The sequence below is a fragment of the Dokdonella sp. genome (genome assembly GCF_017744955.1).
In the GTDB taxonomy this organism is placed as follows: domain Bacteria; phylum Pseudomonadota; class Gammaproteobacteria; order Xanthomonadales; family Rhodanobacteraceae; genus Dokdonella_A.
This window is the reverse complement of record NZ_JAGIAG010000009.1, coordinates 1-55,909: the sequence shown is the minus strand read 5'-3', so window position 1 is coordinate 55,909 and position 55,909 is coordinate 1. Positions and strand designations below refer to the sequence as shown.

Genomic DNA, 55,909 nt, shown 5'->3' with positions numbered 1-55,909 from the left:
TCGGCCTGACGGTGCTGACGATGGCCTACGCGGTGGGCCATGTTTCGGGCGGTCATTTCAATCCGGCCGTGTCGGTCGGCCTGGTCGCCGGCGGACGCTTTCCCGCCAGTGACCTGATCCCGTACATCATCGCCCAGGTGATCGGCGCGATCGCCGCCGCGGGCGTTCTGTACCTGATCGCCAGCGGCAAACCGGGCTTCGAGGTCGGCGGCTTCGCCTCCAACGGCTACGGCGAGCTGTCGCCGGGCGGCTATTCGCTGCAGGCCGCGCTGATCTGCGAAGTCGTGCTGACGTTCTTCTTCGTCTTCATCATCATGGGTTCCACGCACGGCCGCGCGCCGACCGGCTTCGCGCCGATCGCGATCGGCTTCGCGCTGACCCTGATCCACCTGATCAGCATCCCGGTCACCAATACGTCGGTGAATCCGGCGCGCTCGACCGGCGTCGCGCTATTCGCCAGCACCGGCGCGCTGTCGCAGCTGTGGCTGTTCTGGCTCGCTCCGATCGTCGGCGGCGCGCTCGGCGGCCTGGCCTATCGCGCGCTGATCGCGCCGAACGACCGTCAGTGACGTCGTGACTTCCGGCACCGTGCCGTGCGTTGGGTGACGCCCGGCACGCGTGCCGTTTAAACCGCCGCGCGATCCTCCGCATCGAAGCGAAGCATTCGAGAGGAGGATCGCCATGCACCGTCTGTTTCTCGCCGCCGCGCTGGGTCTCGCCGGCGCCACCGCCGCGCACGCCGGCATCGACGTCCGCGGTTCCGACTGCAACCTGCACAGCGACTATTCGCTGACCGTCGACGCCGACCGCCTCGAGTTCAAGCGCGAGCACGGCACGCCGGCGAGTGTGGTCGTCGCCGACGGCACGCTGCGCGTGGACGGTCGGCGCGTCGACGTCGACGCGGCCGATCGCCGGCGCCTGATCGAGATCGAGCGCGGCGTGCGCGACACCGTGCCGGAAGTGAAGGGAATCGCCCGCGAGGCGATCGCGATCGCGCTCGACGCGGTCACCGAAGTCTCCGCCGCGTTCGCCAGGGATCCGCAGGCCGCGCGCGCCAGCGCCGAACGCCTGGCGCGGGCCGGGCGCGAACTCGACCGGCGCCTCGCCGACAACGACCGCTTCGACGCCTGGAGCGACGGCGACGTCGATCGTCTCGCCGAGAGCATCGCCGGCACCCTGGTCGGCGAGATCGCCGGCAACGTCGCCGGTCAGGCGATCGCGGTCGCGTTCAGCGGCGACGAAAAGGCCGCGGCCGAACTGGAAGCGCGCGCGAACGCGCTCGAGGCCAAGGTCGAACGCGCGGTCGAGCGCCGCAGCAAGGACCTCGAACGCCGCGCCGAAGGCCTCTGCCCGCGCCTGCGCGCGCTGGCCCGGATCGAATCCGAGCTCGACGTGCGTCTCGACGACGGAAGGCGGCTGGAGCTGGTGCGCGTCGAGCACTGAGTGGGAAGAGCGATCTCCGCAGCCGGATTCGCGGCGAGCGCCGCGAATCCGGGCGCGCGGCAAGCGGGCGATCGTCCGCGATCTTCCCCAGGCGGACTTCCCGCAGTGCCAGAGGTGCGCGTCGCGCCGCGCTTCGTTCAGCCGGGGCCGCCGGCCGCCGTCTCCGGCGGCGTCTTGCGCGCCTTCCATTCGGCTTCGAGGTCCGGCTTGCCCCAGGCCGCGTACAGCACGACATAGGTGTCGACCACTTCCTGCGCGCGCGGATGAGCGGGGCCGTACGCGGGTGCGGCGCTGAACGTCGCCCAGGCCTGCGCGAGTTCGCGCTCGGCGTCGGCGTAGCGATGCAGGCTGATCAGCACCGTGGCGAGCTCCTTGCGGAAGATCGCGCGGATCGGATTGTCGGCGAACGCCGTCTCGGCGTTCGCATCGGCCGCGCGCGCGTGGCGCAAGGCCGGCTCCAGTTCGCCGGCGTCGCGCAGCAGCGCGGCCAGATTGCTCTCGGCGATGACGGTGCCGGGACTCGCCGGACCCGACAGCTTGCTCGACAGCGCGAATGCGCGCTCGTAGTACGGGCGCGCTTCCTCGTTGCGGCCTTGCTGGCGGATCGCGCCGCCGAGATTGCTGATGAAGCGCAGGGTCGTGGGATGTTCCGCCCCGAACACGCGCTCGGCGATCGGCAACTGCGGCGCCAGCAGCTTCTCGGCCTCGGCGAAGCGCTTCTGCTCGAGTTCGAGGATGGCCAGGCCGTTGATCGCCGACAGCGTCTTGGAATGCTCGTCGCCGTAGCGCGCGCGGCGCTGCGCGACCAGGGTTTCGTACAGCGGCCGCGCCTCGTCGAAGCGCGCCATCATCGCCGCGGTGATGGCCAGGCCCTCGACGCTTTCGAGGGTGTCCTCGTCGTGTTCGCCGAACAGGCGGCGCTGGCGCTCGAGCACGCGCAGGTAGCGATCGTGGCTCGCTTCGAGCTGGCCGGCGTCGCTTTCGATACCGGCCAGGTGGCTCTCGATGAAGAGCCGGTCGCGATCGTCCGGTGGCAGCGCCGCGACCATCGCCAGCGCCTGCTGCGCGACCTGCAGCGCCTCCTGCGGCTTGCCCTGGTTGTCGATGTTCTCCGCGTTGCGCACGATCAGCCGCGCGACCTGCGCGTTCGCAGCGCCCGCGCTGCGGCTCGCGGCGATCGCCGCTTCGTAATGCCTGCCGGCGAGGTCGAGTTCGCCGAGCGAGGCGTAGCTGCCGGCGATCGTGCGCTCGATCTCGGCGCGCACGGCCGGCTGCGCGCCGAGCTGGCGTTCGGCGCGCGCGGCGGCCGAGTCGAGCAGCAGGCGCATCAGGCTGCGGTCCATGCTGCGCGCGCGGTCCGGATCGATGCCGGCCAGCATCTCGCGCACGAAACCGGCGACCTGGGTCGCCTTGGCCGCCTCGACCTGGGCGATCGCGGCGGCGCGGCGTGCGCGCACCAGGCCGTCGACGGCCAGCGCGCTGCCGAGCAGCAGGGCGAGCACGGCCAGCGTGCTGGCGGCGAAGCCGATCCGATGCCGCTGCACGAACTTGCGCAGCAGGTATCCGCGCGAGCGCCGCATCGCCTGCAGCGGGCGGCGCTCGCGGAAGCGTTCCAGCTCGTCGGCCAGTGCGGCGGCGGAGTCGTAGCGGTCGTTGCGTTCGAGCGCGAGCGTCTTGCGCAGCACCGCGCGCAGCTCGGCCGGCAGGTGGCGCGTGGCCGCGATCAGCGTGTCCGCCGAAGGCGCGCCGGCCTCGCCGTCGAGCGCGGCGAGCAGGGTCTGTTGCGGTGCGCGTGCCGAGCGGTGCGCGGCCGACGTCAGCTCGGCCGCGTCGGCGTCGGTGAGCACTTCGTACAGCATCACGCCGAGCGAGTAGACGTCGCTGCGCGTGTCCAGCGGGCGCTGCTGCGGCGCCGCCTGCTCAGGACTCATGTAGACGGCGGTCCCGGCGTAGTCGTCGATGCCGGTGTCGGCGCTGCCGACGGCGATGCCGAAGTCGATGATCTTCGGCGCCGGCTCGCCGTCGACGCGCCGCACCAGCACGTTGGCCGGTTTCAGGTCGCGGTGCAGGATGCCTTTCTGGTGCGCATGCTGGACGCCGCGGCAGACGAGCGCGAACAGCCTCAGGCGCTGGTCGAGCGAGAGCTGCTCTTCGCGGCAGAAGCGCGTGATCGAGACGCCTTCGACGACTTCCATCGCCAGATACAGATGGCCGTCCTCGCCGGCACCGGCGTCGAACACCTGCGCGATCGCCGGGTGCTGCATCTGCGCCAGCGCCTGGCGTTCGACCTCGAAATAAGCGCGCGCGAGCGGGCTGGCGATCTGCTCGCGGATCAGCTTCAACGCGACTTCGCGGCGCACGGGGCGCGTCTGTTCGGCGAGATAGACACGGCCCATGCCGCCTTCGCCGAGGACGCGGCGGATCACGTAGGCGCCGAAGACGGTGCCGGCGGGGAGCGGCGCGGCGGCGGGGGTGTCCGCCGCGGAAGCCTGCTGCAAGGACTGGACTTCGGTCGCCTCGTCGGGCGAGATGTCGCTGACGTGCATGGCGGCCCCTGTTCCGCTGCGATCCGCGTGTGCCTAAAATGTGAACTAACGCACAGAGTATAGGCCGTTTCGACGGCGCGCACCGAGGAACGGCGCGCAGGCATCGCGTCGGATTGTGCGGCGCAGCAAGGAGCCCGAAGGCATTGCGAGCCTCTTCGCCACAGGAAAGCGCCTGCGCGGTCGAGCATGCGAGTGTCCGTGCAGCGGCCTCCCGGCCCGGCCGATTCGACTCGGAGCCGTCGGGAACGGAGCATTCGAAGAACCCCAACGCCGGGCCACTCCCCTGACATGATCCGACGCGACCGCGATTCCTCCACCACGCAGCGACGCACGCTGCACCCGCCGAGCCACGAGGGGCGGGGCGATTCCGCTTCGCTGGTCGTGCTGCAGGGCCAGCGCCTCGGCCAGCGCATCGACGTCGGCGATCAGCCGCTGACGGTCGGGCGCGCGCCCGAGTGCGATTTCCAGATCCTCGAACGCAGCGTGTCGCGCCAGCACGCGCGCATCTGGCGCGAGCCGTCCGGCTATCGCGTCAAGGACCTGGAGTCGACCAACAAGACCCTGCTCAACGACCAGCCGATCATCGAGGCCGAGCTGAAGGACGGCGACCACATCACGATCGGCAGCTGCGTGCTGAAGTTCATGGACCGCTCCTCGGTCGAGGCGCGCTACCACGAGGAGATCTACCAGCTCGCCACGCTCGATCCGCTGACCGGCCTGTACAACCGCCGTCATTTCCTCGAGCTGCTCGAACGCGAGCTCGCGCGCAGCGCCAGTCACGCGCGGCCGCTGGCGCTGCTGATCATCGACCTCGATCATTTCAAGTCGATCAACGATCGCCATGGCCACCCGGCCGGCGACGTCGTGCTGCGCCAGGTCTCGGCGGCGCTCGACGCGAACGCGCGCGACGACTTCATCCTCGCGCGCATCGGCGGCGAGGAGTTCGCCGCGGTGCTGCCGGAGCACGAGGCCGTCGCGGCGTGCGCGTTCGCCGAGCGGTTGTGCCGCGCGGTGGCCGCGCTCGATCTCGATCCGCAGGCCGGCGCGCGCCGCGTCACGGTCAGCATCGGCGTGGCCAGCTGGCGCGCGGGCATGAGCCTGGTCGGCGACCTGATGCGCGCCGCCGACGCGCAGCTCTATCGCGCCAAGCAGGGCGGACGCAACTGCGTGCGCGCGGAAGTCTGAGGCGCGCGCCTCACGCCCATTCCGTCAGGCCTTCGATCTCGTACAGGCGCTGCCAGCTCGGCCGCGCCTTCACACGTTCCGCCAGCGCGGCGATCGCCGGCCACGCGGTGGCGGGTTTGGGCATGTTGCGCGACCAGCGCATCAGCATCGTCGCGTAGAGATCGGCGACGCCGAGGTCGTCGCCGAGCAGATACGGGCCGTGCGCGGCGAGATGCGCGTCGAGCCGCTGCCACACCGCCTCGATGCGCCGGCGCGCGAACGCCTTCGAATCCTGTTCGTGTTCGGCGCGCGCGAAGTCCTGCGGATAGAACCATTGCCGGAACGCGGGCTGCAGCGTGTTGGCGAAATGCGCCATCCATTGCAGGTACGTCGCGCGTTGCGGCGTGCCGGGGGCCGGCGCCAGCGCCGCTTCCGGATGGCGTTCGGCGAGCAGCAGGAGCATCGCCAGGCATTCGTAGTACGGCGCACCGTCGACCACCAGGGTCGGCACCATGCCGGTCGGATTCAGCCTCAGGTAGTCCGCCTGGCGCTGGTCGCCGGCGTCGATGTCGATCTTGCGCAGCTCGTGCGGAGCGCCGATTTCCAGCAGCGCCAGATGGACGGCCATGCTGGCGGTGCCGGGCGAGTAGTAGAGGATGTACATGCGGACTCTCGTCGGAAGGGAGGATGACGCTGCGCGATGCGCGCCGGGCTTGGTAGCCTAGGCCTTTGGCTGTGCGGAGCGACGGAATGGGCGAACGGCTGCGCGAATTCTACGCATCGCTGAACACCAACGCGGTGTTCGACGCGATACTCGGCTGGAGCGGGCGCCTGCTGGCCGCCTTGCTGATCCTGCTGATCGGCTGGTGGCTGGCCCGGCGCATCGCGGCCGGCCTGCAGCGCGTGCTGGCGCGCGGCGGCGCCGACCCGTTGCTCGGCAGCTTCCTGCGCAATCTGGTCTTCGTGCTGTTGCTGGCCCTGGTCGTGGTCGGCGCGCTCGATCGTGCCGGCGTACCGACGGCGTCGCTGCTCGCCGCGCTCGGCGCCGCCGGCCTCGCCATCGGTCTCGCCTTGCAGGGGTCGCTGTCGAATCTCGCCGCCGGCGTGCTGCTGATGGCGTTCCGGCCGTTCCGCGTCGGCGATTCGATCGAGGTCGGCGCCGTCTCCGGCGTGGTGCAGAACGTGAGCCTGATGCAGACCTTCCTGCTGACCGCCGACAACCGCGAAGTGATCCTGCCGAACGCGAAGGTCGCCGGCGACGTCATCGTCAACGTCAACGCGCGCGGCACGCGTCGCGTCGATCTCGCCATCGCGGTGGCGCACGACGCCGATCTCGCTCAGGCGATCGAACTGCTGCGCGCGATCGCCGTCGCCGATGCGCGCGTGCAGAAGCAGCCGGCGATCGACGTCGCGGTGGTGCAGCTGGTCGAATCCGGCGTCCAGCTCGCGGTACGCGTGTGGACGAAGTCGGGCGACTACGGCGCCGTGCAGTCGGATCTTCTGCGCACGATCAAGCAACGCTTCGATGCCGACGGCGTCGCGTTCGCCAAGCCGTGGCGCGAGATCGTGCTGCGCGAGGTGATTCCGGCCGAGCCCGTGAATGGCTCCCCGCGACTGGGCGACGCGCGAACCCGACCGGCGGGGCGCGACGGCAAGGCCGCGGGCTGAAGCGGGAATCCGGTTCGTCGCCGCGCCCGATCTGCGCGCCGAGACGGCCGCGGCGCGGCGCGCAGCCGGTCGGGCGGCGCCTGAAACCAAAAACCCCCGCACGAGGCGGGGGTTTTCGTTGAAGCCAGGGAAGCGGCCGTCGATCGGTTTCGCCGCGTGCTTCCCTTCTGTTTTGGCAGCCCCGGATGGATTCGAACCACCGAATGCCTGAGTCAGAGTCAGGTGCCTTACCGCTTGGCGACGGGGCTGTGTACTGGCTAGTTTAGCGCTTCGAGTACTGCGTGGCGCGGCGTGCCTTGTGCAGGCCGACCTTCTTGCGCTCGACCTCGCGGGCGTCGCGGGTCATGAAACCGGCGCGGCGCAGCGGCGACTTCAGCGCTTCGTCGTACTCGACCAGAGCGCGCGCGATGCCGAGGCGGATCGCACCGGCCTGGCCGGTCATGCCGCCGCCTTCGACGGTGACGAGCACGTCGAACTTGTCCTGGTTCTCGGTCAGTTCGAGCGGCTGGCGCACGATCATGCGCGAGGTCTCGCGCCCGAAGAACTCGTCGAGCGGCTTGCCGTTGACGACGATGCTGCCGCTGCCCTTGCGCAGGAACACGCGCGCGGCGGAAGACTTGCGACGACCGGTACCGTAGTTCTGTTGAATGGCCATGTGTTGTGTCTGCTCAGTATCGTGTGAGGCGCGTTACGCCTTGATGTCCAGCACCTGCGGCTGCTGCGCCGTGTGCGGATGGTTCGCGCCGGCGTAGACCTTCAGCTTGCGGTACATGGCGCGGCCGAGCGGGTTCTTCGGCAGCATGCCCTTGACGCCGATCTCGATGACGCGCTCCGGATGCTTCGCCAGCATGTCCTTCAGCGAGGTCGTCTTCAGGTTGCCGATGTGGCCCGTGAAGCGGTGGTAGTTCTTGTCGTCGAGCTTGTTGCCGGTGACCGCGACCTTCTCGGCGTTGATCACGACGAGGTAGTCGCCGGTGTCCACGTGCGGCGTGTAGACCGTCTTGTGCTTGCCGCGCAGGCGGTGAGCGAGTTCGGTGCACAGGCGGCCGAGCGTCTTGTCGGTGGCATCGACCACATACCAATCACGCTTGACGGTTTCAGCATTGGCGCTGATCGTTTTCATATCCGAAGACTCTGGTTCGGTCCCTGCACAAGCGGACCCGGCTGAAAGAGGGCGCGGGAGGATAGCGGAAGAGTGCCGGCCTGGCAACCCCGCAGGTCCGCCCGGCCAAGCAGACGATGATAGCATGAACCCCATGCCCGGCGCTCCCGTGTCCATTCCCGCCGACGGTTCCCCCCTGCTCACCCTGGCCGACCAGTGCGTCCAATGCGGCTTGTGCCTGCCGCATTGCCCGACCTACCGGCTGGAGGCGATCGAGGCCGAGTCGCCGCGCGGCCGCATCGCGCTGGCCAAGGCGCTGGCGACCGGCGCGCTCGATCCGAGCCCATCGGCGCTGGCCCATCTCGACCATTGCCTCGGCTGCCTGTCCTGCCAGAAGGTCTGTCCTTCGCAGGTCCGCTACGACGACATCCTCGCGCTGACCCGCGCGGACTTGCGCGCCCGGCGCCCGGCGCCCGGCCGGATACGGCGTTGGCTGCGCGATCCAGCGCGCCTGACGCGGCTCGCGCGCCTCGGCGCCGCGTTGCGTGCCGACCGCTGGCTGCCGCTGCTGGCCGGCGTGCTGCCGAAAGGCTCGCTGGCGCGGCGATTGGCGCTGACGCAAGCGCCGCCGCCGCGGCCCGCTCCGCAGCGGCCGCGTAGCGCTCCCGCCACGCGCGGCCGCATCGTCCTGTTCCGCGGCTGCGTCGCCAGCGTCTACGACCGCGACACGTTCGCGGCGGCACGGGCCCTGCTCGAGGCGCTCGGCTACGAGGTCGTGGCAACCTCGGCGGGCGCCTGCTGCGGCGCCCTGCCGCGCCACGCCGGCGAGATCGAAGCCGCCGCGGCGACTGCGGCGGCGACGCGCGAGGAGCTGCGTCGCAGCGGTGCCGACGTCGTGCTGACCAGCGCCAGCGGCTGTCACGGCGACCTGCGCGATCAGGTGGCGAACGACGGCGCGATGCGCGTGGTCGAGATCCACACCTTCCTCGCCGCCGACGCCGGGTTCGCGGCGCTGCGGTTCCGGCCGCTGGCCGCGCGTGCGGCGCTGCATCTGCCCTGCACCCAGGTCAACGTCGCCGGCGGCGTCGACGCGATCCGGACCTTACTCGCACGGATTCCCGATCTGGCCGTGCTGCCGTTGCCGGAACAGCCGCGTTGCTGCGGCGCGGCCGGCAGCTACTTCATCGAGCAGCCCGAGTTCGCCGACCGCCTGCGCGCGCAGAAGCTCGACCAGGCCGCAGCGTTGCAGCCGGACATGATCCTGACCACCAATGTCGGTTGCCGCCTCCATCTCGGCAACGGCCTGCGCGAACGCGCCGCACCGCTGCCGCTGCGGCACCCGCTGGCGCTGCTGGCGGAACAATTGGACAATTCCGCGTCATGACCTCGCGTACGTTGTCTTCGCTCGATCGCGCCCTGGTGGAAATCGAGCGCGCCCTGGAAACCGTCTTCGTCGCCACGCCGGCCGCCGCGCAACCGTCGCCGGCCGGCGCCGCGCAGGACGGTGAACTCGATGCCGCAGCGCGCCGCCATGCGGCCGGCCTGATGCGCGTGAATCACGTCGGCGAGGTCTGCGCGCAGGCGCTGTACTTCGGCCAGGCCGCGGTCGCGCGCGACGAGGCGCTGCGCACGCAGATGCTCGCCGCGGCGGCCGAGGAGACCGACCATCTGGCCTGGTGCGGCGAGCGCCTGGAAGAACTCGACAGCCGGCCGAGCCTGTTGAACCCGCTCTGGTACGCCGGCGCCTACGCGATCGGCGCGTTCGCCGGCCTCGTCGGCGACCGCCTCAGCCTGGGCTTCGTGGTCGAGACCGAGCGCCAGGTCGAGGCGCACCTCGGCGAGCACCTGGAAACCCTGCCGCCCGGCGACGAACGCAGCCGCGCGATCGTGCGCCGCATGAAGGACGACGAAGCCGCGCACGCCGAGCGCGCACTCGCCGCCGGCGCCCGCCGGCTGCCCGATCCGGTGCCGGCGCTGATGCGCTTCGCGTCGAAGGTGATGAAGACGGTGGCGTACAGGCTGTAGAGCCGTGATTCGTGATTGGATGGAGCGACGGCGTGCCGGCCGCGCGCGCCTTTTACGAATCACCAATCACAAATCACCAATCACCGGCCTCACATCAAATTGCGCCCGTGGAACAGCTCCTCGATCTCGCGCTTGAGCAGCTGCTCGATGCGCTGGCGCTCCTTGAACGACAGGTCGTCGGCCTGCGCCTCGAACAGGTAGGTGTCGAGGTCGAAGTCCTTCACGTGCATCTTCGTGTGGAAGATGTTTTCCTGATACACGTTGACGTCGAACATCTCGTACTTCTGGCGGATGTGCTTGGCCAGATAGTCCTGGATCGAGTTGATCTTGTGGTCGATGTAGTGCTTGCGGCCCTTCACGTCGCGGGTGAAGCCGCGCACGCGGTAGTCCATCGTGACGATGTCGGACTCGAAGCTGTCGATCAGGTAGTTCAACGCGCGCAGCGGCGAGATCACGCCGCACGTCGCCACGTCGATGTCGGCGCGGAACGTGGCGATGCCGTTGTGCGGGTGCGTCTCCGGATAGGTGTGCACCGTGATGTGGCTCTTGTCCAGGTGCGCGACCACGGCGTCGGAGATCATGTCCTTGCCGAGCTTGTCGACCACCGGATGCTCGGAGATCAGGATCGTCACCGAGGCGCCCTGCGGATCGTAGTCCTGGCGCGCGATGTTGAGGATGTTCGCGCCGATGATCTCGGCCACGTCGGACAGGATCTGCGTGAGACGGTCGGCGTCGTACTGCTCGTCGATGTACTCGATGTAGCGCTGGCGCTGATCCTCGGACACCGCGTAGCAGATGTCGTAGATGTTGAAGCTGAGCGCCTTGGTGAGGTTGTTGAAGCCCTGCAGCTGAAGACGCGGAATCGGTTTGACCACGGCGGTTTACCTGTGAAATGGGGCGGTGGCTCGGAGGGCGCGGATTATGGGACATGCGGCGGCACGAAGAAACCGATGCTGCCGGCGTCACCTTTCAGTTTTCTGACGGCCCGCTCCGGGGCGGCGAGGTTTGTGTGTCTGGGTGCACACATCGGCACATTGGCGCGTCCGGAAACGCGCGACGTGTCATGGAATATGCAATAAGATGTGAAGACGTCCACTCATGCCGGGCTCGCAAACGTCGGGATCCCCCGCGTTCCGGCGTGACGCGGTGAAGGCCGCGGGGGGACGCCAAGGGGCTATTGGTGGAAGCACAAGGCAAGATCGCCGATTTTCGTTACAGCCTGCAGCGCGAGATCAACAAGGTTCAGGCGCCGCCGATGCTGACGCCCGACCGTCACGCGATAGAGCGTTTCCTCGCCGCGTGCCATCGCCGTCGCTACGCCAGCAAGACCGCGATCATCCGTCCCGGCGACTCGGCCAACATCCTCTACTACGTCATCGACGGTTCCCTGACCGTCTCGTCGGAGGACGAGGAAGGCCGCGAGTTGATCCTGGCCTACTTGAACCGCGGCGAGTTCATCGGCGAAATGGGCCTGTTCGTGGAGACGCCGCGACGCGAAGTCATGGTGCGCACGCGCACGCCGTGCGAACTGGCCGAAATCGGCTACGAGCGCATGTTCAGCCTGTTCGAAGGTCCGCTGCGCGACGAATGCCCGAAGATCCTGTTCGCGATCGGCTCGCAGCTGACCAATCGTCTGCTGCACACCTCGCGCAAGGTCAGCCGCCTCGCCTTCATGGACGTGACCGGCCGCGTCGCCAAGACGCTGATCGACCTGACCGACGAGCCGGACGCGATGACGCATCCGAGCGGCAAGCAGATCCGCATTTCGCGCCAGGAAATCAGCCGCATCGTCGGCTGCTCGCGCGAGATGGTCGGGCGCGTGCTCAAGCAGCTCGAAGAGCAGGGCATGATCACGGTATCCGGCAAGACCATCGTGGTGCTCGGCGCGCACTAGCCGGCGCGCATCGGCAACGACCCACGCCGACCTGATCGACGTCTGCCCGCGAACGCGGGCATCCACGCGGCGGCGACTGGCCCGGCGTGCGTCCGTCGAAGCGCGCACGCTCCCGGAGCGACGGTCTTTTTCATGCATCCCCGACGCGCAGAGCTATCGCTTGCGCGCCGCGCGCCGATCCGGCTGGTAGATCATGTAGACGTCGGAGCGCTGGTAATGGCTGCCCGGGCGCAGCTCCGCCTGGTGCACGAAGCCCGCGCTCTCGTACAACGTCAACGCGGGCCCGAGCCGCGAATTCGATTCCAGAAACAGCATCTGTCCTTTGCGGCGTCGGAACTCGGCGATCGCCGCCTCGATCAGCAGGCGCCCGGCGCCCTTGCCGCGCCAGCCGGCCTCGACGCCCATCTTCGACAGCTCGTATTCGCCGGCCGCGGCATCCTTGAGCAGCGCGACCGTGCCGATCACCTCGCCGTCGACGTGGGCGAAAAAAATCGAACCGCCGGGTTCGAGCACGTACTTCTCCGGCTCGCTGAGGACGTCGCGGTCGATCGGCTCGAGCGACCAGTAGCGCTCCAGCCATTGCGCGTTGATGCGGTAGAAGTGTTCTCTCGACGCGGCATCGAACGGCACGATCTCGACCTTCGCCGCGGCGAGCCGCGCGTGCTGCGCCAGGATCTCGCGCAGCACGCCGTCGTCCGAGAGCTCCCTCTCCAGCGCCTTCATCGCCGAATTGAGGTCGCCGGCGTGGCGCGCGAGCAGCGCTCCGGTGGCGCGGCGGATCGCCGTCCAGATCGGCCCCATGCCGGCCAGGCGGCGTTCGGCGGCGAGCGGCAGGTCGAGCAGGCTGCGGCGCGCGTCGGCGCGATCGGAGCGACGCACCAGCCAGCCGGCGCGCACCAGCTTGTTCGCCAACTGGCTCACCGCCGGATGCGTCTGGCCGATCGCCTGCGCGATCTGCGTCACCGTGCCCGGGCCTTTCACCTGTACGTAGCGCAGCACCGGGAACCAGTGCGCGTCGAGGTCGATGCCGGTCTCGCGGTAGGCCGCGTTGGCGATGCGATAGCAGCGCTCGCTGAGCGCCTTGAAGCGGCTGCCGAGGGCGAGTTCGTTCTGCTCGTGCAGGAAGTCCATTTGCGTAATCACTTACGAAAGTGCCTACGCTAAGCTTTTCCGCAGCATCCGGCAAGCCGGCCCTCTACCACTCGATCACGCTCAGGCGCTTGCCGAGCCGCGCCGACACGCGCGCCAGCGTCCGCCGATCCGGATTGACCAACACGCCCGAACGCGCCGCGGCGAGGATCGGCAGGTCGTGATGCGAGTCGCTGTAGACCAGATCCCAAGGCGGCCTGATACCGTGGCGCGCGAGCCGATGGGCTTTCCGGAACCGGATGTTGTGCAGCGCGATGCGCATGCCCAGTCGTCCCGGCGCCAGCTGCGAGCCGAGCAGCTCGACGTCGCCGAAGCCGAGTTCGTCGAGGATCGCGCGCGCCAGTGTTTCCTCGCAGCCGGTGACCACCACCACGCGATCGCCGGCGTGACGATGCGCGCCGAGTGCCGCGCACGCCGCGCGCACGACGTTGCGCGTGTCGCGCGCGAGCGCGCGGCCGAACGTCTGCGCCAGTTCGCGGTAACGCGCCGCGCCGACGCCGAGCAGCGCCCAGTTCACGACGGCGCGCAGCACCCGGCGGCGCCCGCCGCGCGTCAGAGCGGCCGCAGCGAACAACGGCGCCGCCGGCAACAGCAGCACGATGCGCCACCACGAGCGCCGGTAATGCGCGAGCAGGAAGCGCGCGAACGAATCGCCGCGTACGATCACGCCGTCGAAGTCGAACAGCACGACGCGCCGCGCATCGCGCGGCCGGGGCGAACTCGTTCCGGTCATGCCCGGCGCGCGAAAGCGGCGCTTCAGCCCTCGTCGCGGAACAGGCGGGCGAGCTCGGCGCCGGGATCCGGCGCGCGCATGAACGCCTCGCCGACCAGGAACACGTCGATGCCGGCGTTCTGCATCTTCTCGACGTCGGCGCGCGTGTGGATGCCGCTCTCGGTGACCAGCAGCCGTCCGGCGTCGACGCGGTCGCGCAGCGTCAGCGTGGTGTCGAGCGAGGTCTCGAACGTGCGCAGGTTGCGGTTGTTGACGCCGATCAGCGGCGCCGGCACGCCGAGCGCGCGTTCGAGCTCGATCTCGTCGTGCACCTCGACCAGCACGTCCAGGTCGAGCTCCGCCGCGAGCAGGGAAAGCTCGAGCAGAGCCGGATCGCCGAGCGCGGAGACGATCAGCAGGATGCAGTCGGCGCCGATCGCGCGCGCCTCGTACACCTGGTATGGATCGATCGTGAAGTCCTTGCGCAGCACCGGCAGCCCGCAGGCGCCGCGCGCCTGTTCGAGATAGGCCTCGCTGCCCTGGAAGAAATCCGCATCGGTCAGTACCGACAGGCAGGCGGCGCCGGAAGCGGCGTAGCTGCGCGCGATCGCGACCGGATCGAAGTTCTCGCGGATCAGGCCCTTCGACGGACTGGCCTTCTTCAGTTCGGCGATCACCGCCGGTTCGCCTTCGTCGAGTTTCGCTTCCAGCGCGGCGACGAAGCCGCGCGTCGGCGGCAGGTCGGCGACGCGCGCCGACAGTTCATGCAGCGGAACGCGTGCGCTGCGTTCGGCGATCTCCTCGACCTTGCGTGCGAGGATGCGTTTCAGGATGTCGCTCATAGGGGTCGTTCTTCGCTTGTGCGAGCAAGCCGTTGCGTGACTTCGACGAATTCTTCCATTTTTTCCATCGCCGCGCCGCTGGTGATCGCCTGGCGCGCTCGTGCGATGCCGTCGCCGATCGAGTCGGCGACGTCGGCCGCGTACAGGGCCGCGCCGGCGTTGAGCAGGACGATGTCACGCGCGATGCCCGGCGTGTTGCCGAGCGCTTCGAGCAGCAGCGTCTTCGATTCGGCGACGTCGGCGACGCGCAGGTTGCGGCTCGACGCCATCACCAGGCCGAAATCCTCCGGCTCGATCTCGTACTCGCGCACGTCGCCGTCGCGCAATTCGCCGACCATCGTCGCCGCGCCGAGCGAGATCTCGTCCATGCCGTCGCGTCCCCAGACGACCAGCGCGTGGCGTGCGCCGAGCCGCTGCAGCGCGCGCACCTGGATGCCGACCAGGTCGGGGTGGAACACGCCCATCAGCACGTTCGGCGCGTCGGCCGGATTGGTCAGGGGACCTAGGATGTTGAAGATCGTGCGCACGCCGAGTTCGCGACGCACCGGCGCGACCACCTTCATCGCGGGATGGTGGTTCGGTGCGAACATGAAACCGATGCCGGTCTCGTCGAGGCAGCGCGCGACGTCGGCCGGTGTCAGCGCGATCGCCGCGCCGAGCGCTTCGAGCACGTCGGCGCTGCCGGACTTCGAGGACACGCTGCGATTGCCGTGCTTGGCCACGCGCGCGCCGGCGGCGGCGACGACGAAGGTCGACGCGGTGGAGATGTTGAAGCTGTGCGCGCCGTCGCCGCCGGTGCCGACGATGTCGACCAGGTGCTCCTTCGACGCGCCCGATTGCGGCGAAGGCCACGGCACGCGCTCGGCCAGCTCGCGCATCACGCGCGCGGCGCCGGTGATCTCGCCGATCGTTTCCTTCTTCACGCGCAGGCCGGTCAGGATCGCCGCTGTCAGCGTCGGCGAGACTTCGCCGCGCATGATCTGGCGCATCAGGTCGACCATCTCGTCGTGGAAGATCTCGCGGTGTTCGATCGTGCGCTGCAGCGCTTCCTGCGGTGTGATCGGCATGAGACGTGTCCCTGTTCCGTGATGTGTTCAGCGCATGCGGTAGTGGATGAGGTGGATGTCGGCGCGACCCGGACCGCCGGCGCGCTCGCCGGAGAACAGCAGGGTACCCGGCTGCGACGGATCGGTCGACGGACCGAGGATCCAGCCGCCGTCGACGTTGACGCGCGCATCCAGGCGGCGAACGTCGACGTAGCGCTCGCCCTCGCGCACGGCGGACCACAGCGCGATCGGGGCATTGTCGACGTCGTCGGAGCGCGCGAACACCAGCACGCGACCGCCGTCGAGCCAGGCCGCGTCGAAATCGTCGCCGGGGCCGTTGACCTCGCCGGCGAGCGGCACGGCCGCTTGCCAGGCGCCGTCACTCCATGTGCTGACGAACAGGTCGTGGCGCCCGGCGCCACCGCGGCCGTCGGTCGCGAACAGCAGGGTCCTGCCGTCCGGCGACGGCGTCGGCGCCCATTCGTTGCCGGCCGAATTCACGCCGGCGCCGAGATTCGTCGGCAGGCCGAACGTCGCCGTGGCGGGATCGAACGCGACCTGCCAGAGATCGTCGCCGCCGTAGCCGCCGGCGCGGTTCGAGAAGAAGTAGACCGTGCGGCCGTCGGCGCTGAACGCCGGATCGAATTCGTTCGCCGCGGTGTCGAACGAGACCGCAGCGGGTTCGCTCCAGCGACCGCCGTCTCGACGGCTCATCCAGACGTCCCAACCGCCGGCCCCGCCGGGGCGATTGGTGCTGCCCCAGAGCACGGTACGGCCGTCCGGGCTGACGGCGGCGCGAACTTCCGAGTACGGCGAGGACACGATGCCGGGCAGGAACAGCGAGGATTCGCCGACCAGTTCGAAGCGGACATCGCGCGCGGCGGGCGCCGCGCACGCGGCGAGCGCGGCGGCCAGCGACGCCGGCAGGAAGACGCGGCCGTTCATGCGATGCTCGCCGCGCTCACGATCACGCCGCCTTCGGCAGAACCTGCGCGAGGAAGTTGCGCAGCAGATCGTGGCCGTGCTGGGTCAGGATCGATTCGGGGTGGAACTGCACGCCTTCGATCGGCAGCGTCCTGTGGCGCAGACCCATGATCTCGTCGATCGAGCCGTCCGCGTTCAAGGTCCAGGCCGACACTTCCAGACAGTCCGGCACGGAGGACTTCTCCACCACCAGCGAGTGGTAGCGCGTCGCCTCGAAGGGATTGGGCAAGCCGCGGAACACGCCCTTGCCGTCGTGATGGATCGGCGAGGTCTTGCCGTGCATGATTTCGCGCGCCCGCACGACCTGGCCGCCGAAGACCTGGCCGATCGCCTGGTGCCCCAGGCAGACGCCGAGCACCGGCACGCCGCCGCCGAAGCGCTCGATGATCTCCAGCGACACTCCCGCCTCGTTCGGCGTTCCCGGCCCCGGCGAGATCACGATCGCGCTCGGACCGAGCCGGCGCAGCGCGTCCAGCCTCATCGCGTCGTTGCGGATCACGCGCACCTCTTCACCCAGCTCGCCGAAGTACTGCACGAGGTTGAAGGTGAAGCTGTCGTAGTTGTCGATCATCAGCAGCATGCGGCTACCAATTTCCTGAAAGTGAAGTGGCGCGGTTGCGGGCATCCGGCCCGGCGGACGAGCCGGGCCGCGTCGAAGAGGCGCGCGTGCGGGGCAAGCCTAGAGGCGGCGGGGTTGGCGGGCAAGCGCGCGGCATTCTCGCCAGCTAAACGCATAGCCTCCCGTTTGCCAAATGTCGAACCGGCATGAGGCGGAAAAGCTGCCGCGCGCCGGCCCGTCGGCGTGGCCGCGCAGCGTTCGTCGCTGGGCACCGATCGCGGTCGCGATGGCTTCTCCGCGCGATCGACGACGGTCCTTCTTCGCCTATCGCCGCTTGCGCCTGCGCGGCGCCGCTTCCTCGTCCCACGGCGCGCCGTCGGCGAACGTCTCCACCAGCATGTCGATGATCGCGCGCACGCCGCGGTTGACGTAGCGCGTGCGCGGGTAGACGGCGTAGATCGTGTCCGCCGTCGGTGGGGTTGGGGCGAGCACTTCGACCAGGCGGCCGTCGCGCAGCGCCGGCGCGGCGATGAAGTGCGGCAGCGCCGCGAGGCCGAGGCCGGCGATCGCCGCGTCGCGCATGCTCTCGCCGTTGTTGAGGTGGATGCGTCCGCGCACCACGATCTGTTCCGGCTCGGCGGCGGAGGTGGTGAACTGCCAGTACGGCGCCACCGACGCGTTGCCGTAGCAGATGCAGTCGTGCGCGGCGACGTCGGCGATCGTCTTCGGCGTGCCGCGCCGTTCGGCGTAGTCCGGGCTGCAACACAGCACGCGCCGACTCGGCGCCAGCGCGCGCGCCATCAGCGAGGAGTCGTGCAGGCGGCCGATGCGCACGCCGAGGTCGAAGCCGCCGGCGAGCAGGTCGACGTAGCGGTCGTCGAGATCGAGCGTGATGTCCAGGCCCGGATGCCGGCGCATGAACGCGAACAGCAGCGGACCGAGATACTGGGTGCCGAACGTCATCGGCGCGGTGATGCGCAGGCTCGCGTTGATGCTCCGCGCGTCGTCGCCGCTGACCTCGTCGACCGCCTGCTGCAGGCGCGACAGCACCGCGCAGGCGCTGTCGTAGAAGCGCTTGCCGGCGTCGGTGAGCGTGACGCCGCGCGGCGAGCGGTGCAGCAGCTTGATGTGCAGCGCGCCTTCCAGCTTGGCCAGGCGCTCGCTGAGCGCCGACTTGGCGACGCCGAGGCGCTGCGCGGCGGTGCTGATGCCGCCGTTCTCGACCACCTGCACGAACGCCTTGAGCTGCGCCAGATCCAGTTCCATCCGCGCATGGTGACGCGTTGGCGCGCCGACGCGCAATCGCGGCGTTCGGCACGGGCGAACGCCGCGTTCGGTCCGGCGCGGCTAGGCGCCGGCGCGCGGTGAACCTAGAGTGCACGCCATTGGAGAAACGAACGGGAGAGAACCATGATCACCTTGCGCAAATCCGCCGAGCGCGGCCTCGCCGACTTCGGCTGGCTCAACAGCCATCACACGTTTTCCTTCGGCAACTATCACGATCCGCAGCACATGGGCTTCGGCCCGCTGCGCGTGATCAACGAGGACCGCGTCCAGCCTGGCATGGGTTTCGGCACGCACGGCCACCGCGACATGGAGATCCTCTCGTGGGTGCTCGACGGCGCGCTCGAACACAAGGACAGCATGGGTACCGGTGCGGTGATCCGTCCCGGCGAGATCCAGCGCATGACGGCCGGCACCGGCGTGATGCACTCGGAGTTCAACGCCTCGCAAAGCGATCTCGTGCACTTCTTGCAGATCTGGATCATCCCGGATCGCACCGGCTACGAGCCCGGCTACGAGCAGCACGCGTTCGAGCCGGCGGAACTCGCCGACCAGTGGACGCTGGTCGCGTCCAATCGTCCGAGCGGCAAGGCCGTGAAGATCCACCAGGACGCGAGCCTGTACGTGACGCGCCTGTCCGCCGGACACGAGCTGACCCACGCCACCGACAAGGCGCGCAAGCTCTGGCTGCACGTCGCCCGCGGTGCGGTGACGCTCGACGGCCACCGCCTCGACACCGGCGACGGCGCGGCGATCAGCGACGTGGAGAAAGTCACCGTGCGCGCCGATGCCGACGCGGAAGTGCTGCTGTTCGACATGACCGCCTGATCGCGTTCGTCCGTTTCCGACCGTCCGCGCTCGACGAGCGCGGACGGCTCTTCCGACACCCCAGGAGACGCTTCATGACCACCGCCAAGGCCACCCCCGCCAAGAGCCTGCTCGACGGCGCCGACCACACGCTGATCCTCATCGACTACCAGCCGCAGATGGCGTTCGCGACGAAGTCGATCGACGTCGTCGAGCTGCGCAACAACGCCGCGCTGGTGGCCAAGGCCGCGGCCGCGTTCGCGGTGCCGGCGATCCTGACCACGGTGGCGGAGACATCGTTCGCAGGTCCCCTGTTCGCCGAGGTCACGCAGCCGTTCGAAGGCCAGCCGCTGATCGACCGCACGACGATGAACGCCTGGGAGGACGAGAACGTCATCCGCGAAGTGAACCGGATCGGCAAGAATCGTCTCGTCTTCGGCGGCCTGTGGACGAGCGTGTGCATCGTCGGGCCGGTGCTGTCCGCGCTGGAGCAGGGCTTCGAGGTCTACGTGATCACCGACGCTTGCGGCGACGTGAGCGGCGAAGCGCACGAGCGCGCCGTCGCGCGCATGATCCAGGCGGGCGCGCGCCCGATGACCAGCCTGCAATACCTGCTCGAACTGCAGCGCGACTGGGCGCGCCAGGCGACCTACGCGCGGACCGTCGCCACCGCCGTGCAGCACGGCGGTGGCTACGGACTCGGCCTGGTCTACGCCAAGACGATGTTCGGCGGCGCGGAAGGCCACTGACGCTGCGCAACCACCGCGAGGTGCCGCGATGAAGCTCTATCTGATTTCGCTCGCCGTCGGCGTTCTGGTCGGCGCGATCTACGGACTGCTCGACGTGCGCTCGCCAGCGCCGCCGGTGGTCGCGCTGGTCGGTCTCGCCGGCATCCTGATCGGCGAACAGCTGGTGCCGCTGGCGAAGCAGTGGTGGGCGCACGGGCCGGTCAGCACAGCCGTCGTCTCCGCGCATCTGAAATCGCATTCGTTCGCGTCGCTGCCGATGCAGTCGCCCGATTGCGGGCAGTCGCGCCGGGAGTGTGCGCCGCCGTCGAACGAGCGCTGAAGAACCTGGGAGCACCGCCATGCCGCAACCGGCCGATCTGATCGTTCGCAACGCGAAAGTCGCCACCGTCGACAAAGGCAGACCGCAGGCGCAGGCATTCGCCGTCGCCGGCAACCGCTTCCTCGCCGTCGGCGACGAGGCCGAGGTGATGCCGCTCGCCTCGCCGTCGACGCGGATCGTCGACGCCGGCGGCCGGCGCGTGATCCCGGGTCTGATCGACTCGCACATCCACGTGATCCGTGGCGGTCTCAACTACACCCTCGAACTGCGTTGGGACGGCGTCCCGTCGCTCGCCGACGCGATGCGCCTGCTGAAGGCGCAGGTCGCGCGCACGCCGGCGCCGCAGTGGGTGCGCGTGGTCGGCGGCTTCACCGAGCGGCAGTTCGCCGAGAAGCGCTTGCCGACCCTCGACGAACTCAACGCCGTCGCGCCCGACACGCCGGTGTTCATCCTGCACCTGTACGACCGCGCGCTGCTCAACCGCGCGGCGCTGCGCGCGGCCGGCTACACGAAGGACACGCCCGACCCGCCGGGCAGCGAGATCCAGCGCGACGCCAAGGGCGAGCCGACCGGCCTCCTGCTGGCCAAGCCGAACGCGCTGCTGCTGTACTCCGCCTTGGCGAAAGGGCCGAAGCTGCCGTACGAGTACCAGCTCAATTCCACGCGCCACTACCTGCGCGAACTGAACCGCCTCGGCGTCACCAGCGTCGTCGACGCCGGCGGCGGCTTCCAGAACTATCCCGACGACTACCGCGTGATCGCCGACCTGCACGCGCGCAACGAACTGACCTTGCGCATCGCCTACAACCTGTTCACGCAGAAGCCGAAGGAAGAGGTCGCCGACTTCACGCGCTGGACCGAGGGCAACACCTACCAGCAGGGCGACGACTTCTACAAGCTCAACGGCGCCGGCGAGATGCTCGTGTTCTCCGCCGCGGACTTCGAGGACTTCCGCCAGCCGCGGCCGGAGATGCCGGTCGGCATGGAGCCGGATCTGGAAGCGGTCGTGCGCCTCCTCGCGGCGAAGCGGTGGCCCTGGCGCCTGCACGCGACCTACGACGAAACGATCACGCGCGCGCTGGACGTGTTCGAGAAGGTGAACCGCGACATCCCGCTCGCTGGCATCCACTGGTTCTTCGACCACGCCGAGACGATCGGCGACCGCAGCATCGAGCGCATCGCCGCGCTCGGCGGCGGCATCGCCGTGCAGCATCGCATGGCGTACCAGGGCGAATTCTTCGTCGAACGCTACGGTGCGGAAAAGGCCGCGCGCACGCCGCCGGTCAAGCGCATGCTCGAACTCGGCGTGCCGGTCGGCGTCGGCACCGACGCCACGCGCGTGGCGAGCTACGATCCGTGGACCGCACTGGCTTGGCTCGTCACCGGCAGGACGGTCGGCGGGCTGACGCTCCATCCGCCGCGCAACCGCCTCGATCGCGACACAGCGCTCGACCTGTACACGCGCGCCAACACCTGGTTCTCCAACGAGTCCGGCTTGAAGGGCCAGATCCGGGTCGGCCAGCTCGCCGACTTCGCGATCCTCTCGGCCGATTTCCTGCACGTGCCCGAGGACGACATCCGCGGCATCGTCTCGCTGCTGACCGCAGTCGATGGCAGGATCGTCTACGCCGACGGCGAGTTCGCTTCGCTCGATCCGGGCCTGCCGGCGGCGATGCCGGACTGGTCGCCGGTGAACTTCGGCAGCCGCTACTGGAAGAGCGACGCCGCGCAGGCCGCGCATCGCGCGATGCCGAAGGTTCACGCCTGCACCGTGCACGGGCAAGCGCCCTCGCCGACGGCGAACCTGGCCGATCCGCACGGCTTCTGGGGTGCGCTCGGCTGCTCGTGCTGGGCGTTCTGATCCGACCAACCGCCGACTCAGGAGTATCGCCATGTCGATCGTCCGCACCTCTCCGATCCGCACCGTCATCCTCGCGGTGTCGCTCTCCGTCGTGGCCGGCTGCACCGGCATCGGTGCGGCGGGCCAGCGACCCGCGAGTGCGAACGTCGCCGTCGGTCCGCAGTACGACACCACCCACGTCTACGTCGACGACGCCTCGCACTACGACGCCTTCGTCGACGCGTTCACCGCGACCTTCGGCGGCAAGGCGTCCAAGCGCGGCACGTTCAACGTGATGCCGGTGCCGGCGAACACGCAGGCGCAGTACGTGTGGTCGCCGGTCGGCACGTTGTCGACGTTCTCGTTCCTCACGCCGATTCCGTATCCGTTCGGCCAGGAGCGCACCGGCTGGCTCGTCACCGACATGGACCAGGCGCTGGCCGCCGCGCGCGCCGCCGGCGCCGAGGTGGTCGTCGACAAGTTCAAGGATCCGATCGGCTACGACGCGGTGGTCCAGTTTCCCGGCGGCGTGAAGTTCCAGCTGTACTGGCATTTCGACGCGCCGAACTACGCGCCGCTCGAGTCGGTGCCCGATACGCGCGTCTACCTGTCGCCGGAGTCGGTCGGACCGTTCGTCGAGACATTCCTCGCCTTCTCGCATGGCCGGCGCGTCGCCGACGAAGCGAAGGCCGACGGCGCGGAGATCGGCAAGGCCGGCCAAACCATGCGTCGCATCCGCCTGGAATCGAACTTCGGCAGGATGCTGGTGTTCGTCACCGACGGCCAGCTGCCGTATCCGTTCGGCCACGAAGTCACCGGCTACGAGGTGAAGGATCTCGACGCGACCCTGGCCAAGGCGACCCGGGCCGGCGCGAAGGTCCTTTCGCCGCGCCAGGAGGCGAGCGAGTTCAGCACCGCGATGGTCGAGTTCCCCGGCGGCTACATCGCCGAGATCCACGCGCCGCGCGCACGCTGATCGTGCGCGTCGGCCGGCTCGCGCTCGCCGCCGTGCTCGCCGTCGCGGGGGCACTCGCGCAGGCGGAGCCGCCTGCGCAGCGGCCGACCGTCGGCATGTACCGCTGGCAGGAGGACTGGTCGTTCCTCGCCACCTCGGCCCTGCGCACCGAGCCCGGCGACGCGCTCAAGTACCTCGCGTTGTCGGACGACGACCCCGCACGCTACGTCTCCTTCGGCATCACGCTGCGCGAACGCTACGAGCACAACGACGCGCCGCGGTTCGGCGCGACCGGCGTCGGCACGGTCGACTCTCTGATCCACCGCCTCGAACTGCACGCCGATGTGCATCTGTCCGAGCGCGTGCGCTTCTTCGTCCAGGTGGAAAACGCGCTCGCTCCGGGGCTCGGCCGCCCCGGTCCCGCCGACGCCAACAAGCTCGACCTGCGCCTGGCGTTCGTCGACGGACGCCTCGACGCCGGCGACGGATTGATTAAATGGCGCGTCGGCCGGCAGGAAATGGCCTTCGACCTGCAGCGCTTCATCTCGGTGCGCGACGGTCCGAACGTGCGCCAGGCCTACGACGCGATCTGGGGCGACTACGAACGCGGCGACTGGCGCCTCAGCGGCTTCGTGAGCCGGCCCGTGCAGTATCGCAACGCGTCCGCGTTCGACGACGTCAGCAACCGGCACCTGGCCTACGGCGGCGTGCGCGTGCAGCGCCAGGCCGTGGCCGGAGGCGAGTTCAGCGCGACGCTGTCGGAGTACCGCAACGACGACGCGCGCTTCCCCGCGGCGGCCGGCGAGGAGCGCCGGCGCAACCTCGACCTGCGCTGGGTCGGCAACGCGCGCGGCTTCGACTGGGACGTCGAGGGCATGCGCCAGCGCGGTCGCCTCGGCGGCCGCGCCGTCGAGGCCTGGGCGCTCGGCGCGCTCGGCGGCTACACGTTCGCCGCCTTGGCGTGGACGCCGCGACTCGGCGTGCAGATCGACGCCGCGTCAGGCGACCGCGCTCGGCGCGACGGCCGCGTCGGCACCTTCAACCCGATGTTCCCGAACGGCTACTACGTGACGCTGTCGGGCTACACCGGCTACAGCAACTTCATCCACTTCAAGCCGTCGCTGACACTGCGGCCGGCCGCGGGCGTGAAGGTGCTCGCCGCGCTCGGCACGCTGTGGCGGCAGACCATGCGCGACGCCGTCTTCGCCCAGCCCAGTCTCGCCCTGCCGCGCACGGCCGGCGCCCCCGGGCGGCGCACCGCCAACTACGTGCAGCTGCGCATCGACTGGGCCGCCGCCCGTAACATCGCCCTGGCGTTCGAAGCCGACCGCTTCGACGTCGCCGACGTCGTGCGCGCGGCCGGCGGCCACGACTCCACCTACCTCGGCGCCGAACTGCGCTGGGGCTGGTGACGGACCGACACGAGAGGAACCCATGACCGCGACCGCGACCGCCGTGCCGAACGCGCCGGCTTCTCCTTCCGACGACACGCAGATCAGCACCCTGATGGCGTTCACCGCCGGCTTCGTCGACACCTGCGGCTTCGTCGCGCTGTTCGGCCTGTTCACGGCGCACGTCACCGGCAACTTCGTGCTGATCGGCGCCACGCTGGCGCAGCCGCGCCCCGGCATCCTGGCCAAGCTGCTCGCGTTTCCGGTGTTCATCCTGGCCGTCGCGGTGACGCAGGCTTTCCTGCATCGATGCCGGCGCGACGGGCGCGATCCGTCGCGCGCGGTGCTGCTCGGTCAGGCGGCGTTTCTCGCGCTGTTCCTCGGCGTCGGCGTGTGGGGTTCGCCGATCGACGATCCGGACGCGCCGCTGACGATCCTCATCGGCATGTTCGGCGTCGCCGCGATGGCGATCCAGAACGTCGCCTCGCGCACGGTGTTCGCCCAGCACGCGCCGACCACGGTGATGACCGGCAACGTCACGCAGACGGTGATGGACGCGGTCGAGGTCGCCTACGGCGCCGATGCCGCGCCGGCGAAGGCGCGCCTGCGCAAGATGCTGCCGCCGGTGATCGGCTTCGCGCTCGGCGCGATCGCCGGCGGACTCGGCTTCGTCGGCGCCGGCTTCTGGTGCCTGGCGCTGCCGCTGGCGGCGGTGCTCTACGTGGCGTGGCGTCGGCGCCGCGCCGGGCGAGGCTGAGTCGCCGCGCGGCGCATCGACTCAGGCCGCCGAGGCCGGCCCGAGGAAGTCCGGTTCCTGCTTGCGCGCGAAATACCGATCCAGCCCGCCGACCGAATCGCACATGCTGCGCGCGATCTCGCGCTCGCCCATGATCGCCGCGTCGGCGCCGCAGCCGAGCAGGTAGGCGACGTCGGCGTCCGAGTGCGCGCGCGCGAGCACCGCGATCGACGGATTCAGCGCGCGGGCGCGCTTGACGATCTGGCCGGCTTCGAGGATCTGCGGCATCGCCACCAGCAGCGCGCGCGCGGTGGTGACATGCGCGTCGTCCAGCACGCCTTCGGCGGCCGCGTTGCCGAGTACGCCGGCGATGCCGAGCGCGCGCGCCTGTTCGAGGTGGTCGCGATTGGTTTCGATCAGCGCGAGCGGCCGACCGGCGTCGTGCAGGCGCTGGCCGACCAGCGAACCGACGCGGCCGAAGCCGACCAGCACGATGTGGTCGCCCTCCGGCAGCGGCGGCCCGGGCGCCACTTCCTCTTCCTCCGGTTCGGCCTTCGCGGCGGCCGCGGCGTCGCGCCGCGTCTGCCATCGGTCGAGCGCGGCGAACAGCAGCGGATTGGCGCAGATCGACAGGATTGCGCCAGCCAGGATCAGGTCGCGGCCTTCCTTCGGCAGCAGGCCGAGTTCGACGCCGAGTCCGGCGAGGATGAAGGAGAACTCGCCGATCTGCGCCAGCGCGGTGGCGATCGTCAGCGCGACCTCGGGCGGCCGGCGGAACGCGCGCACGATGGCGAGCGCGCCGAGCGACTTGCCGATGGTGATGATCAGGAATACGCCGATCACCGCCAGCGGCTGGTTCAGCAGGATCTTCGGGTCGAACAGCATGCCGACCGAGACGAAGAACAGCACGGCGAACGCGTCGCGGAACGGCAGCGAATCGTTGGCGGCCTGGTGGCTGAGCTTCGACTCGTTCAGCACCATGCCGGCGAAGAACGCGCCGAGCGCGAAGGAAACACCGAACAGCATCGCCGAGGCGTAGGCGACGCCGAGGGCGATCGCCAGCACCGACAGCGTGAACAGCTCGCGCGAGCCGACGCCGGCCGTGCGCTCGAGCAGCCAGGGAATGACGCGGCGGCCGACGATCAGCATGAAGGCGATGAAGGCGGCCACCTTGCCGAAGGTGATCGCCAGCGCCAGCCCGATGCCGCGCTCGCCGGCGGCCGGGTCGGCGTGCCCGCCGAGCAGTCCGGACAGCGCCGGCAGCAGGACCAGCGCCAGCACCATCGCGAGGTCCTCGACGATCAGCCAGCCGATCGCGATGCGGCCGCGCGTGGTTTCCAGCAGCCGGCGTTCCTCCAGCGCGCGCAGCAGCACCACGGTGCTGGCGGTCGACAGCGCGATGCCGAACACCAGCCCGGCGCCGAGCGGCCAGCCGAGCAGCCAGCCCATGCCCATGCCGAGCACGGTCGCCAGCAGGATCTGCCCGACTGCGCCGGGGATCGCGATCGCCTTCACTTCGAGCAGGTCGCCCAGCGAGAAGTGCAGGCCGACGCCGAACATCAGCAGGATCACGCCGAGCTCCGACAGCTCCGGCGCGATCGCCTGGTCGGCGACGATGCCCGGCGTGAACGGCCCGATCAGGACACCGGCGAGCAGGTAGCCGACGATCGGCGACAGGCGCAGTCGCTGCGCCAGCATGCCGGCGACGAACGCCAGCACGAAGGCGGAAACGAGGGTCGCGATGAGCGGAGTGTGGTGAGGCACGCGGGGTTCCTGCCGGGAGAACGACCACCGCAGGCGCGATGGACTTGATGTTTAACACATCGAGGCGACAGGAAAAACCCGACGTGTCCGCGCTGCGCCGCGCGGTGCGCGATCAGCGCAGGCGTCGCAGCCAGGCCGCGCGCAGCGGCAGTGCGAGGCAGAACACGCCGAGAAAGGCGCCGTAGGCGAGCAGCGTCGCGACGACCTGCCGCCACAGCGCGCCGCCCGTCCCGCTGCCGGCGCGAAAGCCCCAGCGCATCGCCGCGATGCTGAGCACGCCGGCGACCGCCAGCACGGCGAGGTCGGCCAGCCAGCGCCGCGCGCCGCGCGGCGTGCGCGGATAGGCGCAGTACAGCGCGCCGACGATGGCGAAGGTCGGCAGGAACAGGAGGAAGGAGAGTCCGGTTTCGAAGAAGGTGTTCATGCTTGGCTTGGGGTCCGGAACGCTGACGACGAGGTGCGTTTTCTCCACGTGCCGGAGAGGGGCGCACGCGCAAGAATCGGCCGGCGGCGCCTCACGCCCGCCTCATCCGCCGCTTCGCGCCACCGCCTCCCGCGGGAGGGAAGAAATCCTCCCACGCCGCGATCGGAGCGAGCGCGTCTCAATCGATGACGATACCGTGCATCGCATCGACGTCGTCGTCGGTCAGGCGCGAATCCTGCCCGCCCCAGGTCCGGCGGATGTGGTTGACGACCGCGGCGACCTCGGCCGAATCGAGCTGCTGCACGAACGGCGGCATCGAATGCGGACGCGGATTGCCCGTCGTGGTCACTTCCATGCCGCCGTACAGCACCATGCGCACGGCATTGATCGGATCCGGCGCGGTGACCGCGACGGCGTCGCGCAGCGGCGGATAGGCGCCGTTCTCGCCTTCGCCGTTCTTGCCGTGGCAGTCGGCGCAGGCGCGCGCGTAGACGTCGGCACCCTTGCCGCTCGCATCGGTCTGCGCCGCCACGGCCGTCGGCTGCGGGCGCAAAGGGCTCGGCGCAATCTGCTTCAGGTGACGCGCGATCGCCAGGGCGTCTTCGGATGTCAGCCAGCGCAGACTCGCGTAGGCGACTTCCGCCATCGGTCCGTACGCGCTGCCGTGCGGCGAGGTGCCGTCCCGCAGGTAGTCGGCCAGCTGCTGCTCGGAGTAGCGCTGCAGCTGCACGCTGTCCAGCGGCGGCGCATACCAGCCGACGCCTGGAATCACGCCTCCGGCGAAGTGGCCTTCCGGCGGCAGCGAGCCGCGTTCGCCGCGCGCGCTGTGGCACATCGCGCAGTGGCCGAGGCCTTCGACGAGATAGCGGCCGCGATCGGACGGATCGAGCGGCGCGGTCTGGTCCGGGCGGTAATACAGCATGCGCCAGCCGATCAGCGCGCGGCGCGAATCGGCCGGCGCTTCGAGCCGGTTCGGCGGCGGCACGAAGTCGCTGGCCGGCTGCGCGCGCAGCCAGGCGTAGATCGCGTCGAGGTCGGCATCGGAGACGCCGGCGAAATGCGCGTACGGAAACACCGGATAGAGCGGCCCGCGCCGCGCGACGCCGTGGCGCATCGCGTGCGCGAACTCGTCGGCGGACCAGTCGCCGATGCCGTGGTCGCGATCCGGCGTGAGATTGCTGCTGTAGACGGTGCCGATGCCGGTGGCGAATGCGCGGCCGCCGGCGAGCGGCGCGCCGCCGCGCGTGGTGTGGCAGGCTACGCAGTCGCCGAGACGCGCGAGGTATTCGCCGCGCGCGATCGTCGCCGCGTCGCCGGCGACGGCGCGACCGCCGCCGTGCGGCACGCGGTACGGCGCGAAGCCGCCCTGGCGCGCGAACAGCACGCCGACGACGGCCGCCGCGGCCAGCACGAACGGCAGCAGCACCAGCGCGGCGATGGCGAAGACGCGGCGCAGTTTCATCGCGTCGTTTCCGTGTGCAGCGCGCCGCACGACGTCGGCGGCGTGAAGCTGCCGGCCGGCGCCGGCCGCGTGCCTTCCGGATTGGATTGCTGCGACAGCCAGGTGGCGATCGCGCGGATGTCCTCCGGCGCGATCGCGCGCGCGACTTCGCGCATGCAGTCCGGCTCGATCGCGTGGCGCACGCCGTCGCGCCAGTGGCCGAACTGCGCGACGATGTAGTCGGCCGGCAGGCCGACCGTGGCCGGGATGCCGGGTTCGAGTCCGGCCAAGTTGGCGCCGTGGCAAGCGCTGCACGCAGGCACGTTGCGCACGGGGTCGCCTTCGCGCACCAGCCGCTCGGCGCGTTCGCGGCGTTCCGGCGTCAGCGCGTCCGCGCCGGTGTCCGCGGCGTGCGCGCGCGGCGGCAGCGCGGCGTAGTAGTCGGCGATCTCGCGCAGCCAGGTGTCGTCGGCGAACTGCACCAGCCAGGCCATCTGCGGATTGACCCGGCGCCCGTCGCGAAAGCCCTTCAGCTGCTCGAACAGATAACCGGCCGGCTTGCCGGCCAGGTGCGGGTAGTACTCGGCCCCGCGCACGCCTTCGCCGGACTTGCCGTGGCAGGCCACGCAGGCAGCCAGGCGTTCGCCGACGCCTTCGTCGGCCAGCGGCGCGGTCGCGTACAGCAGCAGGGCGAAGGCGAGCAGCTTTTGCATGCGTCGGTGTCGAATCGCCGTCGAGTGATCAGGGTGTAATGCCGTGCGGCTGAATCCAGCCCATCGCGATGCCGAAGACGACCACCGCGATCAGTCCGACCGAGAGGCCGATGCGCCAGGTCAGCGCGTGCAGCGTACGCCCGCTCGAACCGCTGTCGAGCATCATGTAGTACAGCCCCGCGCCGAGGTTGTAGAGGATCGCCGCGAGCGCGACGCAGATCAGGATCTTGCCGGCCATCATGGGAGTGCGCCTGTCTTTTGAACTGTGGCGAACGATAGAGCCGCGGCGGCCTCGCGAACCGATCAGTTGCCGCCGAAACGACCAGATCAGGCCGCGCGAATTGTCGCAGTCAGGTGCCGGCGAGGTGCCCGAGCGTCGCCATTGCCGCTTCGATGCGCTCGTCCCAGGGATGGCCGTAGTTCAGGCGCAGGCCGTGCTCGAAGCGTGCGCGCGAGGAGAAGACCGGTCCCGGCGCGACGCTGATCGACTGCGCCAGCGCGCGCCGGTGCAGCTCCATCGCGTCGACGCCGGGTGGCAGCTCCAGCCACAGGAAATAGCCGCCGTACGGCCGCGTCGCGCGCGTGGCCGGCGGGAAATGGCGTGCGATCGCGGCCAGCATCGCTTCCTGCTGCGCGGCCAGCGTCTGCCGCAGCTTGCGCAGGTGGCGGTCGTAGCCGCCGTGCTCGAGGTAGGCCGCGAGTGCCGTTTCGGCCGGCGTCGAGGCGGTCAGCGTGGTCGACAGCTTCAGCCGCGCGACGGTCTGCAGGTAGCGTCCCGGCGCGATCCAGCCGATGCGGTAGCCCGGCGCCAGGCACTTGGAGAACGACGAGCAGTGCAGCACCAGGCCGTGCTCATCGTAGGCCTTCGACGGCGGCGGCCGGCGCGCGCCGAAGTACAGCTCGCCGTAGACGTCGTCCTCGATCAGCGGCGTGTCGTGGCGCGCGAGCAGGGCGACCAGCTCGCGCTTCTTCGCCTCCGGCATCAGGCTGCCGAGCGGATTCTGGAAATTGGTCATCAGCCAGCACGCGGCCGGACGCTGGCGTTCGAGCACCTCGGCCAGCGCGCCGAGTTCGACGCCTTCGCGCGGATGCGTCGCCACCTCGATCGCGCGCAGGCCGCGCTGCTCGAGCGCCTGCAGGGCGGCGTAGAACGTCGGCGACTCGACCGCGACCGCGTCGCCCGGCCGCGTCACCGCGGCGAGGCCGAGATGCAGCGCCTCCATCGCGCCGTTGGTCACCACCAGGTCGTCGGCGTCGACGTGCAGGCCGTCGACCAGGTAGCGCAACGCGATCTGCCGCCGCAGCGCGAGGTTGCCCTGGTGCAGGTGGTCGACGCTGGCGCGCGGATCGAGCTTCTGCACCGTCGCCGCCATCGTCTTCGCCAGGCGCTGCAACGGGAACAGCAGGGGACTGGGGAACGCCGAGCCGAGCGGCACCACGTCGCGCCGCATGGTCGCCTTGAGGATCGCGAACACGCGTTCGCCGACGTCGACCGCGATCGAGTCGGTGTCCGGTTCGGACGTGCGCTCCGGTTCGGCCGGCGGCGCCGCGGCGGCGACGTAGTAGCCCGAGCGCGCCTGCGCGCGGATCAGGCCGCGCGCTTCGAGCCGGTAGTAGGCCTGGAACACCGTCGACGGATTCACGTCGCGGCTCGCCGCCGTCTGCCGCACCGACGGCAGCCGATCGCCGGGTCGCAGCGTGCCGGCGCGGATCGAGGCCGCGATCTCGTCGGCGAGGGCTTCGTAGCGTGTCGGCGGGCGGGTCGATGGGCGCAAGCGGACAGCGTGACGCAGATCGGCGGTGCCGATCAAGCCTGCCGTACGGCCATTCGCGGCGATGTGCGGAGCTAGCGGAAGTGGCGGCGGATCAGCGTCTCCAGTTCGTCCGGCTGTTCGACGTGGGCGGCGGTGCCGCTGTGTTCGAGCACGACGAACTCGGCCTGCGGCGCCGCCGTGCGGAAATCCTGCTGCAGGCGCGGATGCAGCGCGCGGTCGTAGCGTCCGGCGACGATCATCATCGGCGTTTCGATCGCGGACAGGCGCGGGCGGAAATCGGGAATCCGCGCGACCTCGCCGCCGAGCGCGAAGTCGATGTCGCCGCCGGTGAAGACGTCGTACAGCGCCTGGTTGAACGCGCCGGGTTCGCTGCTGACCTTGGCCGCGTTGAGCGGATCGCGGAATCGCGCCGCCGCGCTGGCGACAGCGCGGAAGCGGTCCTGGATGCGCGGATCGGACGAGGGCAGGCCCTGCGCGCGCAGCGCGAGGATCTCGTCCCACACTTCGGGAAACTGGTTGGCGATCTCGTGGTTGATGTTGAGATGGTTCTCCAGCCACATCTGCGGACTGTGCAAGGTATTGACCAGCAGCAGGCGCCTCAGCAGATCGGGACGGTCGAGCGCGAGCTGCTGCGCCACCAGTCCGCCGTAGGAAGCCGCGTACAGGTGCACCGGATCGAGGCCGAGCGTTTCGATCAGCGCCGCCACGTCCTCGACGTCGCGCGCGAAGGTGATGTCCGACCACACGGCGGGGCGCCCCGAACGGCCGCGTCCGAAGTAGTCGACGTAGACGATCTCGTAGGCGTCCGCGAGGCGGTGCATGAACGGATGGAAGGTGACGTGCGACGCCGCCGGACCGCCGGCGAGCAATACGATCGGCTCGCCGTGCCCTTCGCGTTCCACCCACAGTTCGCGTCCGTTCGGCAGGCGCACGAGACCTCCGGGAGCGTGCCGGATCGGCTCGGGTGCGGGGTGGTCGGCCGTTGCGGCGGATTCGGCGGCAGATAAAGGAGAACGAGCGGACATCGGGGCACTCCGGCGTGAATGTCGACGCATCGTCGCGGTTGCCGTCGCGCCGCACACTCCGATTCTTGCGGGCCGGCTCTGCGCGCGCCGCAGGTCGCGCGGGAGTACTTGGAAGGCTCGAAACGCGGCTGCTATCGCTCTCCGGCGCCGACCGAACCGAACGTCGCCGGCAATCTCGCAGAGAACGAGTCCAGCAGGCGATCACCCGGTCGCGAGACGGCAGACGTAACGTGGGACATGCTCCGCTCGGGCCTCAAGAGGTTCTCTCGCAGAGGCGCAGAGGGCGCGGAGAAAGCTGAAAAAAGAAGAACCCGCTTGGACGCATTTCGCTTTTCTCTGCGCCCTCTGCGCCTCTGCGAGAAAGCCGCCTTTCGGCACCGAGCCTGGCCGACGGCGCGCCGACGACGCCGCGCGCGCCGCTCACAACCCGCCCGCCGCCTGCGCCACCGCACGGAACAGCGCGCGGCCCTTGTTCATCGTCTCCTCCCATTCCTTCGTCGGGTCGGAGTCGAACACCACGCCGCCGCCGGCCTGCACGTAGAGGCGGCCGTCCTGGATCACCGCAGTGCGGATCGCGATCGCAGTGTCGGCGTCGCCGTTCCAGCCGACGTAGCCGATCGCGCCGGCGTAGATGTTGCGCTTGTGCGGTTCGAGTTCCTGGATGATCTCGATGGCGCGGATCTTCGGCGCGCCGCTGACGGTGCCGGCCGGGAAGGTCGCCTTCAGCACGTCCATGTACGACAGCCCGTCGCGCAGCTCGCCCTCGACCTGGCTGACGATGTGCATCACGTGCGAGTAGCGCTCGATGACGAAGCTCTCGGTCAGCGCGACCGTGCCGGTCTTGCTGACGCGGCCGACGTCGTTGCGTCCGAGGTCGATCAGCATCAGGTGTTCGGCGCGTTCCTTGGCGTCGGCGAGCAGTTCCTGTTCGAGCGCGAGGTCTTCCTCCGGGGTTCTGCCGCGCGGGCGCGTACCGGCGATCGGGCGCACGACGACCTTGCCGTGTTTCAGGCGCACCAGGATTTCCGGCGACGAACCGACGATCTGCGTGTGACCGAGATCGACGAAGTACATGTACGGCGAGGGGTTCAGCGCGCGCAGCGCGCGGTAGACGTCGACCGGCCGCGCGCGGAACGGTACGGACAGCCGCTGCGAGGGCACCACCTGGAAGATGTCGCCGGCGCGGATGTATTCCTTCGCCTTCTCGACCATCGCCTCGTACTGCTCGCGCGTGAAGCTCGATTCGAAATCGGTTTCGGCCAGCGCCTTCGGATCGAGCACGTCCGGATAGCCGGAGCCGGAATGGCGCAGGCGGAACACGAGTTCGTCCAGGCGCCGGCACGCGCGCGCGTAGGCCTGCGGCTGCGACGGATCGGCGTGCACGATCAGGTACAGCCGGCCCTTGAGGTTGTCGAACACGGCGACTTCCTCGCTCAGCATCAAGAGCGCGTCCGGCGTGCCGAGCAGGTCCGGCTTGTCCGATCGATCCAGGCGCGGCTCGACCCAGCCGATGGTCTCGAAGCCGAAATGCCCGACCAGCCCGCCGGTGAACGCGGGCAGGCCGTCGAGTTCGGCGACCTTGAAGGTGGCGCGGATCGCTTCGATCTCGGCCAGGGGATCGGCCAGCTCGCGCGTCTCGACCACTTCGCCGAGGTCTTCGACCGTCAGCGTGCGCCCGCGCAGCGCGTACACGCGCCGGCACGGCAGGCCGATGATCGAGTGGCGGCCCCAGTTCTCGCCGCCCTCGACCGATTCGAACAGGTACGCGTACGGCCCGTCGGCGAGCTTGAGGTACACCGACAGCGGCGTGTCCAGGTCGGACAACACCTCGCGCGCGACCGGGATGCGGTTGTAGCCCTGGCGCGCGAGGGCGTCGAAATCGTGCTGGCTGATCACGTCGGGGGATGCCGGGAAAATTGCGGATCGCGACGATAGCAGGACGCGGTGGGCGTTCGCTCGGGCATGAGCGCAGGAGGGGTGGGACGGGAGAAGCGGTTTTCTCGCAGAGACGCGGAGGGCGCAGAGAAAAGCAATTTCGAGTAGCTTTCTCCGCGCCCTCTGCGTCTCTGCGAGGGAAGCCGTTTCTTAACTTTGCATCAAAACGCCGGCACCACCGCGCCACGGTACTTGTTCTTGATGAAGTCCTTCACCGCCGCACTGTGCAACGCGGCGGCGAGCTTCTTCACGGCTGGCGCGTCCTTGTTGTCCTCGCGCGCGACCAGCACGTTGACGTAGGGCGTGTCCGCGTCCTCGATCGCCAGCGCGTCCTTGGACGGGTCGAGCTTGGCGTCGAGCGCGTAGTTCGTGTTGATGACGGCCGCGTCGACCTGGCCGAGCACACGCGGCAAGGTCGCCGCTTCGAGTTCGCGGAACGTGAGGTTCTTCGGATTCGTCGCGACGTCCTTCAGCGTCGACACCGGATTGGCCGGATCCTTCAGCGTGATCAGCTTGGCCCTTTGCAACAGCAGCAGCGCGCGGCCGGTGTTGCTCGGATCGTTCGGCAGCGCGACGTTGGCGCCGTCGGCGAGTTCGGCCAGCGTCTTGGCCTTGCGCGAATAGAGGCCGAGCGGTTCGACGTGCACGTCTTCCAGCGCGACCAAGTGCGTACCGCGGTTGCGGTTGAATTCCTCCAGGTACTGCTTGGTCTGGAAGTAGTTCGCGTCGATGCGCTTCTCGGCCACCTGCACGTTCGGCTGCACGTAGTCGGTGAACACCTTGATCTTCAGCTCGACGCCTTCGGCGGCGAGCGCGGGCTTCACCGCCTCGAGGATCTCCGCGTGCGGCACTGCGGTGGCGGCGACGGTGAGCGTCTCGGCGGCGGCGAGAGGTGGGACGAGCACGGCCGCGAGCGCGGCGATCAGGGCGGGTAGGCGTTTCATGTCGATATTCCTGGAAGTGTGGTCCGGAATTTTGCCCGGCGCGGCAGGGCAGCGGCATGCGCCGCAGGAGAAGCCTAATAACCAGACTTCATGACGCCGTTCAGCGCCGGCTGAGCCGCGCCACCAGCCGGTCGCCGAACATCTGCAGCAGCTGCACCAGCACCAGCAGCAGCACCACGGTGACCACCATCACGTCGGTCTGGAAGCGCTGGTAGCCGAAGCGCACGGCGAGGTCGCCGAGGCCGCCGGCGCCGATCACGCCGGCCATCGCGGTGTAGGAGACCAGCGCGATCGCGGTGACGGTGGCGCCGGCGATCAGGCCCGGCATCGCTTCGGGCAGCAGCACGCCGAACACGATCTGGCGCGTGCTCGCCCCCATTGCCTGGCTCGCCTCGATCACGCCGCGGTCGACTTCGCGCAGCGCGTTCTCGACCAGGCGCGCGAAGAACGGCGCGGTGCCGACGACCAGCGGCGGAATCGCGCCGGCGACGCCGAGCGAGGTGCCGACCAGCACGACCGTGAACGGGATCATCACGATCAGCAGGATGATGAACGGCAGCGAGCGCAGCACGTTCACGACGAAGGAGAGGATCGCGTAGACGACGGACTGTTCGAGCAGCTGCCGCTTGCCGGTCAGGAACAGCAGCACGCCGAGCGGCAGGCCGAGCGCGATGCTGGCGACCAGCGAGCCGCCGAGCATGATCAGCGTGTCGAGACTGGCCTGTCCGATCTCGGCCCAGTCGACGTTGGCGAACCAGCCGTCCATCACGCCACCTCCTCGACGTGCACGCCGGCGTCGGCGAACGCGCGCAGCGCCGTTTCGACGTCGCCACCGCTGAGCGCGATGGTCAGCTGGCCGTACGGCGTGTCCTTGATGCGGTCGATGCGGCCGGCGAGGATGTTGTAGTCGACGCCGCTGGCGCGCGCGACGCGGCCGAGCAGCGGTGCGTAGGTCGCCTCGCCGCGGAAGGTCAGGCGCACCACGCGGCCGTGCGCCCGCGCGAGGTCGGCGCGGCGCTCGCGGTCGTCGACGTGCTCGGCTTCGAGCACGAAGCGCCGCGTGGTCTCGTGCCGCGGATGCAGGAATACGTCGGCGACGCTGCCGCTCTCGACCAGGTGGCCGGCGTCGAGCACGGCGACGCGGTCGCAGACGCGGCGGATCACGTCCATCTCGTGGGTGATCAGCACGATGGTGAGCTTAAGTTCGCGATTGAGTTCGCCGAGCAGGTTCAGCACCGAAGCGGTCGTCTCCGGATCGAGCGCGCTGGTCGCCTCGTCGCAGAGCAGCACCTCCGGTGCGCTGGCCAGCGCGCGGGCGATGCCGACGCGCTGCTTCTGTCCGCCGGACAGCTGCGCCGGGTACTTGTCCGCGTGCGCGGCGATGCCGACCCGCTCGAGCAGTTCGCGCACGCGCGCGGCGATCGCCGCACGCGGCTGCCCGGCCAGGCGCAGCGGGAACGCGACGTTCTGTGCCACCGTCTTCGAGGCGAGCAGGTTGAAGTGCTGGAAGATCATGCCGATGCGCCGGCGCAGCGTGCGCAGCCCCTCGTCGTCGAGCGCGGTGACGTCGGCGCCGCCGACCCGCACGCGGCCGCCGCTCGGTCGTTCGATGCGGTTGATCGAGCGCAGCAGCGTCGACTTGCCCGCGCCGGAACGGCCGATCACGCCGAACACCTCGCCGCGCTCGATGGAGAGGTCGAGCGGATGCAGCGCGCGCGTGCCGGCGTAGTCCTTGTAGACGCCCTGGAATTCGATCATCGCGCGAGTATAGGGCGAGCCCGCGACGCGCGTTCGCGGGCGCAGCGATCGCGGCCGCGCTCAGCCGGCGTCGAATCCGTCGGCGAAGATCGTGTCGACGACCATCACCGGGACGTCCGCCTGGCGCACGATGTCGTAGGTCATGCTGCCGGCCGGATCGTCGCGTCCCCAGTACAGCTCGACCGAAGTCGCCGACGTGCCGACCAGCGGATGCGGCTCGACGTCGTCCTGGTCGGGCGTGTCGGTGATCGCGACGGCCTCGGCCCAGTTCGCACCGTCGACGGAGCGTCGCACGGCGACATCGAAACCGCTGCCGGCGGCGCGGATCCAGAACAGCGCGAAGGCGCCGTCGGGCATCACCACCGGCAGCGAGTCGTGGTTGTTGCCCTCGGGCGCGAAGTCCTGTGCGGCGCCGCTCCAGTCGTGCGGGTCGGTCGTGGTCTTGACGAACATCTGCAGCGCATTGTTGCCCGGGTTCACCTGGTAGCTGGCCAGGTACAGGCCGTCGCTCTCGCGGTAGGCGAGACGCGGCAGCAGGGCGTCGCCGGCAATCTGCGTGCGTTGCGTGTCCCAGGTCGCGCCATCGTCGTTCGACTGCGCGACGTAGGCGGCGCTGCCGCGTTGATAGCTCATCGTCAGCGTGCCGTCAGCGTGGCGGACCACGTGCGGATTGATCTCGCCGCCGCCGGGCCAGCCGAGATCGAGCGGCGCCTGCTCGGTGAAGGCGATGCCGTCCGTGCTGGTCGCGCGCCAGAGGCGATAGGTCGAGAGGCCGCCGGTGCCTTTCAGGTAGAACAGCACGTAGCTGGACGGTGCGAGTTGCAGCAGCGCTGGGTGCCGCTCGTTCGCGCCCGTGGCGATGATCGGAGCCGGCGTGCTCCAGCTGGCGCCGTCGTCGGTCGAGCGTGTCAGCCACAGATCGCCGGAGTACGTGGCCGGCGCGAGCCGCTCGAACACGACGATGCGTGCGCCGTCGTCGTCGGAACGGATCACCGACGCCTGATAGTCGATTTCCGGCCCGCCGGTGACCGGCTCGACCGCGGCGGCGGCGGAGGCGACGACGGTGACCGTGATTGCTCCCAACCATCCTCGTCTACGCATCGCTACCGCCCTCCGACAGCCGCCGTCGCGGCATGCCCTGCATGATCAGGCTGAACTCGACGCCGCCGCCGTCGGCGAGGTTGCCGGCGGCGGCGCTGCCGCGATGCAGTTCGGCGACCAGGCGCACGACGTACAGGCCGAGGCCCAGATGCGGCGCCTCGCCTGCACGCGAGGCGCGCTCGCGCACCGACACCAGTGAATCGAACAGGCGCTCCTGCATCGTCGCCGGCAGCAGCGGTCCGGAATTGGCGAGGCGGATCGTCGTCGTCGCACCGTCCTCGCTGCGCGACAGCGACAGCGCGATCCAGCCGTCGGCCGGCGTGAACGAGCAGGCGTTGTCGAACAGCTTGTCGAGCGCCTGCGCGATCAGCTCCGGCGCGCCGTGGAATGGCGCCGGCGTGGACGGCAGCTGCAGGCGCAGCGCGCGCGGCGCGGCCAGCGCGCGATAGCTCTCGGCGCAGCCGGCGACCACCGCGCGCAAGTCGAAGTCCTCCGCCTCGGCCGCGGCGATCGCGCGCTCGATGCGGTTCGCCTCGCTCATCGCGCGCACGATCGCGCCGAGGCGATCGGCGCCGTCGCGCGCGCGGGAAAGATACGAGCGCGCGTCGGCCGGCAGCGCCTGATGCTCGAGGTTGTCGAGCGAGGACTTCACGATCGCCAGCGGCGTGTTCAGCTCGTGCGACAGTTTCGAGGCCAGCGTGCGCAGGTAGTCGGTGTAGGCCGCCACCTCGTCGAGCAGCTTGCGGAAGCTGCGCGCGAGGTCGCCGAGTTCGTCGCGGTCCTCGAGCAGGGGCAGCGATTGGCTGTCGATGCGCGAATCGGGCTTGGCCAGCCGCTCGACCGCGGCGCGCAGGCGGCGGATGCGCGCGACCAGGATGCCGATTCCGAACGCCGTCACGATGATGAAGAGCGCCGCCACCGCGAAGGCGATCGAACTCAGCGCGGACACGGCGCGATCCACCGCCTGCGGCAGCGCGCGCGTGGCCTGCTCGAGCACCAGCGCGCCGCGCGTGCCGTCGGCGCCGCCGAGCGGCACCGCCGCGGTCAGCACGACGACGTCGGTGGAAGCGCTGCGCCAGCTCGTCGCCGGCACGCCGGACAGCGCCTGCCAGACCTCGGCGGCGTCGATCCGCGGCGCGTCGCCGTCCAGTTCGCGCGAACCGCCGAGCGTGGGCGCGATCAGGTTGCGGTACACCCAGCCGGCGAACGCGCTGACCTTCTCGCCGCGCAGGCTCGCCGGCGCGTCGAGCCGGCCGGCGTCGGCGAGCAGCCAGCCGTCGGCGGCGATCAGGCGCGCCCGCGCGTGCTCGGGCACCAGTGGCCGCAGCGCGCGCGCGGCGTCCTCGTCGTAGTCGAGCAGGGAGCGCGCCTCGGCGGCGTCGCCGCCGGCGACGGCCGAGTCGTGCACGACCAGGCCGATGCGCTGCGGCCGCACGCCGCGCGGCAGCTTCAGTTCGATGCGATAGCCGGAGCCGTCTTCCTGCCACGCTCCGGCGAGATGGTCGGGCAGCGCGCCGCCGCCGCCGTCGGCCGGCGCGTCGAAGCCGCCGGGCGCGGCGCTGGCGAGGCGGTAGCGGCGCGTCTCGCCGTCCTGGGTCAGGCCGAGATCGACGTAGTCGCTGATCGACACGCGCGGATCGCGCGCATCGGCGCGCGCGCGCGTGGCGTCGCGCACTTCGGCCAGCAGATACAGGTCGCCGCCCTGGCGCGCCAGCAGCACGCGCAGCTTCTGCGGGTCGCCGCGCGGACCCAGCGCCTGCGCGTACGGACGCAGCGCGGACCAGTCGTCGGCGTAGCCGTCGACGATGATCGGCTCGTCGGCGCGCTGCACGTACAGCACCGGTCCCGCCGGCGGCAGCTCGACGCGCCGCGCCTCCAGCGCCTTCGCCAGCATGCCGGCGGCGGCGAGCAGCGCCTGCTCCTGGCCCTGGCGCATCAGCGACTCGGCCTGCCGCACGAACTGCCAGCCGGCCCAGGGCAGGGCCAGTGTCGACAGGGCGACGAGCAGGAGTTTGAAGCGGAGGGACATTGAGGGCGGTGATTCGTGATTGGTGATTCGTGATTAGTAAAAGCTGCTGACAAAGATCCTACGTGAGACGGCGCCCGCAGGGATCACGCCCACCAGGCTCCGCTCTTCCGAATCACCAATCACGAATCACAATTACAAATCACCATCAATCAACTCTTCCACCGATACCCGGCCCCATGCACCGTGTCGATCGCGTCGAAGGCCGGATCGATGGCGAGGAACTTCTTGCGGATGCGCTTGATGTGCGAGGTGATCGTCGCGTCGTCGACGACGACTTGCGCGTCGCGCATCAGCTGGTCGCGGCTCTTCACGTGGCCGGGGAAGCGCACCAGCGTGTGCACCATCCAGAACTCGGTCACCGTCAGCGGCACGTCGATCTCGTTCCAGGTCACGCGCATGCGTTCGGTTTCGAGCTTGAGCGGGCCCTGCGCGGTCACGCTGTCGGCGGCGGCGGGTTTCTTCAGCGCCTCCATGCGGCGGAACAGCGCATTGATGCGCGCGGCGAGCTGGTGCAGCGAGATGTCCTTGGCGAGGTAGTCGTCGGCGCCCAGGCGCAGGCCGGAGATCACGTCGAAGTCGGAGTCGCGCGCGGTCAGGAACAGGATCGGCAAGGTCGCCGACTTCGCGCGCAGGCTGCGGCACAGCTCGAAGCCGCCTTCCGGTTCGTCGCCGAGGCCGACGTCGATGATCACCAGCTCCGGCAGGCGCTGCGCGAACGCGCTTTCCGCTTCGCCGCGCGAGGCGTAGCCGCGCACTTCGTAGCCGAGCCGCGTCAGCGCCTCGGAGTAGTTGGCGCGGATCAGGGGTTCGTCTTCGACGATCGCGATGTGGCGTGGCATGAACGGCTCCGTGAAGTTGCGCGCCAGCTTCGCAGGCGCCGTCGCAGGGCGCAACGGCCGCGGCGCGTCTGCCCGCGATTCGCCACAAACCATCAGCGCGCCGCCCGCGCGCCGACGCCGGCCGCGCTTGGCCGCATCCTGCAATAGCGCTGCCGTCATCGGGAGAAACGACATGCGTACATGGCACGGAATTTTTGCAGCATGGCTGCTCGCCGCGTTCGTCGCGGGCAGCGCCTTCGCGCAGGAAAGCGGCTTCGGCGCGGTCAGCGCGCGCGATGCGCACGGCGCGGAGTTCGACCTCGCCGCACTCGACAGCGAGATCGACTACGCGATCGGCGGCCTCGTCGCCGAGGCACGCATCCGCCAGCGTTTCGTCAACCGCAGCGACGGCTGGATCGACGCGACCTATCTGCTGCCGCTGCCGGAAGGCGCCGCCGTGCACGACATGGAACTGCGTGTCGGCGGACGCACCATCGTCGGCGAGATCCGCGAGAAGGAGCAGGCGCGCGCCGAGTTCGTCGAAGCGGCCGCCAGCGGCCGCCGCGCGAGTCTGGTGGAAACCTCGCGCGCGCAGCTGTTCCGCACCGCGGTGGCGAACATCGGCCCCGGCGAGGCGATCGAGGTCGAGCTGCGCTGGTGGCAGCCGATCGCCTATCGCGACGGACGTTTCTCGCTGGCCCTGCCGCTCACCTACACGCCGCGCTTCGAGCCGGGCGCGCCGAACGCGGACGCCGGCGCCGGCCATGCCAGTACCGACGACGTGCACGCGGTCGCCGCGCCGACGGTGCGCGTGAACGTCGCGCTCGACGCCGGCGTCGCGCTGGCGGGCATCGACAGCCCGACGCATGCGCTGAAGACGAGCGGTTCCGGCTCGCGCCGGCAGATCGAGTTCGCCGACGGCGCGGTGCCGGCCGATCGCGACTTCGTGCTCGAATGGACGCCGCTGCTCGGCGCGATGCCGACCTCGAGCGTGCTGGTCGAGCCGTGGAACGGCGAGGCGTACGCGATGGCGATGCTGCTGCCGCCGACGCAGCTGCCCAATCCGCTGCCGCGCGAACTGATCCTGGTGATCGACACGTCCGGCTCGATGGAAGGCGGCTCGATCGAGCAGGCCAAGGCCGCGCTCGACCTGGCCTTGCAGTCGCTGCGACCGAGCGACCGCTTCAACGTGATCCAGTTCAATTCGGTGGTCGAGCCGCTGTTCGACGCCGCCGTCGCGGCGACGCCGGGCGACGTGCGGCTGGCGCGCGAATGGGTCGCCCGGCTGCAGGCGACCGGCGGCACCGAGATGGGGCTGGCATTGCAGCGCGCGCTCGCCGCGCAGGCGCACCCCGGCTACGTGCGCCAGGTCGTGTTCGCCACCGACGGCGCGGTCGACGACGCCAACGGCCTGTACGACGCGCTCGAACGCGGGCTCGGCGATTCGCGCCTGTTCGCGGTCGGCATCGGCAGCGCCCCGAATGCGCACTTCATCGAGCGCGCGGCGCGGCTGGGACGCGGCAGTTCGGTGGTCGTGCGCCGGCTCGAGGAGGTCGGCGAGCGCATGCGCGAACTGTTCGCCAAGCTCGACCGTCCGGCGCTGCGCGATCTCGCGCTGGCCTGGCCGGCCGCGGCGGAGAGCTATCCGCAGCAGCTGCCCGACCTCTACGCCGGCGAGCCGCTGCTGGTGGTCGCGCGACTCGGCGCCGCGCACGGCGAGCTGAAAGCCTCCGGTGCCAGCGTGGACGCGCCGTGGAGTGCTTCGCTGTCGCTGGATCGCGCGACGCCCGCGTCCGGCATCGCGCGCCTGTGGGCGCAGCGCAAGGCCGACGAACTGCAACGCCGGCTCGAACGCGGCGAGGACGTCGAGGCGATGCGCGCGGCGATCGTCCAGCTCGCGCTGGAGCATCACATCGTCACGCCGTACACCAGCCTGATCGCGGTCGAGCGCACGCCGTCGGCGCCGGCGGACGCGGAGGTGAAGTCGGTGCGCATCGCCAACGGCATGCCCGAAGGCAGCCTCGGCTTCGCCGCGACGGCGACGCCGGCGCCGTTGGAAATCCTGTCCGGCCTCGTCCTGCTCGCGCTGGCCGGCGCATGCGCCACGGTGGCGCGCCGGCCGCGCCGGCTCGGAGAACTGGCGTGACGGCGAATCGGCGCGCGCCGCTGGTCGGGCCGCGCGGCGCGCGCCGGCTCGCCTGTGCACTCGCCGTCCTCGCGGCGCTGCCGCTCGGCCATGCCGGTTACCTGCACGCGAAGGCGCAGCTCGCGCAGGTGCTGCTCGAACGCGCCTGGCATCGAGCGCAGCAACAGGGAACGGCGCCGCGGCCGTGGCCGTGGGCTGACACCGCGCCGGTCGCGCGCCTGCGCGCGGCCCGGCTCGGCATCGACCGCATCGTGCTCGACGGCGACTCGGGCCGCACGCTCGCGTTCGGCCCCGGCTGGGCGCCGGCCAGCGCGCGGCCCGGCACGCACGGTGTGGTGATGATCAGCGCGCATCGCGACACGCATTTCGGCTTCCTGCGCGACCTGCGGCAAGGCGATCGCCTCGCGCTCGATGGCGTGCGCGGCTCGCGCCGCTATCGCGTCAGCGACCTGCGCGTCGTCGACAGCCGCGACGGACTCGCCGCGCTGCCCGCCGGCGGCGACGGTCTGGTGCTGGTCACCTGCTATCCGTTCGACGCGATCGTGCCGGGCGGGCCGCTGCGCTACGTGGTCAGCGCGGTCGCCGACGACGACGTCAGCGAATTGTCATCAGCGGTCGTCGAATCGGCTCCGTCGTCGCGCATGGCGGCCATCGCCGCGCGCTGAAATGGCATCGCACCACCCCGATGAGGATTGCGATGAACACCGACCGTCCCGACCCCGATGCCCGCCTCGATGCGAACGCCGAATTGCACACGCGCGAACCGATGCGCGTCGTGTTCGCGCTGACCGCCCTGCTGCTCGGCCTGATTGCCGCGATTCAACCGTGAAGGAGCCCGCCATGAATGCCCACCTCTTCGACATCTTCCGTGCCGCGACGACACGCGCGCCGTTCCGCCGCGATGCGGCCTTCGACGATCTCGGCGATTCGTTCTGGCTCGGCGGCGAGGCGCAGGTCGCGCCGAGCGTGCTGGCGGAGGAGCGCAAGCCGGTGCATGACGACGATCTCGACGATCCGGAGTGGCTGGTGATCTGAGGAAGCGTCGAGCGAGTAGGTGTTTGCTGCATCCCGGTCCAGGCCGGGATGCTTTTTTTTTGTGCTGCGTCGGAAGACGCGTGCCGAGAGCGTGGGACGGCGAGCCTCAGCGATCTTGAAGATAGCCGCGCAACGCTGCGTCATCTCCGCGAGGCGGGGGTCCACGTGGATCTCCCGGCGAAATCGAGAACATGACGGATTCCCGCTTTCGCGGGAGCGACGGCGGGTGAAGTGCTTCGAGGAACCTGAGAGCCGGCAAAAGGCGGCCAGCGAGCGAGGAAGCGTCAAGCCACCCGTCGCGTCGCGCCGGCCTTCTCCGCGGTGCGCACCAGCTCGCGTTCGATCGCCGCGAACACCGTGTCGAGCACCGCCGGCTGCGGCAGCATCGTCACGCGGAAGTGGTTGCGCGTGGCGATGTTGAAGCTCGAACCGGGCACCAGGATGATGCTTTCGTGCTCGAGCAGGCTCAGCGCGAACGCTTCGTCGTCGAAGCCGGGCAGGCGCTCCGGGTCGACGCTCGGGAACGCGTACAGCGCCGCGTGCGGCGTCACCATCCGCAGGAACTCGCTCTGCGCGACGCCGCGCAGGATCGCCGCGCGCGCCTGGTGCAGGCGGCCGCCCGGCTGGGTCAGCGCGCCGATCTCGTTGGGTCCTTCGAGCGCCGGGCGGATCGCCCACTGCGCCGGCACGTTGCTGCACAGGCGCAAGGACGCGAGCAGGTCGAGCGCGTGCAGCAGCGGCTTGATGCGGCGCTCGGCGCCGGTGACCGACAGCCAGCCGACGCGGTAGCCGCAGGCCAGGTGCACCTTCGACAGACCGCCGTAGCTGATGCACGGCACATCAAAGGCGAGCGGTGCCAGCGGCTCGAACCGGGCGCCGTCGTAGAGCACGCTGTCGTAGATCTCGTCGCAGAGCAGGACCAGGCCGTGACGCTCGGCGATCGCCACCAGCGCCTGCAGGATCTCGCGCGGATAGACCGCGCCGGTCGGATTGTTCGGGTTGATCACCACCAGCGCTTTCGTGCGCGGCGTGACCAGGGCGGCGATCTCGTCCGGATCGGGCAGGTGCTGGCGCTCGGGCGGGCACTGGTAGTGCACCGGCACGCCGCCATTCAGGCGCGTCGCCGCGGTCCACAGCGGATAGTCCGGCGCCGGCACCAGCACTTCGTCGCCCGGATCGAGCAGGGCGCTCAACGACAGGCCGATCAACTCGCTGACGCCGTTGCCGAGGAAGACGCGTTCGGCCGCGGCGTCGGCGCCGTGGCGGCGGTGCTGCGCGGCGATCGCCTCGCGCGCTTCGAGCAGGCCCTGCTGGTGGCAGTAGGCTTCGCTCTGCGGCAGTTTTTCCGCGATCGCGTCGCGCAGATGCTGCGGCACGCGGAAGCCGAACAGGCCGGGGTTGCCGATGTTCAGGCGCAGGATCTGCCGGCCTTCGGCCTCCAGTTCGTGCGCGCGCCGGCTCAAGGGGCCGCGGATGTCGTAGCGCACCTGATCGAGGCGGGCGCTGACCGCCACCGTCTGCTTCTGCATCGCAACGTCCTGCTGATGACCGACCGGAACGGGTTGATCGACGATCCTAGCAGCGCCGCTGCGGCGGTGCATCAATCCGGCCACGGACAGGCAATTCATCATCGAAGCGACAGCGCGAGGGCGGATCGCCGCTAGAATCGCGCGGATGCAGACGACCTCCGACGACGAACAGCGCCTCGCCCGGATCGGCTGGCGCGCGTCGCCGTCGCCGGAAGCGGACGTCGCGCCGCCGCAGTTCCTCGCCCGCGTGGTCGCCCAGCACCGTGCCGGCTACCAGCTGCACGACGGCGAGTCGATGTTCAACGCGCAGCCGGCGGCCAAGTTCCTGAAGCGCGATCTCGACCCGACCCTGCGCCCGGCAGTCGGCGATTTCGTCGCCGTCGCGCCGGGCTCGCCGCCGACCATCGAGCGCATCCTGCCGCGTCGCACCGAGCTCAAGCGCGGCGCCGCCGGCGAGAACCACAAGCGCCAGATCATCGCCACCAACGTCGACGCGGTGTTCGTGCTGGTCGGCCTCGACGGCGACTTCAACGCGGCGCGCATCGAGCGCTACCTGCTGCTGATCCAGGGCAGCGGCGCCGCGCCGGTGGTCGTGCTGACCAAGGCCGATCGCACCGACGACGCCGAGGCGACGCGCGCCGAACTGCGCCAGCGCCTGCCGGTGGAGGTCGAGATCTTCGCCGTCAACGCGAAAGCCGCCGACAGCGTCGCGCCCTTGCTGCGCTGGCTCGGCCCCGGCGGCACCGCCGTGCTGGTCGGCTCCTCCGGCGCCGGCAAGTCGACCTTGACCAATACCCTGCTCGGCCACGAGCGCCAGGCCACCGGCGCCGTGCGCGAGCACGACAGCCGCGGCCGCCACACCACCACGCATCGCGCGCTGCTGCCGCTGCCGAGCGGCGGCTGCCTGATCGACACGCCGGGCATGCGCGAGCTGAAGCTGACGGGCGAAGAGGAGCTGGACGAAGGCCAGTTCGCCGACATCGACGAACTCGCGCAAAGCTGCCGCTTCGGCGACTGCACGCACATGAGCGAGCCGGGCTGCGCGGTGCAGGCGGCGCTCGCCGACGGCCGCCTCGATCCGGCGCGCTGGCAGAACTACCAGAAGCTGCGCGACGAGCTCGCCGCGGCCGCCGACACGCTCGAGGCGCAGCTGCGCCGCAAGAGCGAATCGCGCGTGCTGACCAAGGCGCTCAACCGCCGGCTCGGCGAGAAGTACGGGCGCCACTGAGCGGTCGCGCCGGGTCGCTTGACCGCGTTCGTGCCTAGGTCAAAGATGCACGGCGCGGCTGGCGCCATGCGCCCGCGCCGCGAAGGGGAGTCACATGGACGCTGAGCGCCTGAGTCTGCTGCGTCGGGTCGGTCTCTGCACGATCGTCGTGATCGCCGCCGCCGCGGCGCTCACGTTCGCCTTCGCGCTGACGACGACGCAGATGGGAACCCTGTTCTTCGCCATGCTCGCCGGCGCGCTCGGCGCCGAGATGTCGATCATCCGCCGGATTCCGAAGCTGAGCGGGAGCGAGGTGCACGGGCTGGTCGAGTCGTGGTGGAGCCTGGTGATTCCGCTGCTCGCCGGCCTGGTCATGGCCGGCATCCTCTATCTGGTCTTCATGGCCGGCATCCTGACCGGCGATGCCGGCGGCGGACTGTTCACCAGCAACCTGTTCCCGACCTTCACCGCGCCAGAGGGGAAGGAGCCGCTGAATCTGCACCTCGTGCTGGAAATCCGCCCGGTCTCGATCAAGGACTTCGGCAAGCTGATGGCCTGGTGCTTCTTGTCCGGCTATTCCGAGAAGTTCGTTCCGAGCCTGTTGCAGTCGCTCGAGCGGCGCGGCGGCGGCAACGACTAGCGAGCGTGGCGTGATCCCCATGTGCCCCGGTCCGCGTATGTCGGACCAGCCCACGAGGAAACACCGCCATGCGCACGAATCTGCTTCGCGCCACCCTGTCCCTGTCGATCGCCTTCGGCGGCGCGGCCGTCGCCGCCGACGGTTCGCCCGACGCGAGCTTCGGCACCGACGGCGAGTACCCCGGCCACGGTTTCTATCCGGGGCCGTTCGGCAACGACCGCAGCGATTCGATCGTCGCCGTGCTGCCGGCCGGCCAGCGGCTCTACCTCGTCGGCAACATGCAGAGCGGCGCCGACGAGTACCGCATGAGCGTGTATCGCCTCGGTGCGAACGGTTTCCCCGACTACAGCTTCGGCGACGCCGGCCTGCGCACGTACGTGCCGCCGTGCCCGGCCGGGCGCGTCAGCGACGCCGTCGTCGACGCAGCCGGGCGCTTGTGGCTGGCGATCGCCGGCTGCGGCGACTTTACTGTGTACCGCCTGACCGCCGACGGCGACCTCGACACCGGCCTGCTCGGCAGCGGCGTGCTGAACGTCGCCTTCGATCTCGGCGGTGACGGCGACGATCGCGCCAGCAAGCTCGCACTGTCGCCGGCGGGCACGATCCTGATCGGCGGCAGCGCGGCGGCGATGCCGGCGGCGAAACTGGCAATCGCGCAGTTCACGCAGGACGGCCAGCCGGTCGAGGGTTTCGGTGATGCCGGCCGCGCGAGCCTGGCGCTGTCGATCGCGCCCCGCTTCGTCAACGGCTTGCAGCGCATGGCCGACGGACGCATCGTCGCGACCGGCTACCGCCTCGGCAACGGCAACAGCCACGTCGAGTTCGCCGCTCGCCTGCAGCCGGGCGGCCAGGCCGACGCCGGTTTCGGCGCGGACGGTCCCGGCTACAGCGTCTATGACCCGCTGATGCTGCCGCAGCCGACCGGCGGCACCAGCGGCGGCAGCCTGGTGCTGCACGACGGCTCGATCCTGCGCGTCGGTGCCGTCGGCGGCGACTACTACCTCGGCCGCTGGCGCGCCGACGGCCAGCCCGACCTGACGCTCGGCGCCGACGGCATGCGCCGCTACGCGCTCGACTTCGCCGGCCCGGATCCGGTCAATCCGCTGCACAACAGCGACGCGGCCAGGCGCATCGTGCGCCAGGGCGACGGCAAGTACCTGATCCTCGGCCAGAGCTACGCCGGCGACGGCCGGCGCGGCATCAGCCTGCTGCGGCTGATGCCCGACTTCGAGCCCGACGCGAGCTTCGGCGACGGCGGCCGGCTGCGTTACCTGCTGCCGATCGCCAGCGACGGCGTGCACGAAATGACCGCGGTGACGTTGAACGTGCTGCCGGGGCGCGTCCTGGTCGGTGCGAACGTCGCCACCGGCGCGGGTCCGGCGCAGATACAGACCGTCGCGGCGCTCGTCGACGACTTGTTGTTCGCCGACGGAGTCGATTGAGCGTGCCTCGATCGTGTGTCGTCGGTAGCCGCGTCCGCGGCGAACCGGGCGATCCGCAGCGCGGGCGCAATCGTGCAATTGCCCCGGTCGGCAACTCTTACAAAATGCCAAATAGCGCTACGCAGGTCACGGACGGCCCGCGGGAACGCCGCCCTATACTCCGCCGGCGTCGACGCGGGGCAGAGGGGTTCCGCGCGACGTCGGCGGAAGTTTGGGGCAGGGGAACCAAGACTTCATTCAGCGCCCATGGCCCGGACTCCCATTTCCTGAGTGCATTCCGGCTTTTGGGAGAAAGCGCATGTCCACCCGGTTGAAGGCGATTCCATCCAGGGCGGTACTCGGTCTGGCCGTGGCGGTGGTGACGGCGGTTGCGAGCCTCGCCTCCACGAATTCCTCGGCAAGTACTGATCCCGCGCTCAGTTCCGAGCGGCGCGGCGTCGGAACGGAACCGATCCTCGGCGGCACCGGCGTGGTGATCGATCCGCGCAAGTCGCTGGCGATCACCGACCAGTCGATCCTGGCCGGTTTCTCGCTGTTCGAAACCATGAACACCCTGATCGCGCGCGGCGGCTCCACCATCGGCACGATCAACGACACCCGCGACTTGTTCCGCCGCTGGTGGGATACGCAGAACGATCACGCCAACCTGCAGTTCGCCGACCCCGTCGTCAAGCATTGCGACGATGCGGCGTTCGAGTCGTTCGACGCGTTTCCGTACGAATGCCCCCGGATCGAAGGTGCCGAAGCGAAGCTCGAGAACAATCCGTTCGACACCGTCATCGGAGACAGCGGCCAGGGCTATTCCGCGATCGGGCTGTTCAACCGCTTCGATCTCGCCGCGGCCGACGGTTCGGATTGCGGCGAGTACCGCATGATCTTCGCGCGCAATTCCGGCAAGACCAATGGCCGGAAGAGGAATCTGATCATCTTCGAGGCGGTCCTGCCGAATCCGACGCCGGCCCTCGGCTTACAAGGCTGCCTGCCCGTGGCGGAGTTCTGGCACGACCTTGCTTCCGTGAGTGCCGCCACGCGCGCCACGCGGCTGCACAAGTTCTACTTCGACGGCTTGGCCGGATTCTCTCCGGTGGTCCACCCGGACAACTACGGTGCCGGCGCGAGCGGACACGGGCAGATCCGCACCAACCAGTTCATGCAGAGCAACTGGATGCTGCGCGAGTTCAAGATGTCCCGGCAATGCCCGTCGCCGGGCGTGTGCACGCTCAAGATCACGCCGTCGACGGTGAAGACCAATCCGTTCGGCGGGCTGTTCAGCGGCGCGCACTCGAAGTCGGCCAACTTCCAGAACGACTTCGTCACCAACCAGGTGCTGCCGCTGACGACCGCCGACATCAACCTGTTCAACTATTTCCCGCCGGAGACCTTCAACGCCAAGGAAAGCGACGTGCAGGACGTGATCAGCGACTACACGACGCAGGCCAGTACGGCCTTCCGAAGGGCGATCACGACGAAGCTCGGCACGATCCCTGGAGCGACGGGATTGAACGCCACGCACGTGCTCAATCGCGCGCTGGCGCTCTCGTGCGCCGGCTGCCATTCCTTCGCCGTGGGCAGGGACATGGGCGGCGGGCTCGGCGCGTGGCCATCCTCGCTCGGCTTCACGCACGTTTCCGAGCAGGATTCCGACGTCGACAACAGCGGTCCGGACGGCCCGCGGTTCCGGATTTCCAATGCCTTGACCGACGTGTTCCTGCCGCATCGCAAACGCGTGCTGGAAGGATTCCTGGACGCCAACGGCGTGCCGGGGCCATGACGTGAGCGCAGGCCGAATGCGACGCCCGGCTTCTCGAGGGCCGGCGCCGCATTCGGACGGACGAAGGCGATCTTCGGCGGCCGAGCCGCGTGCCGAAGATCGTTTTTTCTTGCGGGGCAAGCTGCGACTCGTAGTCTAAGTGCTGCTCCGCGCATCGCCGATTGAACGTTCGCCGACGTGTTCGACCGACGCAGCGGTGCAACGTCCGTCAGTCGGCGGCCGCCCAGACCGTCGTGCTGCGCGGCGTGTCGGCGCGATAGTCCGAATAGGCGCGCGCGAAGAATTCGCGGCCGAGCGCTTCGGCCGCCGCCACCGGGTTGCGCGGATCGCGAACCACCTCGCCGCGGCGATTGCCGACGCCGTGGACGACGCCCACGAAGGACGAATGCGTGTAGCGCGCGAACTCCTGCATCTGATGCACGATGCCGAGCGCCACGCCCGGATAGCTCTCCTCCGACGCCACGCACAGGCCGATGCGCTTGCGCTGCATGCCGGCCAGTACCTCCTCGTGGCGCGGATGACCGGCGACGTAGTACTCGAACGCGCGATCCAGGAAGGCCTTGGTCTGCGCCGACATGCCGTACCAGTACACCGGTGTGCAGAAGACGACGCCGTCGGCCGGAAGGAAGCGGTCGAGGAAGAGTTCCGCGTAGCCGTCCTCGGCGACGCCCTCGCGCGGATTGCGCGTGTCGTGCAGCAGGTGGCCGATGCAGTCGTCGAGGAAGCACACCTGCGCACGGGTGCCGGCCGCCTCGGCGCCGCGCCGGACCACTTCGGCCAGCGTCGCGCTGTTGCCGTCGCGGCGCGGGCTGCCAATCAGGATGAGCAAATCCTGTTTTTCCTCGTGGATGGGTGTTCGAAGCGGCAAGGTCGTTCTCCGGAGCTAAGATGCGCGCATCGTCCTCGTCCGCTGCCAGGATTGGCAAACGACGATATTTTTCCCGGGATGAACTGAGTTCATCCGAGAGCCGCGCATGTTCGACCGCCTCCCGTTGACCGCCCTGCGCGCATTCGAGTCCGCCGCGCGCCTGCGCAGCTTCAAGCGCGCAGCCGCCGAACTGCACGTGACACCGACCGCGGTCTCGCATCAGATCCGGCTGCTCGAACACGACCTCGGCGTATCGCTGTTCGCTCGCTTGCCGCGCCGCGTGGAGCTCACCGCGCAAGGCCGCCAGCTGCAGGACCGATTGAGCGGCGCCTTCCTCGACATCGCCGACGCGCTCGCCGCCCTGCGCACGGCACCGATGCCCGGTGTGGTCACGGTGACGACGACCGATTCGTTCGCCGCGCTGTGGCTGGTGCCGCGATTGCACCGCTTCCGCGCCGCGCATCCCGAGGTGCAGGTGCGCGTGGAAGGTCGTCCCGAGGTCGTCGACCTGCGCGTCGAACGCAGCATCGACGTCGCAATCCGCTACGGCGGCGGCCCGGTGCCCGGACTCGTCTCGCCATGGGTATTGGAGGAACGCTTTGGCGTCTACGGCACGCCGTCGGTCGTCGCGGCGGCGGCGAAGAAAGCGCCCGCGCTGATCTCGGTCGCATGGCAGGACTCGACGCTGTACGAGGACGGCTGGCGCGAATGGTGCGAGCGCGCCGGCGTGGACTGGCTGCGTCGCAAGGTGCCGCTGCTCGAGTACAAGGAAGAGCATTACGCCTTGCAGGCCGCGATTGCTGGGGAAGGGCTGGTGCTGGCCAGTTCGGTGATGGTCACGGGCAGCGTGCGGGCCGGGTTGTTGAAGCCGTTCCGTGACGACGTGTGCGTCGATGGGAGTCGCTATCGTGCATTGTGTCTGCCGGGGCGCGAGCGGCAGGTTCAGGTCAAAGAGTTTCTCGAGTGGTTGGAGGCCGAGTCGGGTCGCATTGGAGGTGCCTAGAGGACGTAACGCGAGACAGTGTTGGGTTTCGACGGCAAACGCGCTGGGCTACAAGTGATCTTCGGACGACATGCTCGTGCTGGAGAGGGCAGTGGATGAAGCGTCTTGAGCGTACTGACATGCTATGGTCAATGAAGCGCACGCAATAAGGCGAAGGCATCGAAAAGGCTTTTAGGGATTGCTGCTTTGCATGGCCGGCGTTGTTGAAATCCGAAACCTGATCCGCGAGGACGAGGTCGCGCAGATGTATTCGGCGATAGACCGGCGGCCAATACAGTACCCGGACGCTGGATCAACGTGTACAGGATTTTTTGATGAGGCGGGGCACGGCAGCAGGCGAGGCAGTATGCGAAGAATAAGAAAATCTTCGAATAGCGAGGTCTGATAATAAGGTCTGGGCGGTCTTGGCGGGTGCTGCTGCTTTTGGTATTGGGGGGACTTATGAATAGATTGGAACGTGCAGTCGCGATGCACTCTGTGTCAGTGTCTGCAATCCGTTTTTTATTGATCGCGGCGGCGTTCTTCATGCTTCCGAAGCATGTGGAAGCTAGTGGGGCTTCTGTCCCTATTGCGTGGTGTGTCGCCGCAGGGGCCGCCTGCAATGATGCGCCTCCTCTTTATGGCGGGCCGACGCCGAATGAGTGGCTTCCCGCGGCGCAGCTTCAGTGTCAACGCTTTGCGGCGGCTCATGCATGGAATCGAGGCGCTGATTGCAACGTCGTCAATTCGATAGTTCTCGCTTGCTCGATCGATCAGCCGATTGTTCGGCCGCAATACATCGGTGCGAATTGGGCACAGGCGACATTCCGCCTGACCGCCAAGAACACCGCTGATGGTCTGGTTTGGGATGTCGGAGGGCCGGGGGCGGAGCGAGGCGGGCCGACCTGCGGCTGCCCTGACGGAGCGCACTTCGAGGCCGATGCCAAATGCTATTGCGATGTCGACCGGGTATGGAACGGCACGTCCTGTACTCCGACCTGCCCGGCCGGCACCCAGCGGTACATGGATACCTGCGTACCTCCCGTCGTCCCCAGCAAGAACCCGAACTGTCCTTCAGGCGTCGGTGGTCCGGCCGGAGTCGGCAACCCTTGCGCGCCGGGCACGGGCATCAAGACGCAGCGCGAAGCAGTCTACGTGCATCCGACCTTGGGTCTGGAACTGACCTATCTGTCGCGCAAGAAGGAAACCGTTCTCCCGAACTTCCCACACCCGTTCGGCCCCAACTGGACGTCGAACTACGACGCCAGCGTCATGAAGCTGTCTGCCGGGAAGGTCGGCGTCAGCCGGCCGAACGGCGAGGCCTTCGAGTTCCGTCCCTTGTCCGGTGGTTCGTACGAATCCGATCCCGACGTGGCGGATCGCCTGCAGGACATTCCTGGCGGCGGATGGCAATACTACGTAGGAGCGACCGAGCAGATCGAGCTCTACGACGCCGGTGGTCGGTTGACGAAACGCATCGAGAAGAGCGGCCGTTACGTGACGCTCACCTACAGCACGACAACGACACCTCAGACGGTCGCCCCCGCGGAGGGGCTGGTCATCGCCGTCACGGACGATGCCGGTCGGTCGCTCCAGTGGATCTACGATCTATCGGGTCGAGTGGCGAAGCTGATCGACCCTTTGCAGAACGAGATAACCCTCGCCTACGGAGGTGTCAGCGCGGTCGTGGTGGATCCGTCGCGAACCGACCGGTTGCTCACGTCCATCCAGTTCCCCGGTGTTTCGGGCGGGACGAAGGTTTTCTACTACAACGAGCAGGCTCGTACGTCTTCTGTGGATCGCCCCGAGTTCCTGACCGGCATCGGGGACGAAAACGGAGCGCGTTTCGCCAATTTCGCCTACGACGTGGATGGGTATGCGACTCTGACCGAACATGCGGGTGGTGCATCGCGGTACTCGATCACGTACGACACACCCAATGCTCAGGCGACGGTGACCGATCCGCTGGGTACTGACCGCGTCTACACCTTCGTCACGAAACAAGGCGTCGTTCGTACGGATGGTGTTTCCGATCTGTGCTCCGGATGCGTCCCGGCGCAATGGACCTACGACAACAACGGCAACGCGACAGCGCGCGTGGACCGGGGTGGCGATCAGAGTTGTTACGAGTACGACACCATCCGCAACCTGGAGACGAAACGCGTGGAAGGCGTCGTCGCCGGCCAGGTCTGCGACGTCACGGCCAGCATTCTTCCTGTCGGCGCCCGCAAGATCGAGACCGCATGGGATACGACGTTCCGGGTGCCGACCCAGCGCACGACGAAGAACGCCAGCGGCACCCTCGAAGCCAAGACGACCTGGACCTACAACACCCGCGGCCAAGCGACGGCCCGCTGCGAACTCGACCCCGCCGACGCCCCGGCGATGAGCTATACGTGCAGCGCGACGAGCGCCCCGCCCGCCGGCGCGAAGGTGCGCCGCACGGTGACGACCTATTGCGAACCGGCCGACGTCACCGCCGGCACCTGCCCGCTGGTCGGCCTGGTCCGCTCCGTCAACGGCCCGCGCCCGGCCAGCGATACCGGCATGACGACCGGCCAGGACGATCTCACCACCTATACCTACTACCTGACCGACGACGCGACCTGCGCCAGCAACGGCGCCTGCCCGCACCGCAAGGGCGACCTGTGGAAGGTGACCAACGCGCTCGGCCAGGTCACGACCTACGTCACCTACGACAAGAATGGCCGCGTCACGCGCACGCAGGACGCCAACGGGACGTATACCGACTTCGCCTACCACGTACGCGGCTGGCTGACCGACCGCAGCGTGCGCGCCAACGCCACGCCGGGCGTGGGCGATGCCACTACCCACATCGACTACGACGCCGTCGGCAACGTCACGAAGGTCACCCAGCCCGACGGCGCCTTCCTCGCCTACACCTACGACGACGCGCACCGGCTGATCCGGATCGCCGACAACCAGAACAACACGATCGACTACTGCCCCGGCGGCGTCGGCAGCGCGCAGTGCCTGGACGCCGCCGGCAACCGCCGCGTCGAGCAGATCAAGGATCCGTCCGGCACGATCAAGCGCGCCCTGAGCCGCAGCTACAACCCACTGAGCCAACTGGTGCGCCTGAACAACGCGGCCGGCGCCGCGGTCGAGCTGTCGCAAGGCCTATCCGCCCCCGGCGTCGCCGACGGCTACGACGGCAATGGCAATCGCGTGTTGCAGCAGGACGGCCTCGGCATCACCACCCAGCAACGCTACGACGGCCTCAACCGCCTGGTCGAGACGATCCAGAACCTCGCCGGCGTCGACACGGCCACGGCCAATACCACCACCGGCTACGTCTACGACACGCGCGACAACCTGCGCCAGGT

At 69.4% G+C, this 55,909-nt stretch carries 51 protein-coding genes, 1 tRNA gene and 2 pseudogenes (1 of these 54 cut by a window edge); 25 read left to right on the top strand and 29 right to left on the bottom strand.

What is annotated here, in order from left to right; genetic code table 11:
• Positions 1 to 569: the 3' portion of an aquaporin Z gene (gene aqpZ, locus J7520_RS16140; RefSeq protein WP_291190359.1), read on the top strand. Its footprint begins 133 nt before the window's first position; the window shows 569 of its 702 coding nt (coding positions 134-702); its start codon lies off the left edge, out of view; its stop codon occupies positions 567 to 569.
• Positions 570 to 681: 112 nt separating this feature from the next.
• A complete protein-coding gene (locus J7520_RS16135; protein WP_291190356.1) occupies positions 682 to 1,443 on the top strand; it encodes a DUF2884 family protein in 762 nt (253 codons plus the stop codon).
• Positions 1,444 to 1,580: 137 nt separating this feature from the next.
• On the opposite strand, the gene J7520_RS16130 is transcribed toward J7520_RS16135, so the two are convergent.
• On the bottom strand, positions 1,581 to 3,989 hold the full coding sequence (locus tag J7520_RS16130; protein WP_291190353.1) for a serine/threonine-protein kinase: 2,409 nt from the start codon (positions 3,987 to 3,989) through the stop codon (positions 1,581 to 1,583).
• A gap of 288 nt (positions 3,990 to 4,277) precedes the next feature.
• Here J7520_RS16130 and J7520_RS16125 point away from each other — a divergent pair, with 288 nt between their 5' ends.
• On the top strand, positions 4,278 to 5,174 hold the full coding sequence (locus J7520_RS16125; RefSeq protein WP_291190351.1) for a GGDEF domain-containing protein: 897 nt from the start codon (positions 4,278 to 4,280) through the stop codon (positions 5,172 to 5,174).
• 10 nt (positions 5,175 to 5,184) lie between these two features.
• Here J7520_RS16125 and J7520_RS16120 read toward each other — a convergent pair whose 3' ends face one another.
• On the bottom strand, positions 5,185 to 5,817 hold the full coding sequence (locus tag J7520_RS16120) for a glutathione S-transferase family protein (protein ID WP_291190348.1): 633 nt from the start codon (positions 5,815 to 5,817) through the stop codon (positions 5,185 to 5,187).
• 86 nt (positions 5,818 to 5,903) lie between these two features.
• Here J7520_RS16120 and J7520_RS16115 point away from each other — a divergent pair, with 86 nt between their 5' ends.
• Positions 5,904 to 6,821, top strand: coding sequence for a mechanosensitive ion channel domain-containing protein (locus J7520_RS16115; RefSeq protein ID WP_291190345.1), 918 nt, complete (start codon positions 5,904 to 5,906; stop codon positions 6,819 to 6,821).
• 173 nt (positions 6,822 to 6,994) lie between these two features.
• On the opposite strand, the gene J7520_RS16110 is transcribed toward J7520_RS16115, so the two are convergent.
• From J7520_RS16110 to rplM, 3 genes are all read right to left on the bottom strand, one after another.
• A tRNA-Gln gene (locus tag J7520_RS16110) sits at positions 6,995 to 7,069 on the bottom strand.
• A 14-nt stretch (positions 7,070 to 7,083) separates the two neighbouring features.
• Positions 7,084 to 7,476 carry a 30S ribosomal protein S9 gene (gene rpsI / locus J7520_RS16105; RefSeq protein ID WP_291190342.1) on the bottom strand — a complete coding sequence of 131 codons (393 nt, stop codon included), beginning with the start codon at positions 7,474 to 7,476 and terminating at the stop codon, positions 7,084 to 7,086.
• Between the two features lie 33 nt (positions 7,477 to 7,509).
• Entirely contained in the window at positions 7,510 to 7,944 is a 435-nt protein-coding gene (rplM, locus tag J7520_RS16100; protein WP_291190339.1) for a 50S ribosomal protein L13, read from the bottom strand.
• A 124-nt stretch (positions 7,945 to 8,068) separates the two neighbouring features.
• On the opposite strand from rplM, the gene J7520_RS16095 reads away from it, so the two are divergent.
• Together J7520_RS16095 and coq7 are read left to right on the top strand one after the other, a co-directional pair.
• Positions 8,069 to 9,307 carry a (Fe-S)-binding protein gene (locus J7520_RS16095; protein WP_291190336.1) on the top strand — a complete coding sequence of 413 codons (1,239 nt, stop codon included), beginning with the start codon at positions 8,069 to 8,071 and terminating at the stop codon, positions 9,305 to 9,307.
• Positions 9,304 to 9,948: a 2-polyprenyl-3-methyl-6-methoxy-1,4-benzoquinone monooxygenase gene (gene coq7 / locus J7520_RS16090; protein WP_291190333.1), complete on the top strand. Its 645-nt coding sequence runs from the start codon at positions 9,304 to 9,306 to the stop codon at positions 9,946 to 9,948. Before J7520_RS16095 ends, coq7 begins: the two co-directional genes overlap by 4 nt.
• 89 nt (positions 9,949 to 10,037) lie before the next feature.
• Here coq7 and speD read toward each other — a convergent pair whose 3' ends face one another.
• A complete protein-coding gene (speD, locus tag J7520_RS16085) occupies positions 10,038 to 10,823 on the bottom strand; it encodes an adenosylmethionine decarboxylase (RefSeq protein ID WP_291190330.1) in 786 nt (261 codons plus the stop codon).
• Between the two features lie 380 nt (positions 10,824 to 11,203).
• Between speD and crp the strand changes: the two genes are divergently transcribed.
• Positions 11,204 to 11,842, top strand: coding sequence for a cAMP-activated global transcriptional regulator CRP (gene crp / locus J7520_RS16080; RefSeq protein ID WP_291190509.1), 639 nt, complete (start codon positions 11,204 to 11,206; stop codon positions 11,840 to 11,842).
• A 153-nt stretch (positions 11,843 to 11,995) separates the two neighbouring features.
• Here the strand turns inward: crp and J7520_RS16075 are convergent, their stop codons facing one another.
• The 7 genes from J7520_RS16075 to J7520_RS16045 all read right to left on the bottom strand — a co-directional run bounded on the left by J7520_RS16075 (position 11,996) and on the right by J7520_RS16045 (position 18,400).
• Positions 11,996 to 12,973: a GNAT family N-acetyltransferase gene (locus J7520_RS16075; protein WP_291190327.1), complete on the bottom strand. Its 978-nt coding sequence runs from the start codon at positions 12,971 to 12,973 to the stop codon at positions 11,996 to 11,998.
• Positions 12,974 to 13,037: 64 nt separating this feature from the next.
• Entirely contained in the window at positions 13,038 to 13,724 is a 687-nt protein-coding gene (locus tag J7520_RS16070) for a haloacid dehalogenase-like hydrolase (RefSeq protein ID WP_291190325.1), read from the bottom strand.
• A gap of 23 nt (positions 13,725 to 13,747) precedes the next feature.
• Positions 13,748 to 14,545, bottom strand: a complete 798-nt coding sequence (gene trpC, locus J7520_RS16065) for an indole-3-glycerol phosphate synthase TrpC (protein ID WP_291190323.1) — start codon at positions 14,543 to 14,545, stop codon at positions 13,748 to 13,750.
• A complete protein-coding gene (gene trpD, locus J7520_RS16060) occupies positions 14,542 to 15,612 on the bottom strand; it encodes an anthranilate phosphoribosyltransferase (protein WP_291190321.1) in 1,071 nt (356 codons plus the stop codon). The genes trpC and trpD overlap by 4 nt, the downstream gene beginning before the upstream one ends.
• A gap of 27 nt (positions 15,613 to 15,639) precedes the next feature.
• A complete protein-coding gene (locus J7520_RS16055; RefSeq protein WP_291190319.1) occupies positions 15,640 to 16,536 on the bottom strand; it encodes a hypothetical protein in 897 nt (298 codons plus the stop codon).
• A 22-nt stretch (positions 16,537 to 16,558) separates the two neighbouring features.
• Entirely contained in the window at positions 16,559 to 17,155 is a 597-nt protein-coding gene (locus J7520_RS16050) for an aminodeoxychorismate/anthranilate synthase component II (RefSeq protein WP_291190317.1), read from the bottom strand.
• 303 nt (positions 17,156 to 17,458) lie between these two features.
• Positions 17,459 to 18,400 carry a LysR family transcriptional regulator gene (locus J7520_RS16045; protein ID WP_291190315.1) on the bottom strand — a complete coding sequence of 314 codons (942 nt, stop codon included), beginning with the start codon at positions 18,398 to 18,400 and terminating at the stop codon, positions 17,459 to 17,461.
• A 144-nt stretch (positions 18,401 to 18,544) separates the two neighbouring features.
• On the opposite strand from J7520_RS16045, the gene J7520_RS16040 reads away from it, so the two are divergent.
• From J7520_RS16040 to J7520_RS16010, 7 genes are all read left to right on the top strand, one after another.
• Positions 18,545 to 19,246, top strand: a complete 702-nt coding sequence (locus tag J7520_RS16040; RefSeq protein WP_291190312.1) for a pirin family protein — start codon at positions 18,545 to 18,547, stop codon at positions 19,244 to 19,246.
• A 74-nt stretch (positions 19,247 to 19,320) separates the two neighbouring features.
• Positions 19,321 to 19,974, top strand: coding sequence for an isochorismatase family protein (locus J7520_RS16035; protein WP_291190309.1), 654 nt, complete (start codon positions 19,321 to 19,323; stop codon positions 19,972 to 19,974).
• A gap of 28 nt (positions 19,975 to 20,002) precedes the next feature.
• Positions 20,003 to 20,293, top strand: a complete 291-nt coding sequence (locus tag J7520_RS16030; protein ID WP_291190306.1) for a XapX domain-containing protein — start codon at positions 20,003 to 20,005, stop codon at positions 20,291 to 20,293.
• Between the two features lie 19 nt (positions 20,294 to 20,312).
• Entirely contained in the window at positions 20,313 to 22,154 is a 1,842-nt protein-coding gene (locus tag J7520_RS16025) for an amidohydrolase (protein ID WP_291190303.1), read from the top strand.
• A gap of 31 nt (positions 22,155 to 22,185) precedes the next feature.
• On the top strand, positions 22,186 to 23,109 hold the full coding sequence (locus J7520_RS16020) for a glyoxalase (RefSeq protein ID WP_291190300.1): 924 nt from the start codon (positions 22,186 to 22,188) through the stop codon (positions 23,107 to 23,109).
• Between the two features lie 2 nt (positions 23,110 to 23,111).
• Positions 23,112 to 24,500 carry an alginate export family protein gene (locus J7520_RS16015; protein WP_291190297.1) on the top strand — a complete coding sequence of 463 codons (1,389 nt, stop codon included), beginning with the start codon at positions 23,112 to 23,114 and terminating at the stop codon, positions 24,498 to 24,500.
• 22 nt (positions 24,501 to 24,522) lie between these two features.
• Positions 24,523 to 25,236, top strand: a complete 714-nt coding sequence (locus tag J7520_RS16010; RefSeq protein ID WP_291190294.1) for a YoaK family protein — start codon at positions 24,523 to 24,525, stop codon at positions 25,234 to 25,236.
• Positions 25,237 to 25,257: 21 nt separating this feature from the next.
• Here J7520_RS16010 and ybaL read toward each other — a convergent pair whose 3' ends face one another.
• The 14 genes from ybaL to pdsR form a co-directional block, all read right to left on the bottom strand.
• Entirely contained in the window at positions 25,258 to 26,979 is a 1,722-nt protein-coding gene (gene ybaL, locus J7520_RS16005; RefSeq protein WP_291190291.1) for a YbaL family putative K(+) efflux transporter, read from the bottom strand.
• A gap of 112 nt (positions 26,980 to 27,091) precedes the next feature.
• A complete protein-coding gene (locus J7520_RS16000; RefSeq protein ID WP_291190288.1) occupies positions 27,092 to 27,403 on the bottom strand; it encodes a hypothetical protein in 312 nt (103 codons plus the stop codon).
• Between the two features lie 178 nt (positions 27,404 to 27,581).
• Positions 27,582 to 28,865, bottom strand: coding sequence for a cytochrome c (locus J7520_RS15995; protein WP_291190285.1), 1,284 nt, complete (start codon positions 28,863 to 28,865; stop codon positions 27,582 to 27,584).
• A complete protein-coding gene (locus J7520_RS15990; RefSeq protein WP_291190282.1) occupies positions 28,862 to 29,557 on the bottom strand; it encodes a c-type cytochrome in 696 nt (231 codons plus the stop codon). The genes J7520_RS15995 and J7520_RS15990 overlap by 4 nt, the downstream gene beginning before the upstream one ends.
• Positions 29,558 to 29,585: 28 nt before the next feature.
• The gene (locus tag J7520_RS15985; RefSeq protein ID WP_291190278.1) at positions 29,586 to 29,798 is read right to left on the bottom strand and encodes a twin transmembrane helix small protein; all 213 of its coding nucleotides are present in this window, start codon (positions 29,796 to 29,798) and stop codon (positions 29,586 to 29,588) included.
• Positions 29,799 to 29,907: 109 nt separating this feature from the next.
• The gene (locus J7520_RS15980; protein ID WP_291190275.1) at positions 29,908 to 31,332 is read right to left on the bottom strand and encodes a PLP-dependent aminotransferase family protein; all 1,425 of its coding nucleotides are present in this window, start codon (positions 31,330 to 31,332) and stop codon (positions 29,908 to 29,910) included.
• A gap of 71 nt (positions 31,333 to 31,403) precedes the next feature.
• Positions 31,404 to 32,264 (bottom strand): alpha/beta hydrolase, encoded by an 861-nt coding sequence (locus J7520_RS15975; protein ID WP_291190272.1) that lies wholly within the window; start codon positions 32,262 to 32,264, stop codon positions 31,404 to 31,406.
• Positions 32,265 to 32,777: 513 nt separating this feature from the next.
• Complete coding sequence (gene trpE, locus J7520_RS15970; protein WP_291190269.1) at positions 32,778 to 34,253, bottom strand: anthranilate synthase component I; 1,476 nt, start codon at positions 34,251 to 34,253, stop codon at positions 32,778 to 32,780.
• A gap of 200 nt (positions 34,254 to 34,453) precedes the next feature.
• Entirely contained in the window at positions 34,454 to 35,236 is a 783-nt protein-coding gene (locus J7520_RS15965) for a MetQ/NlpA family ABC transporter substrate-binding protein (protein ID WP_291190266.1), read from the bottom strand.
• Between the two features lie 100 nt (positions 35,237 to 35,336).
• The gene (locus tag J7520_RS15960; RefSeq protein WP_291190263.1) at positions 35,337 to 36,002 is read right to left on the bottom strand and encodes a methionine ABC transporter permease; all 666 of its coding nucleotides are present in this window, start codon (positions 36,000 to 36,002) and stop codon (positions 35,337 to 35,339) included.
• On the bottom strand, positions 36,002 to 36,994 hold the full coding sequence (locus J7520_RS15955) for a methionine ABC transporter ATP-binding protein (RefSeq protein WP_291190259.1): 993 nt from the start codon (positions 36,992 to 36,994) through the stop codon (positions 36,002 to 36,004). Before J7520_RS15955 ends, J7520_RS15960 begins: the two co-directional genes overlap by 1 nt.
• Before the next feature lie 60 nt (positions 36,995 to 37,054).
• Positions 37,055 to 38,077 carry a sialidase family protein gene (locus J7520_RS15950; RefSeq protein WP_291190257.1) on the bottom strand — a complete coding sequence of 341 codons (1,023 nt, stop codon included), beginning with the start codon at positions 38,075 to 38,077 and terminating at the stop codon, positions 37,055 to 37,057.
• Between the two features lie 10 nt (positions 38,078 to 38,087).
• The gene (locus tag J7520_RS15945; RefSeq protein WP_291190254.1) at positions 38,088 to 40,124 is read right to left on the bottom strand and encodes an ATP-binding protein; all 2,037 of its coding nucleotides are present in this window, start codon (positions 40,122 to 40,124) and stop codon (positions 38,088 to 38,090) included.
• Positions 40,125 to 40,273: 149 nt separating this feature from the next.
• Positions 40,274 to 40,963, bottom strand: a complete 690-nt coding sequence (gene pdsR, locus J7520_RS15940; protein WP_291190251.1) for a proteobacterial dedicated sortase system response regulator — start codon at positions 40,961 to 40,963, stop codon at positions 40,274 to 40,276.
• A 172-nt stretch (positions 40,964 to 41,135) separates the two neighbouring features.
• On the opposite strand from pdsR, the gene J7520_RS15935 reads away from it, so the two are divergent.
• The 4 genes from J7520_RS15935 to J7520_RS15920 are packed head-to-tail and all read left to right on the top strand — an operon-like array spanning position 41,136 to position 44,123.
• Positions 41,136 to 43,088: a marine proteobacterial sortase target protein gene (locus J7520_RS15935; RefSeq protein WP_291190248.1), complete on the top strand. Its 1,953-nt coding sequence runs from the start codon at positions 41,136 to 41,138 to the stop codon at positions 43,086 to 43,088.
• A complete protein-coding gene (locus J7520_RS15930; protein WP_291190245.1) occupies positions 43,085 to 43,753 on the top strand; it encodes a class GN sortase in 669 nt (222 codons plus the stop codon). The genes J7520_RS15935 and J7520_RS15930 overlap by 4 nt, the downstream gene beginning before the upstream one ends.
• 32 nt (positions 43,754 to 43,785) lie before the next feature.
• Complete coding sequence (locus tag J7520_RS15925; protein WP_291190242.1) at positions 43,786 to 43,917, top strand: hypothetical protein; 132 nt, start codon at positions 43,786 to 43,788, stop codon at positions 43,915 to 43,917.
• 11 nt (positions 43,918 to 43,928) lie between these two features.
• Positions 43,929 to 44,123 (top strand): hypothetical protein, encoded by a 195-nt coding sequence (locus J7520_RS15920; protein WP_291190240.1) that lies wholly within the window; start codon positions 43,929 to 43,931, stop codon positions 44,121 to 44,123.
• 284 nt (positions 44,124 to 44,407) lie between these two features.
• On the opposite strand, the gene J7520_RS15915 is transcribed toward J7520_RS15920, so the two are convergent.
• Positions 44,408 to 45,652 carry an aminotransferase class I/II-fold pyridoxal phosphate-dependent enzyme gene (locus J7520_RS15915; RefSeq protein WP_291190236.1) on the bottom strand — a complete coding sequence of 415 codons (1,245 nt, stop codon included), beginning with the start codon at positions 45,650 to 45,652 and terminating at the stop codon, positions 44,408 to 44,410.
• A 145-nt stretch (positions 45,653 to 45,797) separates the two neighbouring features.
• Here J7520_RS15915 and rsgA point away from each other — a divergent pair, with 145 nt between their 5' ends.
• The 4 genes from rsgA to J7520_RS15895 all read left to right on the top strand — a co-directional run bounded on the left by rsgA (position 45,798) and on the right by J7520_RS15895 (position 50,712).
• Complete coding sequence (gene rsgA / locus J7520_RS15910) at positions 45,798 to 46,880, top strand: ribosome small subunit-dependent GTPase A (RefSeq protein ID WP_291190233.1); 1,083 nt, start codon at positions 45,798 to 45,800, stop codon at positions 46,878 to 46,880.
• A 94-nt stretch (positions 46,881 to 46,974) separates the two neighbouring features.
• Entirely contained in the window at positions 46,975 to 47,499 is a 525-nt protein-coding gene (locus tag J7520_RS15905; protein WP_291190230.1) for a hypothetical protein, read from the top strand.
• A 68-nt stretch (positions 47,500 to 47,567) separates the two neighbouring features.
• Positions 47,568 to 48,941, top strand: coding sequence for a delta-60 repeat domain-containing protein (locus tag J7520_RS15900; RefSeq protein ID WP_291190227.1), 1,374 nt, complete (start codon positions 47,568 to 47,570; stop codon positions 48,939 to 48,941).
• A 298-nt stretch (positions 48,942 to 49,239) separates the two neighbouring features.
• Positions 49,240 to 50,712: a hypothetical protein gene (locus J7520_RS15895; protein WP_291190224.1), complete on the top strand. Its 1,473-nt coding sequence runs from the start codon at positions 49,240 to 49,242 to the stop codon at positions 50,710 to 50,712.
• A 208-nt stretch (positions 50,713 to 50,920) separates the two neighbouring features.
• Here the strand turns inward: J7520_RS15895 and J7520_RS15890 are convergent, their stop codons facing one another.
• Positions 50,921 to 51,541: a flavodoxin family protein gene (locus J7520_RS15890; protein WP_291190221.1), complete on the bottom strand. Its 621-nt coding sequence runs from the start codon at positions 51,539 to 51,541 to the stop codon at positions 50,921 to 50,923.
• Positions 51,542 to 51,704: 163 nt separating this feature from the next.
• Between J7520_RS15890 and J7520_RS15885 the strand changes: the two genes are divergently transcribed.
• The 3 genes and pseudogenes from J7520_RS15885 to J7520_RS15875 form a co-directional block, all read left to right on the top strand.
• The gene (locus tag J7520_RS15885) at positions 51,705 to 52,583 is read left to right on the top strand and encodes a LysR substrate-binding domain-containing protein (RefSeq protein ID WP_291190218.1); all 879 of its coding nucleotides are present in this window, start codon (positions 51,705 to 51,707) and stop codon (positions 52,581 to 52,583) included.
• 208 nt (positions 52,584 to 52,791) lie between these two features.
• Positions 52,792 to 52,958, top strand: a pseudogene (locus J7520_RS15880) (twitching motility protein PilT); the annotation flags it as partial.
• Positions 52,959 to 53,585: 627 nt separating this feature from the next.
• Positions 53,586 to 55,909, top strand: a pseudogene (locus tag J7520_RS15875) (hypothetical protein); the annotation flags it as partial.

What these genes read in the sequence shown, in the direction of transcription:
- J7520_RS16135 (WP_291190356.1), top strand. Translation starts at nt 682, where the DNA reads ATGCACCGTCTGTTTCTCGCCGCCGCGCTGGGTCTCGCCGGCGCCACC.
- J7520_RS16130 (WP_291190353.1), bottom strand. Translation starts at nt 3,989, where the DNA reads ATGCACGTCAGCGACATCTCGCCCGACGAGGCGACCGAAGTCCAGTCC.
- J7520_RS16125 (WP_291190351.1), top strand. Translation starts at nt 4,278, where the DNA reads ATGATCCGACGCGACCGCGATTCCTCCACCACGCAGCGACGCACGCTG.
- J7520_RS16120 (WP_291190348.1), bottom strand. Translation starts at nt 5,817, where the DNA reads ATGTACATCCTCTACTACTCGCCCGGCACCGCCAGCATGGCCGTCCAT.
- J7520_RS16115 (WP_291190345.1), top strand. Translation starts at nt 5,904, where the DNA reads ATGGGCGAACGGCTGCGCGAATTCTACGCATCGCTGAACACCAACGCG.
- rpsI (WP_291190342.1), bottom strand. Translation starts at nt 7,476, where the DNA reads ATGGCCATTCAACAGAACTACGGTACCGGTCGTCGCAAGTCTTCCGCC.
- rplM (WP_291190339.1), bottom strand. Translation starts at nt 7,944, where the DNA reads ATGAAAACGATCAGCGCCAATGCTGAAACCGTCAAGCGTGATTGGTAT.
- J7520_RS16095 (WP_291190336.1), top strand. Translation starts at nt 8,069, where the DNA reads ATGAACCCCATGCCCGGCGCTCCCGTGTCCATTCCCGCCGACGGTTCC.
- coq7 (WP_291190333.1), top strand. Translation starts at nt 9,304, where the DNA reads ATGACCTCGCGTACGTTGTCTTCGCTCGATCGCGCCCTGGTGGAAATC.
- crp (WP_291190509.1), top strand. Translation starts at nt 11,204, where the DNA reads ATGCTGACGCCCGACCGTCACGCGATAGAGCGTTTCCTCGCCGCGTGC.
- J7520_RS16075 (WP_291190327.1), bottom strand. Translation starts at nt 12,973, where the DNA reads ATGGACTTCCTGCACGAGCAGAACGAACTCGCCCTCGGCAGCCGCTTC.
- J7520_RS16070 (WP_291190325.1), bottom strand. Translation starts at nt 13,724, where the DNA reads ATGACCGGAACGAGTTCGCCCCGGCCGCGCGATGCGCGGCGCGTCGTG.
- trpC (WP_291190323.1), bottom strand. Translation starts at nt 14,545, where the DNA reads ATGAGCGACATCCTGAAACGCATCCTCGCACGCAAGGTCGAGGAGATC.
- trpD (WP_291190321.1), bottom strand. Translation starts at nt 15,612, where the DNA reads ATGCCGATCACACCGCAGGAAGCGCTGCAGCGCACGATCGAACACCGC.
- J7520_RS16055 (WP_291190319.1), bottom strand. Translation starts at nt 16,536, where the DNA reads ATGAACGGCCGCGTCTTCCTGCCGGCGTCGCTGGCCGCCGCGCTCGCC.
- J7520_RS16050 (WP_291190317.1), bottom strand. Translation starts at nt 17,155, where the DNA reads ATGCTGCTGATGATCGACAACTACGACAGCTTCACCTTCAACCTCGTG.
- J7520_RS16045 (WP_291190315.1), bottom strand. Translation starts at nt 18,400, where the DNA reads ATGGAACTGGATCTGGCGCAGCTCAAGGCGTTCGTGCAGGTGGTCGAG.
- J7520_RS16040 (WP_291190312.1), top strand. Translation starts at nt 18,545, where the DNA reads ATGATCACCTTGCGCAAATCCGCCGAGCGCGGCCTCGCCGACTTCGGC.
- J7520_RS16035 (WP_291190309.1), top strand. Translation starts at nt 19,321, where the DNA reads ATGACCACCGCCAAGGCCACCCCCGCCAAGAGCCTGCTCGACGGCGCC.
- J7520_RS16030 (WP_291190306.1), top strand. Translation starts at nt 20,003, where the DNA reads ATGAAGCTCTATCTGATTTCGCTCGCCGTCGGCGTTCTGGTCGGCGCG.
- J7520_RS16025 (WP_291190303.1), top strand. Translation starts at nt 20,313, where the DNA reads ATGCCGCAACCGGCCGATCTGATCGTTCGCAACGCGAAAGTCGCCACC.
- J7520_RS16020 (WP_291190300.1), top strand. Translation starts at nt 22,186, where the DNA reads ATGTCGATCGTCCGCACCTCTCCGATCCGCACCGTCATCCTCGCGGTG.
- J7520_RS16010 (WP_291190294.1), top strand. Translation starts at nt 24,523, where the DNA reads ATGACCGCGACCGCGACCGCCGTGCCGAACGCGCCGGCTTCTCCTTCC.
- J7520_RS16000 (WP_291190288.1), bottom strand. Translation starts at nt 27,403, where the DNA reads ATGAACACCTTCTTCGAAACCGGACTCTCCTTCCTCCTGTTCCTGCCG.
- J7520_RS15995 (WP_291190285.1), bottom strand. Translation starts at nt 28,865, where the DNA reads ATGAAACTGCGCCGCGTCTTCGCCATCGCCGCGCTGGTGCTGCTGCCG.
- J7520_RS15990 (WP_291190282.1), bottom strand. Translation starts at nt 29,557, where the DNA reads ATGCAAAAGCTGCTCGCCTTCGCCCTGCTGCTGTACGCGACCGCGCCG.
- J7520_RS15985 (WP_291190278.1), bottom strand. Translation starts at nt 29,798, where the DNA reads ATGATGGCCGGCAAGATCCTGATCTGCGTCGCGCTCGCGGCGATCCTC.
- J7520_RS15965 (WP_291190266.1), bottom strand. Translation starts at nt 35,236, where the DNA reads ATGAAACGCCTACCCGCCCTGATCGCCGCGCTCGCGGCCGTGCTCGTC.
- J7520_RS15960 (WP_291190263.1), bottom strand. Translation starts at nt 36,002, where the DNA reads ATGGACGGCTGGTTCGCCAACGTCGACTGGGCCGAGATCGGACAGGCC.
- J7520_RS15955 (WP_291190259.1), bottom strand. Translation starts at nt 36,994, where the DNA reads ATGATCGAATTCCAGGGCGTCTACAAGGACTACGCCGGCACGCGCGCG.
- J7520_RS15945 (WP_291190254.1), bottom strand. Translation starts at nt 40,124, where the DNA reads ATGTCCCTCCGCTTCAAACTCCTGCTCGTCGCCCTGTCGACACTGGCC.
- pdsR (WP_291190251.1), bottom strand. Translation starts at nt 40,963, where the DNA reads ATGCCACGCCACATCGCGATCGTCGAAGACGAACCCCTGATCCGCGCC.
- J7520_RS15935 (WP_291190248.1), top strand. Translation starts at nt 41,136, where the DNA reads ATGCGTACATGGCACGGAATTTTTGCAGCATGGCTGCTCGCCGCGTTC.
- J7520_RS15925 (WP_291190242.1), top strand. Translation starts at nt 43,786, where the DNA reads ATGAACACCGACCGTCCCGACCCCGATGCCCGCCTCGATGCGAACGCC.
- J7520_RS15920 (WP_291190240.1), top strand. Translation starts at nt 43,929, where the DNA reads ATGAATGCCCACCTCTTCGACATCTTCCGTGCCGCGACGACACGCGCG.
- J7520_RS15915 (WP_291190236.1), bottom strand. Translation starts at nt 45,652, where the DNA reads ATGCAGAAGCAGACGGTGGCGGTCAGCGCCCGCCTCGATCAGGTGCGC.
- rsgA (WP_291190233.1), top strand. Translation starts at nt 45,798, where the DNA reads ATGCAGACGACCTCCGACGACGAACAGCGCCTCGCCCGGATCGGCTGG.
- J7520_RS15905 (WP_291190230.1), top strand. Translation starts at nt 46,975, where the DNA reads ATGGACGCTGAGCGCCTGAGTCTGCTGCGTCGGGTCGGTCTCTGCACG.
- J7520_RS15900 (WP_291190227.1), top strand. Translation starts at nt 47,568, where the DNA reads ATGCGCACGAATCTGCTTCGCGCCACCCTGTCCCTGTCGATCGCCTTC.
- J7520_RS15895 (WP_291190224.1), top strand. Translation starts at nt 49,240, where the DNA reads ATGTCCACCCGGTTGAAGGCGATTCCATCCAGGGCGGTACTCGGTCTG.